Origin of the sequence: Rugamonas sp., from assembly GCF_025354735.1 — a bacterium.
GTDB lineage: Bacteria > Pseudomonadota > Gammaproteobacteria > Burkholderiales > Burkholderiaceae_D > Rugamonas.
Window position 1 is genome coordinate 1 of sequence record NZ_JANXMI010000233.1, and the last position, 57,671, is coordinate 57,671.

Annotated in this window: 41 protein-coding genes and 1 pseudogene (1 of these 42 running past the window's edge); 21 read left to right on the forward strand and 21 right to left on the reverse strand. The window is 66.6% G+C overall.

Features of this window, described 5'->3' with window-relative positions; all coding sequences use genetic code 11:
- Nucleotides 1-130: 130 nt before the first annotated feature.
- On the forward strand, nucleotides 131-814 hold the full coding sequence (locus Q0S71_RS18910) for a hypothetical protein (protein WP_295999336.1): 684 nt from the start codon (nucleotides 131-133) through the stop codon (nucleotides 812-814).
- Here the strand turns inward: Q0S71_RS18910 and Q0S71_RS27450 are convergent.
- The 3 genes from Q0S71_RS27450 to Q0S71_RS18920 all read right to left on the reverse strand — a co-directional run bounded on the left by Q0S71_RS27450 (nucleotide 784) and on the right by Q0S71_RS18920 (nucleotide 3,865).
- Nucleotides 784-1,032 (reverse strand): hypothetical protein, encoded by a 249-nt coding sequence (locus Q0S71_RS27450; RefSeq protein ID WP_367185318.1) that lies wholly within the window; start codon nucleotides 1,030-1,032, stop codon nucleotides 784-786. The two genes, Q0S71_RS18910 and Q0S71_RS27450, sit on opposite strands and share 31 nt — an antisense overlap.
- Entirely contained in the window at nucleotides 962-1,519 is a 558-nt protein-coding gene (locus Q0S71_RS18915) for a PRC-barrel domain-containing protein (RefSeq protein WP_295999338.1), read from the reverse strand. The genes Q0S71_RS27450 and Q0S71_RS18915 overlap by 71 nt, the downstream gene beginning before the upstream one ends.
- Nucleotides 1,520-1,663: 144 nt before the next feature.
- Nucleotides 1,664-3,865: a DUF6600 domain-containing protein gene (locus Q0S71_RS18920; RefSeq protein ID WP_295999341.1), complete on the reverse strand. Its 2,202-nt coding sequence runs from the start codon at nucleotides 3,863-3,865 to the stop codon at nucleotides 1,664-1,666.
- A gap of 192 nt (nucleotides 3,866-4,057) precedes the next feature.
- On the opposite strand from Q0S71_RS18920, the gene Q0S71_RS18925 reads away from it, so the two are divergent.
- From Q0S71_RS18925 to Q0S71_RS18935, 3 genes are all read left to right on the forward strand, one after another.
- Complete coding sequence (locus tag Q0S71_RS18925) at nucleotides 4,058-4,456, forward strand: OsmC family protein (RefSeq protein WP_295999343.1); 399 nt, start codon at nucleotides 4,058-4,060, stop codon at nucleotides 4,454-4,456.
- Nucleotides 4,457-4,462: 6 nt separating this feature from the next.
- Complete coding sequence (locus Q0S71_RS18930; RefSeq protein WP_295999345.1) at nucleotides 4,463-5,344, forward strand: pirin family protein; 882 nt, start codon at nucleotides 4,463-4,465, stop codon at nucleotides 5,342-5,344.
- A 366-nt stretch (nucleotides 5,345-5,710) separates the two neighbouring features.
- Complete coding sequence (locus Q0S71_RS18935; protein ID WP_295999347.1) at nucleotides 5,711-6,685, forward strand: DUF535 family protein; 975 nt, start codon at nucleotides 5,711-5,713, stop codon at nucleotides 6,683-6,685.
- Between the two features lie 164 nt (nucleotides 6,686-6,849).
- On the opposite strand, the gene Q0S71_RS18940 is transcribed toward Q0S71_RS18935, so the two are convergent.
- The 9 genes from Q0S71_RS18940 to Q0S71_RS18980 form a co-directional block, all read right to left on the reverse strand.
- Complete coding sequence (locus tag Q0S71_RS18940; protein WP_295999349.1) at nucleotides 6,850-8,973, reverse strand: AsmA family protein; 2,124 nt, start codon at nucleotides 8,971-8,973, stop codon at nucleotides 6,850-6,852.
- A 187-nt stretch (nucleotides 8,974-9,160) separates the two neighbouring features.
- A complete protein-coding gene (locus Q0S71_RS18945) occupies nucleotides 9,161-10,060 on the reverse strand; it encodes a flagellin (RefSeq protein ID WP_295999351.1) in 900 nt (299 codons plus the stop codon).
- 267 nt (nucleotides 10,061-10,327) lie between these two features.
- Nucleotides 10,328-11,878 (reverse strand): FHA domain-containing protein, encoded by a 1,551-nt coding sequence (locus Q0S71_RS18950; RefSeq protein WP_295999353.1) that lies wholly within the window; start codon nucleotides 11,876-11,878, stop codon nucleotides 10,328-10,330.
- A gap of 191 nt (nucleotides 11,879-12,069) precedes the next feature.
- Nucleotides 12,070-13,062, reverse strand: coding sequence for a PP2C family serine/threonine-protein phosphatase (locus Q0S71_RS18955; RefSeq protein WP_295999356.1), 993 nt, complete (start codon nucleotides 13,060-13,062; stop codon nucleotides 12,070-12,072).
- A gap of 98 nt (nucleotides 13,063-13,160) precedes the next feature.
- Nucleotides 13,161-13,661: an SH3 domain-containing protein gene (locus Q0S71_RS18960; RefSeq protein ID WP_295999358.1), complete on the reverse strand. Its 501-nt coding sequence runs from the start codon at nucleotides 13,659-13,661 to the stop codon at nucleotides 13,161-13,163.
- Between the two features lie 27 nt (nucleotides 13,662-13,688).
- The gene (locus Q0S71_RS18965) at nucleotides 13,689-15,404 is read right to left on the reverse strand and encodes a hypothetical protein (RefSeq protein WP_295999361.1); all 1,716 of its coding nucleotides are present in this window, start codon (nucleotides 15,402-15,404) and stop codon (nucleotides 13,689-13,691) included.
- Entirely contained in the window at nucleotides 15,374-17,842 is a 2,469-nt protein-coding gene (locus Q0S71_RS18970; protein WP_295999364.1) for an FtsW/RodA/SpoVE family cell cycle protein, read from the reverse strand. The genes Q0S71_RS18965 and Q0S71_RS18970 overlap by 31 nt, the downstream gene beginning before the upstream one ends.
- On the reverse strand, nucleotides 17,839-18,879 hold the full coding sequence (locus Q0S71_RS18975; RefSeq protein ID WP_295999367.1) for a serine/threonine-protein kinase: 1,041 nt from the start codon (nucleotides 18,877-18,879) through the stop codon (nucleotides 17,839-17,841). Before Q0S71_RS18975 ends, Q0S71_RS18970 begins: the two co-directional genes overlap by 4 nt.
- A gap of 164 nt (nucleotides 18,880-19,043) precedes the next feature.
- Nucleotides 19,044-19,796, reverse strand: a complete 753-nt coding sequence (locus tag Q0S71_RS18980) for a YceI family protein (protein ID WP_295999369.1) — start codon at nucleotides 19,794-19,796, stop codon at nucleotides 19,044-19,046.
- 607 nt (nucleotides 19,797-20,403) lie between these two features.
- On the opposite strand from Q0S71_RS18980, the gene Q0S71_RS18985 reads away from it, so the two are divergent.
- The 4 genes from Q0S71_RS18985 (at nucleotide 20,404) to Q0S71_RS19000 (ending at nucleotide 22,573) form a co-directional block, all read left to right on the forward strand.
- Complete coding sequence (locus tag Q0S71_RS18985) at nucleotides 20,404-20,598, forward strand: hypothetical protein (protein WP_295999372.1); 195 nt, start codon at nucleotides 20,404-20,406, stop codon at nucleotides 20,596-20,598.
- Nucleotides 20,595-21,224 carry a glutathione S-transferase family protein gene (locus Q0S71_RS18990; RefSeq protein WP_295999375.1) on the forward strand — a complete coding sequence of 210 codons (630 nt, stop codon included), beginning with the start codon at nucleotides 20,595-20,597 and terminating at the stop codon, nucleotides 21,222-21,224. The genes Q0S71_RS18985 and Q0S71_RS18990 overlap by 4 nt, the downstream gene beginning before the upstream one ends.
- Before the next feature lie 10 nt (nucleotides 21,225-21,234).
- On the forward strand, nucleotides 21,235-22,044 hold the full coding sequence (locus Q0S71_RS18995; protein WP_295999378.1) for an ABC transporter substrate-binding protein: 810 nt from the start codon (nucleotides 21,235-21,237) through the stop codon (nucleotides 22,042-22,044).
- A gap of 157 nt (nucleotides 22,045-22,201) precedes the next feature.
- Nucleotides 22,202-22,573 carry a GNAT family N-acetyltransferase gene (locus tag Q0S71_RS19000; RefSeq protein ID WP_295999380.1) on the forward strand — a complete coding sequence of 124 codons (372 nt, stop codon included), beginning with the start codon at nucleotides 22,202-22,204 and terminating at the stop codon, nucleotides 22,571-22,573.
- On the opposite strand, the gene Q0S71_RS19005 is transcribed toward Q0S71_RS19000, so the two are convergent.
- Nucleotides 22,570-23,964 (reverse strand): peptide MFS transporter, encoded by a 1,395-nt coding sequence (locus Q0S71_RS19005; protein ID WP_295999382.1) that lies wholly within the window; start codon nucleotides 23,962-23,964, stop codon nucleotides 22,570-22,572. The two genes, Q0S71_RS19000 and Q0S71_RS19005, sit on opposite strands and share 4 nt — an antisense overlap.
- Before the next feature lie 361 nt (nucleotides 23,965-24,325).
- On the opposite strand from Q0S71_RS19005, the pseudogene Q0S71_RS19010 reads away from it, so the two are divergent.
- Both Q0S71_RS19010 and Q0S71_RS19015 read left to right on the forward strand, forming a co-directional pair.
- Nucleotides 24,326-24,610, forward strand: a pseudogene (locus Q0S71_RS19010) (BPSL0067 family protein); the annotation flags it as partial.
- Nucleotides 24,610-25,074, forward strand: coding sequence for an STY0301 family protein (locus tag Q0S71_RS19015; protein ID WP_367185319.1), 465 nt, complete (start codon nucleotides 24,610-24,612; stop codon nucleotides 25,072-25,074). The pseudogene Q0S71_RS19010 and the gene Q0S71_RS19015, both read left to right, overlap by 1 nt.
- A 169-nt stretch (nucleotides 25,075-25,243) precedes the next feature.
- On the opposite strand, the gene Q0S71_RS19020 is transcribed toward Q0S71_RS19015, so the two are convergent.
- The 3 genes from Q0S71_RS19020 to Q0S71_RS19030 all read right to left on the reverse strand — a co-directional run bounded on the left by Q0S71_RS19020 (nucleotide 25,244) and on the right by Q0S71_RS19030 (nucleotide 32,258).
- Nucleotides 25,244-26,227: a hypothetical protein gene (locus tag Q0S71_RS19020; RefSeq protein ID WP_295999388.1), complete on the reverse strand. Its 984-nt coding sequence runs from the start codon at nucleotides 26,225-26,227 to the stop codon at nucleotides 25,244-25,246.
- A gap of 215 nt (nucleotides 26,228-26,442) precedes the next feature.
- Nucleotides 26,443-27,348 carry a CheR family methyltransferase gene (locus tag Q0S71_RS19025; protein WP_295999390.1) on the reverse strand — a complete coding sequence of 302 codons (906 nt, stop codon included), beginning with the start codon at nucleotides 27,346-27,348 and terminating at the stop codon, nucleotides 26,443-26,445.
- A gap of 11 nt (nucleotides 27,349-27,359) precedes the next feature.
- Nucleotides 27,360-32,258, reverse strand: coding sequence for a HAMP domain-containing protein (locus Q0S71_RS19030; RefSeq protein ID WP_295999393.1), 4,899 nt, complete (start codon nucleotides 32,256-32,258; stop codon nucleotides 27,360-27,362).
- A gap of 478 nt (nucleotides 32,259-32,736) precedes the next feature.
- On the opposite strand from Q0S71_RS19030, the gene Q0S71_RS19035 reads away from it, so the two are divergent.
- The 4 genes from Q0S71_RS19035 to recD all read left to right on the forward strand — a co-directional run bounded on the left by Q0S71_RS19035 (nucleotide 32,737) and on the right by recD (nucleotide 45,176).
- Complete coding sequence (locus tag Q0S71_RS19035; RefSeq protein ID WP_295999396.1) at nucleotides 32,737-35,940, forward strand: CHASE domain-containing protein; 3,204 nt, start codon at nucleotides 32,737-32,739, stop codon at nucleotides 35,938-35,940.
- Nucleotides 35,941-36,029: 89 nt separating this feature from the next.
- The gene (recC, locus tag Q0S71_RS19040) at nucleotides 36,030-39,473 is read left to right on the forward strand and encodes an exodeoxyribonuclease V subunit gamma (RefSeq protein ID WP_295999398.1); all 3,444 of its coding nucleotides are present in this window, start codon (nucleotides 36,030-36,032) and stop codon (nucleotides 39,471-39,473) included.
- Nucleotides 39,470-43,195, forward strand: a complete 3,726-nt coding sequence (gene recB / locus Q0S71_RS19045; RefSeq protein ID WP_295999401.1) for an exodeoxyribonuclease V subunit beta — start codon at nucleotides 39,470-39,472, stop codon at nucleotides 43,193-43,195. The genes recC and recB overlap by 4 nt, the downstream gene beginning before the upstream one ends.
- Nucleotides 43,185-45,176 (forward strand): exodeoxyribonuclease V subunit alpha, encoded by a 1,992-nt coding sequence (gene recD, locus Q0S71_RS19050; protein WP_295999403.1) that lies wholly within the window; start codon nucleotides 43,185-43,187, stop codon nucleotides 45,174-45,176. Before recB ends, recD begins: the two co-directional genes overlap by 11 nt.
- Nucleotides 45,177-45,569: 393 nt before the next feature.
- On the opposite strand, the gene Q0S71_RS19055 is transcribed toward recD, so the two are convergent.
- Nucleotides 45,570-46,433 carry a serine hydrolase gene (locus tag Q0S71_RS19055; RefSeq protein WP_295999405.1) on the reverse strand — a complete coding sequence of 288 codons (864 nt, stop codon included), beginning with the start codon at nucleotides 46,431-46,433 and terminating at the stop codon, nucleotides 45,570-45,572.
- 255 nt (nucleotides 46,434-46,688) lie between these two features.
- Entirely contained in the window at nucleotides 46,689-47,732 is a 1,044-nt protein-coding gene (locus Q0S71_RS19060) for a sulfate ABC transporter substrate-binding protein (protein ID WP_295999408.1), read from the reverse strand.
- 465 nt (nucleotides 47,733-48,197) lie between these two features.
- On the opposite strand from Q0S71_RS19060, the gene Q0S71_RS19065 reads away from it, so the two are divergent.
- Nucleotides 48,198-48,611, forward strand: a complete 414-nt coding sequence (locus Q0S71_RS19065; protein ID WP_367185320.1) for a GNAT family N-acetyltransferase — start codon at nucleotides 48,198-48,200, stop codon at nucleotides 48,609-48,611.
- On the opposite strand, the gene Q0S71_RS19070 is transcribed toward Q0S71_RS19065, so the two are convergent.
- Together Q0S71_RS19070 and Q0S71_RS19075 are read right to left on the reverse strand one after the other, a co-directional pair.
- A complete protein-coding gene (locus tag Q0S71_RS19070; protein ID WP_295999413.1) occupies nucleotides 48,608-50,203 on the reverse strand; it encodes an ATP-binding protein in 1,596 nt (531 codons plus the stop codon). The genes Q0S71_RS19065 and Q0S71_RS19070 overlap by 4 nt on opposite strands.
- Nucleotides 50,203-50,841, reverse strand: a complete 639-nt coding sequence (locus Q0S71_RS19075) for a response regulator transcription factor (protein ID WP_295999416.1) — start codon at nucleotides 50,839-50,841, stop codon at nucleotides 50,203-50,205. Before Q0S71_RS19075 ends, Q0S71_RS19070 begins: the two co-directional genes overlap by 1 nt.
- A 228-nt stretch (nucleotides 50,842-51,069) precedes the next feature.
- On the opposite strand from Q0S71_RS19075, the gene Q0S71_RS19080 reads away from it, so the two are divergent.
- The 6 genes from Q0S71_RS19080 (at nucleotide 51,070) to Q0S71_RS19105 (ending at nucleotide 57,336) form a co-directional block, all read left to right on the forward strand.
- Nucleotides 51,070-51,954: an EAL domain-containing protein gene (locus tag Q0S71_RS19080; protein WP_295999419.1), complete on the forward strand. Its 885-nt coding sequence runs from the start codon at nucleotides 51,070-51,072 to the stop codon at nucleotides 51,952-51,954.
- Between the two features lie 205 nt (nucleotides 51,955-52,159).
- Entirely contained in the window at nucleotides 52,160-52,819 is a 660-nt protein-coding gene (locus Q0S71_RS19085) for a DUF882 domain-containing protein (protein ID WP_295999421.1), read from the forward strand.
- 92 nt (nucleotides 52,820-52,911) lie between these two features.
- Nucleotides 52,912-53,331 carry a hypothetical protein gene (locus Q0S71_RS19090; protein ID WP_295999424.1) on the forward strand — a complete coding sequence of 140 codons (420 nt, stop codon included), beginning with the start codon at nucleotides 52,912-52,914 and terminating at the stop codon, nucleotides 53,329-53,331.
- 78 nt (nucleotides 53,332-53,409) lie between these two features.
- Nucleotides 53,410-54,225 (forward strand): transporter substrate-binding domain-containing protein, encoded by an 816-nt coding sequence (locus tag Q0S71_RS19095; protein WP_295999426.1) that lies wholly within the window; start codon nucleotides 53,410-53,412, stop codon nucleotides 54,223-54,225.
- A 3-nt stretch (nucleotides 54,226-54,228) separates the two neighbouring features.
- Nucleotides 54,229-54,879, forward strand: a complete 651-nt coding sequence (locus Q0S71_RS19100; RefSeq protein WP_295999428.1) for an amino acid ABC transporter permease — start codon at nucleotides 54,229-54,231, stop codon at nucleotides 54,877-54,879.
- Nucleotides 54,880-55,092: 213 nt separating this feature from the next.
- Nucleotides 55,093-57,336 (forward strand): EAL domain-containing protein, encoded by a 2,244-nt coding sequence (locus tag Q0S71_RS19105; protein ID WP_295999431.1) that lies wholly within the window; start codon nucleotides 55,093-55,095, stop codon nucleotides 57,334-57,336.
- Between the two features lie 111 nt (nucleotides 57,337-57,447).
- On the opposite strand, the gene Q0S71_RS19110 is transcribed toward Q0S71_RS19105, so the two are convergent.
- A protein-coding gene (locus tag Q0S71_RS19110; RefSeq protein ID WP_295999434.1) for a hypothetical protein crosses the window boundary here: on the reverse strand, nucleotides 57,448-57,671 show its 3' end. The gene runs 823 nt beyond the window's last position; 224 of the gene's 1,047 nt are visible here — the last part of the coding sequence; its start codon lies beyond the right edge, outside the window; it ends in the stop codon at nucleotides 57,448-57,450.

Genomic DNA, 57,671 nt, shown 5'->3' on the forward strand with positions numbered 1-57,671 from the left:
ATCTTCTATTTTGCCTTCTATTTCCTTCTGCTTTTTTCTGCTTTCTTTTATTTTGAACTTCGCCTGAATATGCAGGTCTAAATAGAGGAAAGCAGAACAAAATAGAAGGGGAAATAGAATGAAATCCACAGTGAGCCTGCAAGTCGACACCGACATCCTCCTCCAGCTGATCGAGCAATTGCGCCGTCTAGGCGGCGCGCAGGATGTCTCGGAAGCGATCACGGCCGCCATCGCATTCTGGCTGGACCAGGGGACCGAAGATCCGCCGGTCCGGCCTGTTGCCGAGCCCGCCTATCCGCGCGGTTACCAATGGAAATCGCTGTTTCTGCCGGAGGGCACGATTCTGCGCTCCTGGAGCTACGGCGAACACAACTACGCTTGCGTTGAAGGCGACCGCATCATCCACCAGGGCCGCGCCGTCTCGCCCAACCAGTTCGCGCAATCGTTCGCGCGCAGCACCCGCAACGCCTGGAGCGATTTATTTGTGCGCCGTCCCGGTGACAAACAATTCAAGCTGGCCCGCCATCTGCGCCGGGAATTGGCCGAACAAGAAACGAAGGCTGCGCAGGTAACCATCGCGGCGCCGCCATCGGATGGCGTCAGTGCGATGTTGGCGGCGCTCTTGACGCATGCCCGCGCTGTCGCCACGCCCACCACGCCCACCACGCCCGCCGTCGAGCCGTCCGCCGCCGAACCGCCGCCGGCCGTCGAGCCGCCACCCGCGCCATGCCGGGACAGCACACCCGCGCCCCGTTGGGATTTGCCCGAGCGCCGGCAATTCCGCTATCGGATTGAAGACGTCGCTTTTGATTGAGGCAGGCACCGAGTCGTCTGGCCCTCTGGATCAGTCTGACGTCTGATCCGGCCGTGCCCATGGTATGCCCGGGTTGTGGCTAATCCGAGAACAAAAAAAACCGCACCGGTCGGGGTGCGGCTCCGGCCATGCCGGGAAGGCGCTGAATTAATAGTTGCCGGGATCGATGCCGCGATCCGGCAAGTCGTCATCGAGATCGCGGTCGCGGCCGGCGACATTGCTCTGGCTCATGCTGCTGCCAGCGCCGCTTTGCAGGCTGCTGCTGCCCTGGCTCATCACGCTGCCGGTTGACGTCATCCTGCCCGGCATGTTTTGCTGGGTGCCGTAGAAGCCGTGGATCTGGGTGCCGAAATCGGCGCTGGCCATGTCGGGCCAGTTGTCCTTGTCGAATCCGGGGGCGGCTTTGAGCCGGTCTTTGGAGGTGTCGAGTATGAAGCGTTTGTTGCCGGTGTCGAGTTCCAGGCTTTGCCACGGCACGGCGAACAGCTTGTTGCCCATGCCGAGCACGCCACCGAAGGACAACACGGCATAAGCGATCTGGCCGCGCTGCATGTCGATCATGATTTCCTTGATGTCGCCCAGGCTTTCGTTTTGACGGTTGTAAACGTCTTCGCCGATCAGCGTGTCCGCGCCCATCAGGTGCGGCCCCGGCCCGTTGTTGGTGTCCCGGTAGATGCCTAAATTATCTCGATCCAAATAACTCATGATGGTCTCCGATCAGTGTTCAGGGGTGCCACTTCATGTCATGCGGCATGGATGCAGAATACTGTGTTTGACCGATTTGTGTACTTGCACGCGGGAATCGTGTGCGCCGCAGCGCCCGTGCCTGCCGGGCGCTGCGGCGCCGCGTCAGTGTTTTTCTTCCTCTTTGCGGTGCTCGTTGCCACCGCCTTCATGCGGGTGCGGCGGCTGCGGTTTCGCCTCTTGCTGCGGATGGTGTTCCGGCTGCGGTTTGGCTTGCGCCATCTGCTGCGGCGGCTCGCGGTGCTCAGCCTGTGCTTGCGGCTTCGGCGGCGGTGCGTGCTGCTCTTGCGCTTTGGCCTGTGCTGGATGCTGCTGTTCCTGCTGGTGTTGCTGCTCTTGCCGATGTTGCTGTTCCTGAGCGTGTTGTTGTTCGTGCAGTTGCTCGTGTGGTTGCGTCTGCACGTGTTGCTGCTCCTGCGCGCGTTGTTGCTCCTGAACGTGTTGCTGGGCTAGACGTTGCTGCTGTTGCTGCTGCTGCTGCTGTGGTTCCGGTTGCGGTGCTTGCTGTTGCGGCGTAATCCCCGGTGCGTGGTCCGCTTGCGGCGTGAAGGCGGCCACCGGATGCGGCGGCTGGTCGCGGTGCGCGCCGTTATCGTGATGGGCCGCTTGCGCCTGCTGCTGCATGCTTTGCTGGTCCAGCTGATGCGGCGGCGCCGCGACCGCCGGGCGCTGCTCGTGGGGCGGATGCTGCATGGCCGCAGTATTCGGCAGCGGCGCAACGGTGTTCGCCAGCGGCGCAGCGGCGGCGGGAGCGGGCGGATGCCCGGCCGGCGCATGGTCGGGCGCATGCGCCATGTGGAATGGCGGCGCCGCCTGCGCGGGAGCGCCATGCAGACGCGCCATCGCCTCGGCGTCGAGCGGCCGGCCGGCGCTGGCCGCCAGCGCCGGTTGACGACTGGCGAACGATGGCGGCGGCGCCGGCGGCGCGGTCTTGACGATGGCCGGCCGCGTCAGCAGCGCCTCGGCCGGGCGATGGCCCTGGCGCTGTTCGCCCAGGCTGTCGCGCTGCGGCGCGATGGCGGCGCCGGCCACGACCGGGGCGTGGGCCAGCATCTGCGACGACAGCGCCACGGCCGCGCGTCCTACCGGCTGGGCGTGGACGAAGGTGGCCGTCGGCACGGCCGTCACGGCGCCGCGCACGCCGCGGTTGACGTAGTTGATGTTGGTGACGTTGTTGTTATAGACGTTGGTGATCTCGGTCCGGTTGATGACGGTGTTGCTGGCATTGATATGGGTGAAGTAGTTCTGGCTGACGTGATAGGCGGGCCGGTACACTTCGCGCGGCGCCAGCGGGAACCAGGCCACGCCGTGGCTGCCCGGCCGTTCCGACAGCAGCAGCGCGGCGCCGCCGACAAATGCCACCAGCGCCGGCGCGTACACGGGCCGTTCGTGGATCGGCCCCGGCACCCAGCCCCAGCTGCCCTGGATATTGGTCCAGCGGCCGTAGTGGGTGACGGCGAAGCCCCACGGCTGGTCGTCGACCCAGGTCCAGCCCCACGGATCGACCCAAGCCCAGTGGCCGTCGTGATACGGCGCCCAGTTCGACGCCACGTGCGACGGCGTCCACACCGGGCCGTATTCGGGCACGGTGCGCCAGCTGCCGGCGTCGTCCAGGTCCTGGTAGCCGACGACGTCGGGCGAGACATAGCGCACCGCCTGCGAGTGGACCAGGCGGCGGTCGCGCGCGGTGGCCCAGCGGTCGAATTCGTCGGGCGCGCCGACCGTGGTGACGGTGTAATTGTGCAGGTCGGTGCCGCCGAAACGGTAGGACTGGCCGGCGTCGATCAGATAGGTGTTGCCTTCGCCGTAAGCCTGGCCCTGGCCTTCGCCGACGGTGACGGCCGTGGTGTTGCCGGCGGCGTCGACGTCGATGCGGTAGTGGCCGGGACGGCGTATCGTGAAGGCCAGGTTGGGCGTGTCGATTTCCATCACTTGGTCGGGATCGAGGTGGCCGACGCGCAGCACGACGCGGCCCTGCGACAGTTGCAGCTGGGTGGTGTTGTCGCTGACGTTGAGCAGCGTGAGCAGCGAGCCGCCATCCATGCGCACGGCGGCGCCGCCCACTTGCAGCTCGTCGCGCGCGCCGCTGTCGGCCCAGACCCGGTCGCCGGACGCGAGCGGCCGGTTGAGCGGCGCCTGCAGCCAGCTGTTGTCGCCGGCCGGCGAGAAGCTGACGGCGCCGTCGGCATAGGCCAGGCGCGCCACGCGGGTGGAGGGGTCGGCCAGCGCCGGGGCGCTCATCAGGCCGAGGGCGGCGGCCACGCAAAGGGCCGTCAGCGTGCGTTGGGGTAGGGCGGTAGGGGTCATGATGTCGCTCAGTGGTGCCGGCGGCGCCGGGCAGGAATCGGATGGGAGGAACCCTAACGCCTGGCGGCCGGCGCGACTGTGCGCCAGCGTACCGAGTGCGCGCCCCGGCCCCCATCTTGGGCATGTCAAACGGTGCCAAACGGTGTACATTGGCGGTTTCGTCACGCCGCGCACTCTATAAAAGGAACACCCATGACCGTCTCCGTCCTCCGCGACCGTTCGCTGCCGATGCGCCACATCGTCCACGTCCGCAACCACCTGATCTCGGCCGACAGTTCGGTGGAAGAGGGCGGCAGCGACGCCGGCCCCTCGCCGCACGACCTGTACGACGCGGCCATCAGCGCGTGCAAGGCGCTGACCGTGGTCTGGTACGCGCGCCACAAGGGCATCGCGCTGGAAAACGTCGACGTGACGCTGGAGCGCGACGCGGCCGACGAACGCAAGGGCGTCTACCGGCTGGCCGCCACGCTGCACCTGAGCGGCGACTTGAGCGAGGCGCAGCGCCAGGAACTGTTGTCGGTCGCCGTCAAATGCCCGATCCACAAACTGATGACGGCCGTGACGACCGAAATCACCACCGTACTGGGGTAAGCGACCATGACCATTTCCCATTTATTGAACGGCCACGAAAAGGATCTGGGCGGCGGCTTCATCGTGCGGCGCTACCTGCCGGCGGCGGTGCGGCAGGCGGTCGGGCCGTTCATCTTCTTCGACCATTTCGGCCCCATCGACGTGGCGCCCGACGCCAACCACGACGTGCGGCCGCACCCGCACATCGGCCTGGCGACGGTCACTTATCTGTTCGAGGGCGCGATGGACCACCGCGACAGCCTCGGCACGTTCCAGCGCATCGAGCCGGGCGCCATCAACTGGATGACGGCGGGGCGCGGCATCGTCCATTCCGAGCGCACGCCGAAGGACCTGGCCGGCCGGCCGCACCGCGCCCACGGCTTGCAGCTGTGGGCCGCGCTGCCGCGGGCGCACGAGGAAGACGCGCCGCATTTCGCCCACACGCCGGCCGCCGCCATTCCCGTGTACGCGGCCGACGGCGCGACGGTGCGGGTGCTGATCGGCTCGGCCTTCGGCCTGACGTCGCCGGTGGCCACCTACGACCAGACGCTGTACCTGGACGTGACGTTGACGGCGGGCGGGCGGATCGACCTGGCCGACCTGCCGGCCGAAGCGGCCATTTATGCCATCGGCGGCAAGCTGGCCATCGACGGCGCCGAAGTGCCGCCGCACACCATGGCGCTGCTGGACACGGCCGCGCCGGCGCGCGTGACGGCGCTGGAGGCGACGCAGTTCGTCGTCATCGGCGGCGCGGCGCTCGACGGCCACCGCTTCATCTCGTGGAATTTCGTTTCGTCGAGCAAGGAGCGCATCGTGCAGGCGTCGGAAGACTGGGAGGCGCAGCGCTTCGGCCAGGTTCCCGGCGAAACCGAGTGGATACCGCTGCCGGCCAAGCGTCCGCCGGCCTGAATCCGGGACGGCGCGGGCACCGCCCGCGCCGTCCACCCTGACAACGATTCCCTCCCGCAGCATCGCTGCGCCCACGGGCGCCGCCCTTCCCCTGTTCTTCCCCCTGATCGTCCGCTTCATCCTGCTCTAGTGCCGCCGCCATCGGCCGCGCGCGGCCTTGGCCATTGTCAAATTCCTTTGCTGATCGACAAGAAATACCGGTAGCTGAAACTTAATTCATGCAAGGAATTAAACCTTTCCAAACTGTAATGTTGCGTTTATTTTACGTCGCTACAATACGTTACAAAAGGTGATTCTTGTTAATTAGGTAATCTACCAATGGTATCAATATCGCATCTTTGTAATGATAAATCGATAAGGGTCTATATGATGGAAACGATAGCCGTAGGCGTGAAAGCGGGCGGAAGCGGGGGCGCGGCGCTGCGCCACTGGGTTGCGCGGGCCCGGCTGCTGGTGTGGAAACGCGCCGTGCCGCTGCTGCTGCATTTGCGCAGTCACCGGCGGCTGATGACAACGCTCAATCACCCCATCACCCGGCCGCTGCTGCACCGCTACCCCACCATCCGTTACAAGTATTTGCGCGAAAACTATCTGTTGCATTCGCTGTCGACGGCGCAGTCGCTGGAAGTGATGAACTATCACTATTCCGTGCTGGGCGCCTGCGTGTCGCCGAATTTCTTTCCGCAACTGCTGGGCCAGAGCCTGGTGCTGTGGCAAGAGGAGGTGAATGGCGCCACGTTCCGCGTGCGCCTGTCGTTTCCGCGCGACGCCAAGCTCCCGGATCGCCTGCACGATCATGAAGGCGATATCGCCATCATTTTCGAAAGCGACGCGGTGCCGCTGTCGGTGCTGTGCATGACCCTGGTGCCGGAAAAGATCGCGTTTCACTGCTGGGGCATCGCCGATGCGAGCCGGGCGCTGTTTGTCGGCCGCATCCAGGGCGTGCCGGGAAAATTCGATACGCTGCGGGCGGCCACCAAGGCGATGAAAGACATCATCCCCGCGCGGATACTGTTGTGCGCCGTCGAAGCCATCGGCCGCGCGCTGGGCGTCGACCGCATCGTCGGCGTGTCGACCACGCGGCAACTGTCGTACGGCAAGACGGCGGAGGTCGGCACCTTCTTCGACTACGACGACTTCTGGCGCCAGCTGGGCGGCGAGGAGCGCGCCGACGGCCTGTTTTTATTGCCGGCCTCGCTGGTCGAAAAAGCCATCGAGCAAGTGGCGCAAAAGCACCGTTCGCGCACGCTGGCCAAACGGCGCTACCGGAAATCGATAGAAGACGCCATCCACGCTAATTTCGCGCTCAAATTCATGGCCCAGCCGACTTCGGCCGTCTGACGTCACACCGTCGGTCCCGCGGCCACGGCTCCTTACCCAAAAAACGTAAGGCGGCCATTCCGCATCGTTGTTCCCACCTCGTCGTTCCCCTCATTGCTGCCCTCATTGCGCCCACCCCGCGCCGGATATGCACCGCCTGCGCGCCGCCGCCGGATTGCCCCGGCTTACCGGGCTTTCGTGCGGCCCTGGCCCAGCTGCGCGCGGGTGGTCGCGGTCGGGGCGGGCGCCTTGGGCGCGCTGCGGGTTTGTTCGGCCTGGGCGATGGCGGCGGCGCAATCGGTGTCGGGCACCCTGCCCAGATTGACCAGCGGCAGCGCGGCGGCCAGCGGCGTGACGGCCGCCGCCAGCGCGACGGCGGCGCCGGCCTTCAGCGCCAGCGGACCCTTGTAGGGGCCGACGTCGGGATGCTCGAACGTGCCCTTGGCGTACAGCGGCGTGCGCAGCGAGAAGATGCGCGCGCCCTTGGTTTGCGGCCGGATGTCGAGGTTGAGCTGTTCGCGCGCCAGGTCGACGTCGCCGTTGATGTCGACGACGGCGTTGTCGGTGTCGAGCACGAAGCGGCGCGTGTCGGCGCGGCCGTTGGTGACGGCGAAGTCGCTGACCATGCAGTTGAGCTTGATCTGCTGGTCGCCGAACAGCTTGACGAAGACGGCGTTGGCGACGTTGAGGCCGGCCGCTTCGAGGATGAAGTGGCTGACCGAACCGTTGCTGACGACGGCCCCCGCCTCGCCGTTCGCCGTCGCCAGCATGGCCGCGACCGAGTTGCCGTGGCCGCTCAGGGCGGCGTCGCCGTTGACCTCGCCGAAGCTGGCCTGCATCGATTGCAGCTTGGGGAACAGTTCGCGCACCTTGAGGTGGCGGGCCGCCACCTCAAGGTGCGCGGCGATGGCGGACTGGCGGCCGTCGAGCGCGATGTCGGACGCGATGGCGCCGCCGGCGAAGCCGAAGTTCAGCGGCGTCAGGCTGAGCACCTTGTTTTTCAGGTGGATGTCGGCCACCACGTTGTCGAGCGGGATGTCGTGGGTGCGCACCAAACGCTTGCCGGTGAACTTGACGTCGGCGTCGAGCGCGCCCCAGTGCGCCGTGTCGAAGGGCGCGACCGGCAGCGCCTTGCCGGCCGGCTGCGCGGGGCCGTGGTCGCGGGCGGGCTGGGCGTCGTCCGTGCCGGCGCCGATGGACGGGCCCAGGTCGGCCAGCCGCAGCTGTTGCGACGTGACGGCGCCGCGCAGCAGCGCGCGCGGCTGGCGCGGCAGGTATTCCAGCGTGCCGGCCAGGTCGCTGCCGCCGACGGTGCCGCTGAAGTCTTGATACGTCCAGTCCCAGCTTGCGCCGCCATGCTTGCCGATCAGGCGGCCGTGGATGGCGTAGGGCGGTGTTTCGGGCAGCAGCACGCCGGTCAGCGGATACAGCTCGGCCATGCTGGCGCCGGCCAGCGACAAACGCAGCGTCATGCCCTGGGGCGCGGTCGGCTCGGTCAGCGTGCCGGCGATGGCGATCCGGTTCTGGCCGATGCTGGCCTTGGCCTCGACCGGATAGACGGCGTCGGCATCGCGCAGCGCCAGCACGGCGCCGGCCTTGCCGCCGCCGCTGATGGGCGCCTTGCGGTAGCTGCCGCCCAGGGTGAACTGCATGCCGTAGGCGGGCGTCGCGGCGGTGGCCGGTGCGGCCGGAGTCGCAGGAGTTGGGGTTGTCGCGGTCGCGGTCGCGGTCGCGGCTGTGGCCGGCGCGGCCAGCGAGGTGGCCTTGGCCAGCAGGTCGAGGGCGATGCCGTCGTCGCGGTAGTGCACGCTGCCGTCGCTGAAGCTCAGGCGCTGCACATCGAACTGCCAGGTCGAGGGGCCGTTGTCCTTGAAGGTCCAGGTGTTGCTGCCGTCGGCGCGCCGTTGCAGCGCCAGCTGCGGCGCCGCCAGCGTCAAACCGGTCAGGACCACGTGGCGGTCGAACAGCGGCAGCGGCCGCACGGTGACGACGATGCGGCCCGCCTCGGCCAGGCGCGGGCCGACGGTGCTCCAGTCCGGATTGCCGATGCGGACCCGGTCTGCGCTGACCTGCAACTGCGGCACGAAGCGCCGCCAGCCGCTCGCGCCGCTGTGGTCGCGCACCAGGTGCAGGGCCAGGTCGCCGTCGATGGCGAATTCGCGGCCGGTGGCGGCGGAAACCTTGCGGTTGATATAGGGCCGCGCGTGGTTCCAGTCGAAAGTCAGCAGAAAGACCACGATCAGCAGCAGTAGCGCGAGCAGCGTCGCCAGCGTCCAGCTAACGAGCTTCAGTGGGGGCGGTGTGTTCATGGCTTCGCGGTGTGGTGACGGGATGAGCGCAGCTTAGCGCGCGCCGCCGCCGCCCGACCGTGCGTTACTGCACCGACGCCGGCAATGCGTCGACGCCCGGCGCGAGCCGGAGTAAACGTAAGAATAATAGTAAGGGGGAGGGCAAGCGCAGCGCGGCCGGCCGCGCCCGTCCGCGTCCGCCCGGGCGTCAGGTTTGCAGCAGCGAAATGACCAGCGAGGAGATGCTGTTGCTCTGCTTGAGCATCGTCGTGCCGGCCTGCAACAGCAACTGATTGGAGACCGAATTCGCGCTTTCGGCGGCGAAATCGGTGTCTTCCAGCCGGCCCGTGGCGATGATGGTGTTGGTGGCGATGTTGGACAGGTTGTTGTACGCGTGGTCGAGGCTGTTCGAGGCCGCGCCCAGCGCCGAGCGCACGGTGGAGACGGCGTCGATGGCGCTGGCGAGCGAGTCGATGAAAGTGCCGGCCGAGCCGCCCGTCATCTCGGTGCCGCCGGTGGAGGCGGCGCCGGTGCTGCCGTTGTATTCGGTGGCGGCGGCGCTGAAGGAGGAGTCGAGCGCCGTCAGTTGCGTGCCTAGCTTGACGGTGGTCGATTCGGCCGTGCTGGCGCCGATCTGGAAGGTGACGCCGCCGTTGGCGTCGGCCCCGGCCGTGCTGAACTTGCCGGTGCCGACGTTGAGCAATTTGGTGCCGCCGAAGGCGGTGTTGGCGACGATGTTGCTCAGCTCGCTGGTCAGGCTGTCGTATTCGGACTGGATGGCGGTGCGGTCGGTCGTCGTCGACGAGCCGTCGGCGGCCTGCGTGGCCAGGTCCTTCATGCGGCTGAGGATATTGGTCGTTTCCGACAGCGCGCCGTCGGCCGTCTGCATCAGCGAAATACTGTTCTGGGTGTTGCGCTGGGCCACGGCGATGCCGCTGGTCTGCGCCTTGAGGCGGGTGGCGATTTGCAAGCCGGCCGCGTCGTCCTGCGCCGAGTTGATGCGCAGGCCCGTGCTGAGCCGGGTTTGCGATACGGACAACGCCTTCTGCGTCGTCGAAATGGCGTTTTGGGCGGCCAGCGACGCGCTATTGGTATGGAGGCTAAGCATGGAAGAACTCCCCGCAGAGAAATTCGATGAGCAAGCAAAGGCGAACCATGCCCACTATACTACTGCGGCGGTGTACTTGGTAAAGCAGGGCGACCGGATCGCGCAAGAACTTAAATATTTCGCGAAATTTATTTCGACTGTGGCGGCGATGCCGCATCGCGGTCGACGAGCGCGCCGACGCGGCCCGGCGGTGGGTGTGCGGCCGGGTGTGGCGGGAACGGCGTGGACTTCGGTTTGGTCGGGCAACACCGGCTTAGGTTGGCCTCATCACGCCGTATGCAAATCCTGCGCCGCCACCGTGTTGTGCGCGTCCTGCGCGCCGGTGTGGATGATCCAGCTTTCCGGGTACGGCTCGCTGGCGAAGCGGTTGTGCCTGGCCACGCGGCTGAGTTTTTCCAGCGGCGTGGCCGGCGTCAGCGCCGTCTCCTTGCCGCTCAGCTGGTCGAGGTGCCAGAAGCCGCCGTCGTGGTGGATCAGCAGCGGCAGCGCCGCCGCGTTCGGCGCGGCCGCGAACGGCGGCATCGGATAGCCGGGATGGGTCTCCGGCGCCAGCAGGTAGTAGCACTCGGCCTGGGCGCCGCCGTCGATGCGGTGCAAAATCACGGCGTGCTTCATGATCGCCGTCACCGACAGCACGACGATGCCCTTGATGCTGGCGCTCAGCTCGATGCGCATGCCCAACCGCAGCGCCGTGGGCTTGTGCTTGCCGGGCCAGACGCCGTCGAGCAGGATGCCGTAGCGCGACACGTCTTCGATGTCGAAACCGTGGCCGTTGCGGCGGATCACGGCGTGGCGGCCGGACAGGCGGCGCGTCAGGCCGTCGCTGTCGGAGCCGTGCTCGCCGTAGTGCTTGAGCAGCACGTCCGCTTCCGGATCGACCAGCTCGAAGCGGCCGAACACGCATTCGTCGAGCGCGAACAAGCGGATCTGGCGCTGCGTGCCGGCGTCCGGCACGGCGTTGACGAGGCAGGCCGCCGTGCTGGGATGCGGGTGGACGGCGGCGGCGGCCGGCATGTCGATTTCGATCAAGTCCTCATCCCAGGCGATGGTCGGGAAGCCAAGGTCGATCTTGCCGGACGGCGTGCCCAGGTCGAGGTGGGCGATGCCGGCGTTGCGCGCCGTGACGGCGATGTCCATGCTCTCGCCGCCCTGCGCGGTGACGCGCGCGATCGAGGCGTCGTCGGCCATCACGCGCACATTCTTGTGGGTGCTCAGGAAGATGCGGTGGATGTCGCTCAGCGTCGCGTCCGGGCGCGGCACCAAAATCACGAAGGTGCAGACCCATTTGCGGGCGGCAGCGCCCGCGTGCTCGCTGAGCAGCTCGATGGCGATCTGGTACTGGCCGTGCTCCTGGCCGCGCGACGAGAATTCGACGAACGCGGGCCGCCAGTCGCCATTGGTGGAACGCACGAACTGCTGGCGCGACGCGCCGTTCGGTATCAGGTCGGACTGCAATTGCAGCGCCAGTTGCGGCGCGCAGGCGTCGGGCATGCCGCGCAATTCCATTTTCAGGGTCTGGCGGCCGCCGGCGGCGCGCGGGTCGAAGCCGCTGATGTGCAGCTGCGGCCGCGCCAGCGAACGGGGGATCGGACGCGCGTAGGCGGCGCTGGCGTGGATGTCGTGGGCGACGTTGGCGCCGGCGGCGGCCAGCGCGTCTGAGTCCGGCGCCGTGCCGTGGGCGTGGGCGCGCAGCGTGTGCAGCAGCTCGAAACTGGAGTTGGCGGGCGCCGCCGCGGCCGCCGCCGCAGTAGCGACCAGCGCCGACGCCGCCGCGTCAGGCTGGCCGTGGCCGCCTTCGCAGGCTTGCTGACCGGGCATGACCCAGTATGTGCAATGCGGGTGATCGGAGTTGCTGCATTTGTTCATGGCGTCGCGGACCTGTAATGTAAGCGAGAGTGTAGGCGCTTTTACTGGTCTTTGGCAATCGTACGTAGCCCTGTAGTCGATATATTCGGCGCCGCGCCACACTGTGGCGGCCTAAGTCATGAACAGCGCTGGAAACCCGCTCCTTACCGGTGATTTGGCAATGCCGTTTCGTCAATATTATCGTTTTGATCCGGCCGGCGGGATGGAAAACGGATCACGATGGCGGTCAGGTTATCGACATGCAAATCGGCCGGCGGATGGTCGCAAAACTCGCCGAACAGCGCCGCCAGCGTGGCCGCCGCGCGGCGCTCCGGCCGGCCCAGCAGCGCCGGCCAGCGCGCGATCCAGTTCTGCGGCCTCGGGCAGGCCCAGAAGCCGTCCGTCGCCAGCAGATAGACCGCGTCGTGCCGCACCGCCAGCGCGCGGCGGTCCGTCATCTGGCGCAGGAAGGGCGGCAGGTGGGCGGCGTCCAGCGTCAGCAGATCGTTGTCGAGCACTTGCGGATTGGCGAAGGCGTTGCCGAGGATGAAAGCCTGCGAAATCTGGGCCCGGTGCTCGCCATGCACCTGCTGCCACCATTCCTGGGCGCCGAGCAGGCCGTGCAGCGCGAACGACGTCGCCGGCACGTGGTCGATGGTCAGCGGCCGCACTTCAGCCGCCGTGATTTCGTAGAGCCGCGAATCGCCCACGTGGTACAGCAGCGGCGCCTGATCGGGCGCCAGCTCCAGCAGCGTCAGCGTGGTGCCGGGGCGGCGGAAATCGTCGTTGTCGCCGGGCTGGCGGAACTGCATTTGCAGGGTGCTGTGCAGCGCGTCGAGGCGGGCGCTGAGTTCTTCGATGGAGTCGCAGGCGGGGATGAGCAGCAGGCCGGCCGCCACCGCTTCGGCCGCCTCGCGTCCCTGGCCGTGGCCGCCCATGCCGTCGAGGACCGCCAGCCGGACGTGGCCGCGCGGCCAGCCGTCGAGCTGCACGCTGTGCTGGCGCTGGTCCCGCATGTAGACGGCGCGGCCGGCGGCGTCGATCAGCACGAAATTGTCCTGGTTTTCCGGCGCCTGCAAACGGCTGACGCTGGCGCGGCTGTCGGCCGCCACGTCCAGTCCCGCGCCGAACGCCAGCGTATCGCTCAATGATGTCATCGGTGTATTCGGCCCTGAAGCCCTGGTCGGGAATGGCCACAGCTTAGCCGAAATCGGGCCGCCGGCGTCGGCCGTTTGCGCCTGCGCACGCGGCGCGCTCATTCGCCGCTCCGGCGCAGCCACAGGCTGCTGACCCAGCCGACGCTGTCATGGCCGTCGACGCTGGCCTTGATCTGCCACCAGTCGCCGTCGCGCGCGCCGGTCGGGGTGACGGTGGCGCCGATCGGCACCACGGCGATGCGCGGCGCGTGCACGCCGGCCGAGGCGCGCAGGTTCAGATAGCAGTGGACCTGGAAGGGACGGCCGGCGATCAGCGCGTTCGCGCGCGGGCCGCCGGTGGCCGGCGGCTGCGGCGCTTCCGGCGGCGGCGGCAGGGAGACCGCGTAATCGGGCGCCGCGTCGGCCGCCTGCGCCGGCTTGATGTGCGCGAAGTACAAAATCGCGCTGCCGAAGCCCCACGCGCCGGCCACCAGTATCAGCAGCGCGCGCGCGTTGGGCCGCTTCCACCACGCGCGCGGTGTCAGGTAGGCCGCCAGGAACAGCGTCAGTATCAGGCCGGCCGCGAAGGCGCCGACGCCGTAGAATTTATCGAGCTGCATGCTGGCTCCCGGCCCGTTGATCCGCGTTCACGCGTCGAAGCGCAGCACGTAGTGGCCCGCCACCAGATGATGCCCGGCCGGCAGCAGATAGGGCGCGTCGGCGCCGGCTTCGCCGATGGCGGCGACGAATTCCATGCGCTCGTCGAGGTGGTACAGCGCCTGCGTCGCGGCCAGGCGGCCGATCTTGAAACCCTGCGGCGACGCCTCGAAACTAAAGGCTTTGCGCGACAGGCCGATGCGGTCGGCGCTGGCGGCGCCGGCATCGGCGGCGAGGTGGGCGCCGGGTTGCAGGAAGCGCGGCGAATCGAGCACGCGCAGCGCGGCCAGCATCGCCGAGCTGCGGCCGAAGGTGAAGCGCGCGCCGCTGGCGACGGCCACCGCCACCGGCTGCGCCAGGCACAGTGTGGCGCAGTAGCGTTCGGCCATCGCCGCCGGCACGGCCAGCAGCGCGATGGCGCGGGCGTCGACCGGCGCGAAGCTGGCCGGCGCCGTGATGCGCTGGCGGCCGGCGGCGGTGCTGGCGTACAGTTCATCGGCGGCGTTGACGGTGAAGCGGATGGCCTGGTCGGCGTCGCCGTCGGCGCACAGCGCCAGCGCGCTGTTGAACGGCAGTTCCAGCGCGGCGGCGCCGGTGTCGCGGTAGCGGCTCAGGCGCGGCAGCGCCAGCGCCACCAGGCTGACGCGCTGCTGCGAGATCGGCGCGTAGGTGGCGTCGCTTTCGCCGGCCTGATTGCTCGGCTGGTGGCTGATCGGGACCGCCGTCTGATCGATGGCGCCGTGCTGGCGCTGATGGCGCGTTTTGCCGCGCGGCTGATGCGGCCGATGGTCGGCGGCGGCCGCGCCGGAGCGGCTTTGCCACACGGCCGGCTTGGCGGCGGCCATCGCCGGAACCGTTGCGGCCAAGGTCGGCGCCATCGCCGGCATGGCGGGCATGGCCGCGCCGGCGACCGCCGGCTGCCGCGCCGACAGCGCGATCGGCGTGGCCGACCGCATCGCCTGCGGCGGCGGGCCGACGCGCGTCACCTTCAGCAGCAGGCGCGGGCTGCCGCCCAGTTCATCAATGCCGCCGCGGGTCGACTTGATGGTGTAGTAGCCGCCGCGCGCATCGTAGCGGCAGTCGAAGAATTCCTTGGGCCGCATCTGGACGATGGGCGGCGCGTCCGGGCCGTCGTTGATAATCAGGACCGCGCCTTCGGCGCCGAACGGCCAGGCCTGGGCCACGAAGCTGGCGTTGGCCGGGTCGCCGCCGACCAGCGCCAGGCGCTGGTTCGGATAGATGAGGCAGACCGGCTGCCAGATCGCGCTGTCGCGCGAAACGCTGACGTTGTAGAGGATTTTTTCGTCGGCCGCCGGCAGATAGACGGCGTGGCCGAACTTGACTTCGATCTGGCCCGGCGCCAGCGCCTCGGTGCCGACGACGTCGTAGCGCACCTGGTCGGCGCCGAGCAGGTCGCCGAAATCCTTTTGATGCAGCGCCGTCAGCGTCTGCGCCAGGTCGCGCGCCTTGGCGCCGCGCGTGAGGTGATAGTCGTCGTCGACCTCTTCCTGCGGCAGCATCAGCGTCACATGCGAGAAGCAGCGCGTGGCGGCGCGGCCCTTGTGCTCGCGCGGGCTGCGTTCGAGCAGGTCGCGCAGCAGCGGGCGGCGCGAAATCAGCGCCAGCCCCGGCGCCTGCCAGATCGCCTCGGCGTTGAAGACATCGGGAATCCGCCCTAGGACTTCGTGTTGGACGTAGATCGGCATGGTTCATTCTCCTCTAAAGATTGGGCGCTGATGGCACAAAAGGCTAGCAGGGGGCACAGGAAAAACAGCAGGTGGCTGCCGCCGGCCGACAAGAAACTCATCGGCTGGCCCATGATGGGGAAGATGGCGAGGTTGGTCCCCCACGACAGCAAGAAGTGGCCGAGCACGAAGGCGGCGCCGCCGCACAGCATGAAGTAGGCGAAGCGCCCGGAGCGGGCCTGGCGGAAGTCGCGCGCGGCCGCGCTGGCGCTGTAGGCGCGCGCCGCCAGCTGGGCGATGGCGGCCACGAACGCGGCCTGCACGGCCCACAGCAGCAGGGCGCCGACCAGGCCATGCCGGTTCAGGAAGAAGGCGGCGGCGAAATCGTCCTGCACCGCCGGGATGCGCATGGCGCCGCCGGCCGACAGCCCCAGGGTGCTGAAGCCGAGCAGGTGGTCGCTGCCCCACCAGCCGCCGTCGGTGATGGCGCGCGCGCCCAGCAGCAGCTGCTGGCCGGTGTGCGGATGTTCGGCCGGGTCCAGCCAGACCAGGAAACGGTCGGCATAGAAGCCCCATTTAATCAGGTCGTCGGTGCCGACGCAGCGCATGTAGACCACGCCGGCCACCGCCGCCAGCACCAGCGCGGCCAGGCTGGCGGCCAGCACCCGGTTGCGCGCCGCGATGGCGTAGGCGAAGGCCATCGCCGTGCTCCACACCAGCAGCAAAATGAGCGGCGAAAAATCGTCGACCTGCACCAGCGCGAGGCCCAGCAGCGCGAGGAACAGCAGCGCCGGCGCGATCAGCCGCAGCCAGCGCGCGCCCATGCCGGCCGCTCCGGTCTGCGGCGCGTGCCAGCTGAATCGCAGCGCCAGCGCGTGCGCCGTCAGCGCCGTCAGCGCCAGCTTGGCCAGTTCCACCGGCTGCAAATCGAAGACGCCGGTTTCATCGCCCCACAATACCTCGGCCGCCATCGCGCCCAGCGCCACCGCCGCGAACAGCGCCAGCAGCCATTCGATGCCGCGCTGGCCGAGGTGGGCGCGGTAGCGCCGCGCCCACAGCCGCCAGCAGCCGCCGGCGCCGACGCCGAGCGCCAGCAGCGCCGCGCTTTTCTGGAAGTAGTTGAGCCACGACGATTCGTTCACGCCCAGTCCCAGTTCCAGTTGCAGCAGCAGGCCGGTGGCCAGCAGCACGACGGCGGCGGCGGCGATCGGCGACCAGCGTCCCGGCAGCAGCAGCCACAGATACGCGGCGCCGGCGGCCAGCGCCATCGAGCAGGCGGCGCTGGGCGGATGGCCGGCCCGTTGCAGCATCAGCGCGGCGAGGCCGGCGCCCAGCATCAGCGTCGACGACGCCAGCGCGGCGCTCGCCTGCCAGCGCGGGCCGCTCGCCGTGGAGCTCAATATCAGCAGCATGGCCACGGCCAGCGCGGGCCAGATCGCGCCGCCGTGCGCGCCGCTCCACAGCGCGCGCTGCTGCCATTGCCAGCCGATTTGCGGCGGCAGCTTCTGTTGCGCCACGTTGAACAAGGCCAGGTGGCGGCTGGGCGCCAGCGTCAGATGGCCGCCCTGGTCGTCGAGCTGGAAGCGGGTGTGGCCGACGATGATCGCGCTCACGCCGGCCAGCGGCAGCTCTTGCTGGCGCAGGTCCACGGAGCTGGCGTTGGAACCTGCGCCGGTTTGCAGCGTCAGCGCGGCGCGGTCGCCATCGGGACTGCCGGCCGACAGCCGCAGCGCGCCGTCGTTGCGCGCCAGGTAGGCCGAACCGGGCGTGACGCCTTCGAGGCCGAGCCGGTTGTCGCAATACACGTTGCCGCCGAAGGACAGCGCGTGCGGCACCGTCAGCGCGCGCGGCACGGCGCGGTTCCACAGCGCCAGCGCGCGCGCCGACAGGTGGGCGTCGGCGCAGCCACCTTGGGCGTGGCCGTCGCGGTACAGGGTCGCGCCGTCGTAGCGCCAGTGCCGGCCCTGTTGCGTGAAGCTGATTTCATACGCGCTCGATGATTCGATATCGAACGATTTGTTCTCGACCAAAAAACGCTGCCCAGCCGCCAGCGTGACGCTGCCCATGCGCTGCTCGCCGGCCGCATATTGCAGCACCACCTGCTTGGCAGCGCTCAGGTTGCGCAACATCCAGGCGCCGTCCGCGTCGCGGCGCAGGGCCAGGTGGGCCTTGTCGGCCTGCGGCGCGGCCAGTTCGCGCTGGCCGAGCACCAGCGTCTCGCCGGCCTTCAGCTGTATCGTTATCAGCGACGGGAACCACGCGGCCGGCGCGCGCCACAAGGTCCATGCCTGCAAGGCGCACAGCAGCGCGAGCACGATGGCGGTGATGGTCGGCGCGGAATAGCGCCGCGCCGCACCGTACACCGACCGCAAAATATCGTACAGCGCGGAAGTGGGCGCGCTGTGCGGGGCGCGGAATGCGTAGCGGGGCGGCAGGCGGAAGGCGAGGTTCATCATCATCGTCCCCGGAGTTGATTCCAGCCGTTGCCGGCGGTCGGGCGGCCGATGCCGCGCACCAGTTCCGGCAGGCTGCCGTGGCGGCGGTCGAGCGCATCGCAGGCGCTGGCGAGCATGCGGCTGATCTGGATCGCGTGGCAGGGCCGGCGCGCCGGGTCGGTGTCGAGCAGGGCGCGCAGCAGCGCAAGCGCGGCGTCGCAGGCTTGCGGGTCGGTGGCGGCGATGCGCTCGACGAAGCGCGCCTCCTCATCGGCGTGCAGCGAGGCCGGGATGGCGCCGTTGTTGGCCTGCCTCAGGATGGCGGCGCCGCCGGTGTGGTGCTCGCGGTAGGCCGCGCCGCAGTCGTTGCAAAAGCGCAGCGGCTGGCCGCCGGTGACGAGGAAGTAAAAGATGGCGCCGAGCGAAAAATAATCGCTGCGCGCGCCGGTCTGGTAACCGTCGGCGGCGCCGAAGAATTGTTCCGGCGCCTGCCAGTTGGCGGTGCCGGCGTAGGAATGCGCGTGGACCTCGCCGAGCAGCCGGTTGGTGCCGAAATCGGCCAGCTTGACGGTGTTGAGCTGGGCGTCGAACAGCAGGTTGGCCGGTTTCAGGTCCAGATAGCGCCAGCCGTACTGGTGTACCTTGGCCAGCGCCTGATTGATTTGCCCTATCCAGTCGAGGATGTGGGGGAAGGGGAGCCGGTCGCCGCGCGCCCCGACGGCGGCGACGTGCTTGCCCAGGTCCGTCGCCATCAGCTCCAGCGCCAGCACCGGCAGGCCGTCGTGCCAGCCGCTGTCGAGCAGGCGCACGATGTGGCGCTCGTCCCACGGTTCCAGCGATTGCAGAAACGCGATTTCGTTGGCGGCGCTGGCGATCCAGCGTTCGCGCTGCGGCGGCAGGGCGCGCGCCATCTGCTCCTGGTTGATGAGCTTGAGCGCGACGTCGCGCGTGTTGCGCGGCCCGCTGGCGCGCCATACGACGCCGTAGGCCGAGCCGGCGATCTGCTCGCGCAGGCGGTAGTGGCCCAGTTCCAAAGTGATGATAGTGTCGGCTGCTGTCATGATTTCCCCGTCGGCGCATGTGTCATGCCGGTGTAGCGGGGGGAGCGGCGAAAAGCGCGCGTTTGTCATCATGGCGTCATGCGGCGCGGGCACACTGGCCGCATTCCTTCAGATCTCTCCCGATTTGAGAACGTTCGCCCGCGGCCGCAATGCCGCGGGTTTTTTTATTCCGCCGCGACGAGGCGGAAGCGCAGCTCCATCTGGTCTTGCACCGCCAGCGCGCCGCCCATCACGGCGAATGGCACCAGTGCGAAATCGGTCTGCTTCAGATTGACGCTGCCGCTGACCGTCAGCGCGCCGTCGCGCCGCTCCATCCGCACCGCCATCGTCTGCGTGCGCGTGACGCCGTGCAGCGTGATCGACACCGTCAGCGCGCCATCGCCGCCGCCTTCGGCATGGACCTTCACCAGCGGATAGTGCTCGGCGTCGAGCACGCGCGTGAGCATATTGGTGCGGGTGCCGTCGACGGCGTCGGCCGAGGGCTGGGTGTCGAAGCCGGCCTCGGTGCGCAGCGCCGCTTCGTCGACCGTCATCTGATCGAGCCGGAACTGGAAGTCGGCGCGCTGGCGCTGCGGCGCCACCCGGCCCTCGATGGCGCGCGCGGCCACCACGTGGTCGTGGCCGAAGCGCGCCAGCGTGCCGCCGCGCCGCACGTTGATGGCGATCAGCGAGCGTTGCGGATCGATGCGCAGCACCTGCTGGCCCTGGGCGCGCGCCTGCCGGTAATCGCTGTCGTCGAAGGCCGTCGCCGCCACCGCCGCTGCCGATGCCGCCGCCGATGTTGATGGCGAAGCGGTGCCGGCCGGCGGCGGCGAAGCGCAGCCGGCCAGCGCGATCAGCATCATGAGCAGCGCGGCACATGGCGCCAGCGGCGGGGCGGCGACGCGCACACGGGTGGCGCGGCGAGAAGGTGTCACGGTCGATGTCATCGATGATCCAGTCGGGCGGTTGCGGTTGCGGTGGCGCGCGGCCGCTGCGGAACGGTAACACGATTCCGTTGGCGGCGAACGTCATGGGGCCGTCATATTCAACGCTTATGATGCGTCTCGCTGGCACCAGCGCGCTTCAGCTGACACCGGGTCCAAGCTGGCACGGGATTCACGAAGCGCGACTCAGCAGGCTGGCCGATGGCCTTGACATCGGCACCAATTCCCCGGCCGCCGGCGCAGAAAGTCGTCCGACGCCCGCAAATGCCACTCCTTAATCAAGTCCTAAGCCTGGCGCCGGCGATTGCTGGCACAGTAGCACCTGTACCGCGCAATTCCAATTGCGCGCCAGGTTGCCGGACGATTAGACCGGCACAAATTCCCTCCAGGCGGCACCATCGCCGCCGGAAACAGTCATCCCTACGCTCACGAGCGTTTCTGACCAGCCGCCTCGCAAGAAGCGACTGGTTTTTTTTGCCTTTTTTCCGGTGCTTACAGCGCGTAGCCGGGCGGCGCGGCATTGTGGTGGAGCGGCGGTGGGATGCGGTGAGGCCCGGCGAATGTAAAACCAAAGCGATGGCTTGTCAATGAGGCAAGCATGGCGATACGCCACGCCATCGCCGGGGCGGGCGCGAACGGCGCTATGATGATGGTGGCGGCGTTGGCGCTGCGCTGCGACCGCGCCGGCGACGAAAAAACGCAGCAATTTGCGGCCGATGCGTGCAAAATACCAGAGACCGGAACATCCTCCTCGGGCCCGTCGCCCGACTTACCACCAGGAGTTGAAGCATGAAGCTGTACACCACCGCCCGCGCGCCGAACCCGCGCCGGGTTGAAATGTTCATCGCCGAAAAAGGCATAGCCGGCATCGAGTGCGTGCAAATCGACATCGGCGCCGACGAACATAAAAGCGCGGCCTACCGGGCCAAGAATCCGCTGGCGCGCGTGCCGGCGCTGGAACTGGCCGACGGCCGCGTGCTGTGCGAAACGCGCGCCATTTGCAGCTGGCTCGAAGGCGCGCATCCAGAGACTAACCTGATGGGCGAAGGCTACGACGAACGCGCCTTCATCGAAATGGCCGACCGCCGCGTCGAACTGCATCTGCTGCTCGGCATCGCCAACTGCGTGCGCCACACGCATCCCGGCCTGGCCAAGCTGGAACAGCCGCAGTTCGCCGAATTTGGCGCGGTGCAGGGCGAGCGGATGCGCGAAACGGCGCGCTGGCTCGATCAAACGCTGGCCACGCAAGCCTATGTCGCCGGCGCGCGCTTCACCATCGCCGACATCACGGCCTTCTGCGCGCTGGAATTCGGGCGCGGGCTGATGAAGTTCCGGCCCGGCGCCGAAGGCATGCCGCATTTGCAGGCCTGGCGCGACCGCATGGCCGACCGGCCCAGCGCGTCGGCCGGCCTGAAATGAGCTGACCGACATGCCCGGCGACGACTGGAGCGGATGGCGGCGGCGTCGCTTGATGACGGCGCTGGGCGCCGCCGCGCTGGCGTCGAACGGCGTGGCGGCGGCGCAAACCGGCGCGTCCGCCGGTCCGCAACTGGGCACGCGGGAACGCCCGCTGCGCATGGTCGCCCTGGGCATAGAGCCGTTCGGCCAGCTCGATAAAGCGGGCCTCGCCAGCGGCCTCGCGGTGGACCTGGCCGACAGCGTGTCGCGCGAAAGCGGCATCGTCATCACCAGCAGCGTGGCGCCGTATCAGCGCGCGCTGGCGATGATGTCGAGCGGCCTGGCCGACATCATGATTACGATATCCAATTCGCGGCTGGAGCAGGTGGCCACGCCGTTGGCGACGTTCTTCAAAGGCGACGTCGTCGTCGTCGGCCGCGCCGGCACGCGCTTTCACAGCCTGGCCGATTTGCGCGGCAAGATGGTGGGGCAGATACGCGGCGCCGAATATGTGGAGGCGGCCATCGCCGACGCCGGCATCATCAAGCATGAGACGAGCAGCCTGGAACAGACCATGCGCATGCTGCTGGAAGGACGCTACGAAGCGGCCATCGGCTTTCGCGGCGCGATGTTTTACGTGCTGCGCACCATGAACGTGCCGCGTGAAAAACTGGGGGCGACCCTGTTACTGAGCCAGCCCGATGTCTGGCTGTACCTGTCGCGCAAGGTGCAGGAGCCGGCCATCAACGCCGCGTTGATCAAGGCCGCCAACGCGCTGCGCGAGCGGGGCGCGGTCAAGGAACTGCTGGCCCATTATTTTGGCGGGCTGGCGAGCGAATGATAGGCCGGCCCGATTCGACATCATTAAAAATGGAAGCGATAACAATGCAATCAAGCGGTTTTCGGCGGGCGACGGTTGATGACATTCCCGCGATGTCCACGATTCGATTGAGCGTGAGCGAGAATGTGGTTCCGATCCGAGTCGCATTACCCAGAAAATGTATGAAGATTATCTGGACTTGCTGGGGCGCGGCTGGGTGGCGGAAGTGGACGGAACTATCGCGGGATTCTGTTATGCGAACCAGACAGATTCGTCGATCTGGGCGCTGTTCTTGGCGCAAAAATACGAAGGGCAAGGGCTGGCCAAGCAGTTGCTCGACCTGGCCACGGCCTGGCTTTTTGGGCAAGGCCGAGAGCTGGTGCGATTGAGCACCGGCATGGACACGAGGGCCGATCGATTCTATGCCGCGCAGGGTTGGACGCAGGAGCGGGTCGAAGGACGCGACGTTTTTTATCTGCGGGCGAAGCCTCGCGCCACATCGCACGCTGGCAAAATCGTGGCCCCGGCAACCGGCGCCACGCCCATCTAAGCGACCGGCGCCGGATTGCCCGCCGTCGCCAGCGCTCGCTCAAGCCGCCGTCCGAAAACCAGCGCGAGAACGCCCCCCGTCGCCGCAATCGCCGCATGCATGGCCCAGAATTCCAGCGGGCTGAAACGCTCGTACAGGCTGCCTAGCCAGCCGACCATGAAATTGGCAATGAACAGGCTCAGGAACACGGTGCCCATCAGGATGGAGCGCACGCGTGGCGGGGCGGCGCGCGATACCAGCGCGAGCAGGGTGGGCCAGTAATATAGAAAGGCCACGCCCAGCAACACATCGTAGGCGACCGGCACCAGCACCGGCACGCGCTCGGTCGTGGCGCAGCCGATCACCAGCAGCAGGTTGGCGGCGCAGGCGATCCATGCGCCGATGCCGATCTTGGCGACTTCTCCCGGCTCGCCGCTGCCCCGCGCCTGGCGGCGCCACAGGGCCAGCAAAAAGGGGACGGCGATGATGCTGATCAGCGAGTCGATGGAGTTGAACCAGACCACGGGCACATGAAAGCCGAGCAGGTCGAGGTCGACACCGCTCTCGGTCCAGATCAGTGCGATGTTTGAATTCTGATAATAGGCGATCGATTGGAAGATGGTCAGCGCCATCACGGCAAACAGGCTGATGATGATGCGCCATTGCGCGCGGTCGAGCGGCGCCTGCGGCACGTCGGCGGGGTGCGCCGCGACGATGCTATCGGTCAGCTCGCGGTAGCCCATCAGGTAGGTCGCCAGGCCGAGCAGCATCAAGACGCCGGCCATGCCGAAGCCGGCGTGCCATCCGAAAAGTTGTGCCAGCAGGCCGCACACCAGCGGACCGGCCACGGCGCCCACGTTGATGCCGATCGAGAAGATGGAAAATCCGCGCGTGCGTCCCGGCCCGTCGTCCGGCGCATAGAGCGTGCCGACCTGGGTGGAAATGTTACCCTTCAAGAGGCCGCAGCCGACGATCAACAGGGCCAGAGCCAGCAGGAAGGAGGCATCGAAAGCCATCGCGATATGGCCGGCGCTCATCGACAGGGCGCCTATCGTCACCGCCGAGCGGCGGCTGAGCCAGCGGTCCGCGATATAACCGCCCAGCACCGGCGTGAAATAGACCAACGCGGTGTAGATGCCATACATCTGGGAGGCGAGCGCCAGTGTGCTCATCGGCCCGAAGATCGACTCCAGGCCGGCGCGCCATGTGGCGAATCCGGCGATGTGTTCCACGTGGCCGGGCAGGAACAGCGATTCGCTCATGTACAGCACGAGCATGGCGGTCATGCCGTAATAGGAAAACCGCTCCCATGCCTCGGTGAACGCCAGGTAGCCGAGCGCGCGCGGTTCGCCGAAGAATGTGCCTGATCGCGTGACGGGCAGGGGCGGCGCGACGGTGCTGGTCATGTGCATGAAGTGTAGTCTTTATTTATACGGAGGGATGAAAGCGACGTCCAGGATGGGCGGCCGCCGCCATCATACACACTCCGTGGCCGTGTTGTCTTCTAATAATGGCAATGCACGCGAACCGGCGCGCAGCGTGCATTAGCACCCGTTTGATATTCCTCAACGAGTTGAGCGTCCAAAGAAGAAGGTTTGTCCTCGTACAAAAAGCTATTTTTTCGCCTCTGTAAATTAAGAAATTCCCAGTCCCATTCGATGGAGGCTTGAAATGTCTCACGTTTATCCAAAAGCGGCAGCGCTTAAGGGGCAAGCAGTGGTGGGCACCCGTCAATGCGTCGCGCTGGTCCAGGAATAGGCAGGGGCTCCAACGACCCCGCACTGGCGTCAGGGCGAGGCGGTAGTCGGCAATAAAACTTTAAGGGAAGGCACGGCTATCGCCACTTTTGAAAATGGGCGTTACGCCAGCCATAGTCACGGTAATCATGCCGCGCTGTATATCCGCCAGGGTCCTAACGGTATTTTTGTCGCCGACCAGTGGAAACAAGCAGGGAAAACAAAAATTTCTGTACGGTTGCTGATGTCTTTGGGAAAAGAAAAAAATGGGAAGTTCAAACGCCCTAGCAATAATGCAGATGCATTCTTCGTAATCGAATAATGTCCATACGACGCCAGGTCGCAGGCAATTTCCCTCGCCGATTAGCGCTTGGTGCGGCGGTGCTCATGCTCACCGCCCCGGCCATATCGCAAGCCATCCCTCCAGACCTTGAGTGCCCTTCATCTATTCCAGAGAAGTCGGTACATTTTACGGACATGCCGTCTGGCTGGAAAATCTTTGTCGGCGCGCCGCTGTACCTGCATGCGGCAGCGCCTATGAGCACGCCACCCGAAATGCTTGGTGAACTTATACAAGACTCGGAGCGCAGGACCAAGACATCAATAGTGGATACTTACAAAATTGACGGCAACTTCCCTAATGGTAAATGGCTCGCGTGTAAGTATGGTGAGTCGGACCAAATGACTTTGGCGCGTCAATTGCCTGATGCTACCGATGTCTGCATTATCACAACCCGGCAAGGCAAATACGTCGGGCAGAACGACATCAAAATCGACTGCAAATAACGCCGATAAAAACGTTGGGCGGCGGAACTGAAGGAGAGGCAATTCAAGATTGCCGTCCTACCGCGTCAACCAGCTCGATCCTGGGCCGCCCATCGTGGCGCGCGCCTTCCTGCGGCGACTACGGCGGCTAGCCGCGAAGTACCCATATCGTCCACACCGCTTTTCTAAGCTAGTAAAACCTTAATTGCTGTTCTGGATCGATATGTCGCACAACGATATTACCCAGCGGATTATTACCGTATTGTTGTTCTTGCCCGTCAACTGATGGTAACGCCAACATGTAACCCGGCGACATCGACAAAATATTGCACAGCCCAACCATATCGAATATGCCGCAATTCGCATCGCCCGAATCAAAATTCATCTCGATGAATCTTGGTATTCCCGGCTTGCCATTTACAGGCGCTTCTCTATCTATGCTGCCATCCGCAAGGCGGGCTACTGCTCCATGGGGATTTCTGCAAGCTGTAGCCCGTCCCTCGCCTAATGAAATACCCCAATGGCAGGTCTGTTCATCGCCATTTTTATGCACAGAAAAAATGTGACCGCGCGGAATGGTATTCCAATAAGGTCTCGTCATGAGCGCACCCGACCCCAGATGCGACCAAACGGTTGTACTGGTCAGCTTAGACCCCTCCCGCGCCAGCCTGCGTCTCGATACAAACCCCGCAGCGAAAAGCCAGGAAGCGACGGCGTTGTAGCAAGTGGGGGATACCCCGAGTGTGGCATCCGTGCGCTTTCGCTTGGGAGCAGGAACTTGTGCGACGGGATTTTGCATGGCCTGTGCCACTGTTGCGAGGTCGCCCTTTATCGCATTGGGCCGTTTGATAAAGAGACGAATTTCGTTATCGATGAGGGCTAGCGGGCTCCCGAGCAGATCGGCGCAAATGCTTGCCAGCTCCTCCTCGGATACCATATCCATGGCAGCTTGCGGCGCTCGAAAGTAGCACAACGTGCAAAGTAACAGAGCGCGAAGAGCAACGTGCTCAGCTTCGGTCCCCCTGCTGAACGCTCCCTTTCCACTGAGCGACAGGCGCTGTTTTTCGGCCTCGGTCCAATTTCGGGTCAAGAGGGCCACATTGTTCCTCAATCCCTGGTCGATAGTGCCGATATGGGCCAAGGCATTTGGAAATCGCGTTTCATTGTTGGCCATCAATTACTCCGGTTGGTGGGAATAGGCCAATCGCGCGAGCATGCGCCGGCTGGCGCTCAGTTTGCATCATCCTCCACGGGAAATACAGCTGGAATTTGCTTTTTAAGCAAAATTTTAACAAGCAGATGTCCCAGGGGACTGGTGGGCCGCCAACTGAGGCAATCGCCGCATGCATGGCCGATAATTTCAGCTGGCTGAAAAGCGCGCCGTGCCCGTTAGCCGGTGCGCTTGTACCAGGGCTGGCCGGGCAGCAGCGGCTGATAGTGCGCGGCCAGGCCGTCGTTGGCGTCGAGCGGACGGTCTAGTCCCAGCACGCCGAACGGGGCCAGGCTGGCTTGGAACAGCTGGCGCACACGCTGGCGCAGCAGCGGTCCGAAATCTTGCAGGGCGCGGCGGCACACGATCAGCTGGAATTCGTTGAACGAGGCGTCCGTCACGAGATTGTATTGCGCCCATGTGATGCGGTCGCGCAGCTGCGGCAGCGGCATCGGGCCGGTGCGCTGGCCGTCCGCCGCGTCGTCCGCCGGGCCGGCCTGAAAATAATCGGCCAGCGTGCCGCTGCCGCCGCCGCGCGCATAGGCCAGTTGCGCCGCCGCCAGGCGTTCCGGCGGCAGCGACGCCTGCTGCGCCTCGGCCAGCAGTTCGTCGCTGGCCACGGTCGCATAAATTTCGGTGCGCGCTAGCAGGCCCTGTTCGTGCAGCAGGATCGCCAGCGTCCACGCCTGTTCCGCGCCGGCGCAATCGGCCAGCCACACGCGCGGCAGCGCCGACGCGTGCAGGGCGGGGCCGAGCAGGGCGCGCAGCTGCATCGATTCCTGGGCGTCGTCGAACAGGGTCGCCGCCGGCACGTGCAGCGCCCGCAGCAGGGCGCCGGCGGCGCCGTCGTCATGCAGCACGCTGTCCTGCAAGGACGAGAGGGTGCGCAGGCCGCGCCGCGCCATCGCGCCGCGCAGCTTGCGTTTCAGCGCGCTGCGCTCATGGCCGCGAAAGTCGAAGCCGAAGCGCTGCAGCAGCGCTTCGAGCAGCAGTTCGAGTTCCAGTTCCTCGACTTCCGGCCGGGCCGTCGCGCTGTCCGCCGCCGCCATCGGCCGCGTTGAAAAACCGGCGGCCTGGGTTTCCATCCGGGCCGCCATCAGTGCAGCCAGACCCGCATCAGCGACAGCAGCTGCGCCACGTCGACCGGCTTGGTGATGTAGTCGGAGGCGCCGGCGGCGATGCATTTATCGCGGTCGCCCTTCATCGCCTTGGCCGTCAGCGTGATGATGGGCAGCGACTTGAACTTGGGGATGCGCCGGATCGCGCGCATGGTGTCGTAGCCGTCCATCTCCGGCATCATGATGTCCATCAGGACGATCTCAATGGTCGGATCGCGCTCGAGCACCTCGATGCCGTCGCGGCCGTTTTCGGCGAACGAGACCTGCATCTGCTGGCGTTCGAGCAGCGACGACAGCGCGAAGATGTTGCGCAGGTCGTCGTCGACGATCAGCACCTTGCGGCCGGCCAGTCCGCCGTCGGCGGCGTGGATTTCTTCGAGCATGCGCCGTTGCAGCTCCGGCAGGCTGGCCTGCGAGCGGTGCAGGAACAGCGCCGTCTCGTCGAGCAGCCGCTCCGGCGAGCGCGCATCCTTGATGACGATGGTCTTGGCGTAGCGCTTCAGTTTCGTCACTTCCTTGCGATTGAGTTCCTTGGCGGTGTTGATGACGATGGGCAGATAGCGCAGCGAGCTGTCCTTGCCGATGATGTCGAGCAGGTCGAAGCCGCTGATGTCGGGCAGCGTCAGGTCCAGCACCATGCAGTCGAAATGGGTTTCGCGCAGCGCCGACAGGGCCGCCTCGCCGGTGGCGACGGCGACGATGCGCAGGTCGGCGTCGCCGATCAGGGCCACGATGGCGTCGCGCTGGGTCGCTTCGTCGTCCACCACCAGCAGGCTGCGTTTGCCGCCGAGGAGGAATTTCTGGATGCGGCTGAATTCCTCCTGCAGCACGTCGCGGCTCACCGGCTTGCTGATGTAGGAGATAGCGCCCTGGCGCAGCGCGCGTTCGCGCTCGCGCAAACTGGACATCACGTGGACCGGAATGTGGCGCGTGCTCGGATCGCGTTTCAGGCGGTCCAGCACCGTGAAGCCGTCGATGTCGGGCAGGTCGAGGTCGAGCAGGATGGCCGACGGCAGGTAGTCGCGCGCCAGGCTCAGGGCGGAGTCGCCACGTTGCGTGAGGATGCCCTTGAAATCGCGTTCGCGCGCGAAGTCGAGCACGATCTTGCCGAAGCGTTCGTCGTCCTCGATGATGAGCACCGACGGATCGCCCTGCGCCACCAGGCCGCGGTCGTCCAGCGTGCCGTATTCGGCCTGCTCGGTCTCGGCCTGCGGCGCCGCCTGCGTCACGCCGGCGCTTTCATAGACGGCATGGTGCGGCGCCGAGTAGACCACCTGGGTCGGCTGCGACGGCAGGCGCGCCTGCGGCTGGCGTCCCAGGTCGTAGTTGACGAAGCCGGCGCGGTTGTATGGCAGGAACAGGATGAAGGTGGAGCCGCTGCCGACCACACTTTCGACGCGGATCTCGCCGCCCAGCAAACGCGCCAGCTCGCGCGAGATCGACAGACCGAGGCCGGTGCCGCCGTACTTGCGGGCGGTCGAACCGTCGGCCTGCTGGAAGGCCTCGAAGATCAGTTGCAGCTTGTCGGACGCGATGCCGACGCCGGTGTCGCTGACGGCGAAGGACAGCACCGCGTCGGCGTGCGGCAGGTTGGGGTGGTCGGCGTTGAAGCCACTGGACACGAGGCTGATGGCCAGCGAGACCTGGCCGTGGTTGGTGAACTTGAAGGCGTTCGACAGCAGGTTTTTCAGCACCTGCTGCAAGCGCGTGGTGTCGGTCATCATCGCCGTCGGCAGCGTGTCGGACAGGTCGACCGAGAAGCCGAGGTGCTTGGCCTCGGCCATGTGGCGGAAGGTGCGGTCGACGTAGTTGCGCAGATTCTGGAAGCGGTATTCGGAGACGTCCAGCGTGACGGTGCCCGATTCGATCTTCGACAGGTCGAGAATATCGTTAATCAGCGTCAGCAGGTCGGAGCCGGAGCCGTGGATGGTCTTGGCGAATTCCACCTGCTTGCCCGACAGGTTGCCCTCCGGGTTGTCGCTCAGTTGCTGCGCCAGGATCAGCAGCGAATTCAGGGGCGTGCGCAGCTCGTGCGACATATTGGCCAGGAATTCGGATTTGTATTTGGACGACAGCGCCAGCTGGGTGGCTTTTTCCTCCAGCGCCAGCTTGGCCTGTTCCACTTCGCGGTTCTTGCGTTCGACCTCGATGTTTTGCTCGGACAGCAGGCGCGCTTTTTCGGCCAGCTCCAGGTTGGTCTGTTGCAGTTCCTGCGCCAGCGACTGCGATTGCGTCAGCAGCGACTCGGTGCGGCTGTTCGCCTCGATGGTGTTGAGGACCACGCCGATCGATTCCATCAACTGGTCGAGGAAGGAGAGGTGGGTTTCGGTGAAGCGGTCCAGCGACGCGATCTCGATCACCGCCTTGACCTGCTGCTCGAACAAAATCGGCAGCACCACGATGTTGGTCGGCGGCGCCGCGCCCAGGCCGGACGAGACGACGATGTAATCGCGCGGCACGTCGGTCAGCCAGATGCGGACCTTCTCCAGCGCGCACTGGCCGACCAGGCCTTCGCCCGGCAGGAAGGAGGTCGGCAGCTTGCGGCTGGAGCGGTAGCCGTAGCTGGCGATCATGCGCAGGCGCGCGTCGGACTCCTGCGAGTCCATCATATAGAACACGCCGTGGTGGGCCGACACCAGCGGCGCCAGCTCGGACAGGATCAGCTTCGTCACCGCCTGCAAATCGCGCTGGCCCTGCAACAGCCGGGTGAAGCGCGCCAAGTTCGTTTTCAGCCAATCCTGCTGCGCGTTTTTCAGCGTCGTGTCCTTCAGGTTGCGGATCATTTCGTTGATGTTGTCCTTCAGGTAGGACACCTCGCCGCGCGCCTCGACCTGGATCGAGCGCGACAAGTCGCCGCGCGTCACCGCCGTCGCCACCTCCGCGATCGCCCGCACCTGGTTGGTCAGATTCGCCGCCAGCTGGTTGACGTTCTCGGTCAAATCCTTCCACGTGCCGGCCACGCCGGACACATTGGCCTGGCCACCCAGCTTACCCTCAGTGCCGACCTCGCGCGCCACCCGCGTCACTTCCGACGCGAACGAGGACAGCTGGTCGACCATCACGTTGATGGTGTCCTTCAGTTCCAGAATCTCGCCCTTCACGTCGACCGTGATTTTTTTGGACAGGTCGCCGCGCGCCACGGCGGTGGTCACGGCCGCGATGTTACGCACCTGGCCCGTCAGGTTCGAGGCCATGAAGTTGACGTTGTCGGTCAAGTCCTTCCAGGTGCCGCCCACGCCCGGCACATAAGCCTGTCCGCCCAATTTGCCTTCGGTGCCGACCTCGCGCGCCACCCGCGTCACCTCGGACGCGAAGGAGGACAACTGGTCCACCATCACGTTGATGGTGTTTTTCAGTTCGAGAATCTCGCCCTTCACGTCGACCGTGATTTTTTTCGACAGGTCGCCGTTGGCCACGGCGGTGGTCACGTCGGCGATGTTGCGCACCTGGCCAGTCAAGTTGCCCGCCATCGAGTTCACGCCGTCGGTCAAGTCCTTCCAGGTGCCGGCCACGCCGGGCACGTTGGCCTGTCCGCCCAGCTTACCCTCGGTGCCGACCTCGCGCGCCACCCGCGTCACCTCGGAGGCGAAGGAGTTCAGCTGGTCGACCATCACGTTGATGGTGTTTTTGAGCTCTAAAATTTCGCCCTTCACGTCGACCGTGATCTTCTTCGACAAGTCGCCGTTCGCCACGGCGGTGGTCACGTCGGCGATGTTGCGCACCTGGCCCGTCAAGTTGCCGGCCATCGAGTTGACCGAGTCGGTCAAGTCCTTCCACGTGCCGGCCACACCCTTCACCTGCGCCTGGCCACCGAGCTTGCCCTCGGTGCCGACCTCGCGCGCCACCCGCGTCACTTCCGACGCAAACGAGGATAATTGATCGACCATCACGTTGATGGTGTTTTTCAGTTCCAGGATTTCGCCTTTCACGTCGACCGTGATCTTCTTCGACAAGTCGCCGTTGGCCACCGCCGTCGTCACCGCCGCGATATTACGCACCTGGCCCGTCAGGTTGGACGCCATGAAGTTCACGTTGTCGGTCAAGTCCTTCCAGGTGCCGCCCACGCCCGGCACATAGGCCTGTCCGCCCAATTTACCTTCGGTGCCGACCTCGCGCGCCACCCGCGTCACCTCGGAGGCGAAGGAGCGCAGCTGGTCCACCATGACGTTGATGGTGTCCTTCAGCTGCAGAATCTCGCCGCGCACGTCGACCGTGATCTTCTTCGACAAGTCGCCGTTGGCCACGGCGGTGGTCACCTCGGCGATGTTACGCACCTGCGACGTCAGGTTGCCCGCCATCGAGTTGACCGAGTCGGTCAAGTCCTTCCACGTGCCGGCCACGCCCTTCACCTGGGCCTGTCCGCCCAGCTTGCCCTCGGTGCCGACCTCGCGCGCCACCCGCGTGACCTCGGACGAGAACGACGACAGCTGTTCGACCATGGTGTTGGCGGTGGTGGCGGCGCGCAGGTACTGGCCCTTGAGCGGGTGGCCGTCGACTTCCAGCGCCATGGTCTGCGACAGATCGCCTTTGGCGACGGCACCGATGACGCGCGCCATTTCCGTCGTCGGCCGCACCAGGTCGTCGATCAGCGTGTTGACGGAGCTGATGATGGTGGCCCAGCCGCCCACCATATTGGGCACCGAGGCGCGCTGCGTCAAACGGCCTTCGCGGCCTACCACGCGGCTTACTTCCGTCACCACCTTGACCATTTTTTCCTTGGTCTCGATGATGTCGTTGAGGGTGTCGGCGATCTTGCCGGACATGCCGGTCCAGTCGGACGGCATGCGGGCCGAAAAATCGCCTTTTTTCAGCGCCATCAGGGTCGCCAGCAGCAGTTTGATGTCCAGTTGTTCTGCCATGTCGGTCATGTTGTTCATCGACGAAGTCCTTGTTGGTCTATATGGAATGCGGGTAGATGGTGTTGGGACGACGCGCGGGCACACGCGCTGCCGGCGATCGTCAGCGTCGCCATGACGTTTTCAAACAATACGCCGCCCTATCCGCTAGTCAAGCGGAGAAATATCTCATCATATTTCGACGCCTGTCACCACCGCCGATATTTTAATCGGATGCGGCGGTCAGGCAAGCGCGGAGCGCGGGCTTGGCGTGAAAAAGTTTATCGTAGGATTTATTTCTGGAGCGCACGATTGATGGGGCGGCCGGCGGCCCACATTCTCTCCAATACTCTCACTGAAGCGCGGCGTTTTTTGCGCGGCGCGGTACGCCACATTTGTTAGCTAAAATTACTCGCGGATGGGAATTAATAGTATGCTTCTGTGATGCAAATTTTCTTCGATCCCTGTTGCGCCGGCGCCAGCGAACGGCCGCCCGCCACGACCTGAAAAGTATCGGACGATGCGCAATCTACGCCAGTGGAAACCCAATCTAAAAACCTCGCGGGCGCTGATCTGGAGCGTCGGCCTGGCGCTGGCGCTGGCGATCGGCGTGGCCGCCTTCGCGGCCGCCGGCAAGACCGTCGAGGATGACGCCCAGCAGCGCTTCGACAATCTGACCCGCGGCACCCAGTACGCCATCTCGGCCCGCGTCAAATCGTATTCGGAACTGGTGCGCGGCCTGGTGGCGCTGTTCCGCGCCAACGATCATGTGAGCCGGGTGCAGTTCCACGATTACGTCGACACCCTCAACGTGGTCCAGCATTTTCCCGCCATCGACGCGGTGACCTACGCGCAGTCGGTGAGCGACGCCGAGCGCGACGCCTTCGTCGCCGCCATGCGGCGCGACCGCAGCATGAAGCCGGACGGCTATCCGGCCTTCGACATCGAGCCGCCCGGCCGCCGCGTCGACTATGCCGTGCTGACCTATCTGGAGCCGATGGAGCAGCACCTCGAACGGTTCGGCATCGACCTGACGGCCAGCCCCGAGGTCGACCGCGCCATGGACCTGTCGCGCGATACCGGCCAGGTCAGCGCCTCCGGCCAACCGATCATGATACAGATGCCGACGCCGCACATCGGCCTGGGCATGCGCCTGCCCGTGTACCGGCGCGACGCCGTGCCGACCGACGTCGCCAGCCGCCGCGCTGCCTATCTCGGCTCGGTCGGCATCGCCTTCAGCGTATCCAAGCTGGTGCAGGGCGCGCTCGACGAGATGGCCGAGCGTCGCGTCCACCTGCTGCTGTACGCCGACAACAGCAACGACGTCGAACAGCGCCGCCTGACCATCGTCAAAAGCGACAGCCTGCTGTTCAACGACGACGGTTCGATGGTGGCCACGCCGATTCCGGCGGGCGAGCAGGGCGAGTATTTCGAGGCGGTGCTGCCCATCGATTTCAACGGCAGCTTGTGGAAGGCCGATTTCCGCGTCCGCAAAACCGAGCTGCTGACCGCCTTCGACCGCTACTTCCCGTGGCTGGCGCTGTTGACCGGCTGCGCCGGCACGCTGCTGATCTACGGTTATATCTTTGTGCTGGTGGCCTCGCGCCGCCACGCCGACGAACAGCGGCTGCTGCTCGACACGGTGCTCAATAATATCGACGCGCGGGTTTACATGAAGGGCCAGAACCGGCGCTTCCTGTATGCGAACGCGCAGATGGCCGAGTCGATCGGGCTGCCGCGCGCGCAGGTGGTGGGCAAGTTCGACCGCGAGCTGATGTCGGCCCGCGCCGCCGACGCCGCGTGGGCCGAGGACAAGCTGCTGTTCGCCGACGGCATCAAGCGCGCCAGCGAAAGCCAGTACGTCGACGGCGACGGCGTGGCGCGCCACCTGTGGACCGTCAAGGTGCCGGTGGTGATCGACGGCGCCGTCACGGCGGTGATCGCGCTGGCCACCGACGTCTCCGAACTGCAGCGCCTCAAGCAGCAGGCCGACGCCGCCAACCAGGCCAAGACCGACTTCCTGTCGAACATGAGCCACGAAATCCGCACCCCGATGAACAGCATCATCGGCATGGCGCACCTGGCGCTGAAGACGGTGACGAGCCCCAAGCAGCGCGACTATCTGCAAAAGATATACCACTCGGGCCAGCACCTGCTGGGCATCATCAACGACATCCTCGACTTTTCCAAGATCGAGGCCGGCAAGATGGACCTCGAGGTGCTCGACTTCACGCTCGACACGCTGCTGGCCAACATCGCCAGCCAGCTGGGCGAGGACGCCGCCCTCAAAAGCCTGGAGCTGGTGTTCGAGATCTGGCCCGGCCTGCCGCTCCAGTTGCGCGGCGACCCGCTGCGGCTGGAGCAGGTGCTGCTCAACTTCACCGGCAACGCCATCAAGTTTTCCGAGAACGGCAAGGTCCACGTCCGCGTGCGGCCGCTGGAGGACCGCGACGCCAGCGTGCTGGTACGCTTCGAGGTGCAGGACCGCGGCATCGGCATGAGCGCGGTCGAAGTGGCCAACCTGTTCCAGTCCTTCCAGCAGGCCGACACCTCGACCACGCGCAAGTATGGCGGCACCGGCCTCGGTCTGGTCATCAGCAAGCAGCTGGCCGAGTTGATGGGCGGCGGCGTCGGCGTCGACAGCCGGCTCGGCGAAGGCAGCACCTTCTGGTTCACGGCGCGCCTGAACAAGGGCGCGCAGCCGGCGCAGGACGACGACGCCTTGCAGCCGAATGTACTGAACAGCATACGCGGCGCCGCCATCCTGCTGGTCGAGGACAATATCTTCAGCCAGCAGGTCGGCCAGGAATTGCTGGAGGACGCCGGCGCCACCGTCTGCGTCGCCAACAACGGCAAGGAGGCCATGGACCTGCTGCTGCGCAGCCGTTTCGACTGCGTGCTGATGGACGTGCAGATGCCGGTGATGGACGGTTTCGAGACCACGCGCCTGATCCGCGCCGATCCGGCGCTGGCCGCCATGCTGGTGATCGCGATGACGGCCAACGCCGGCCGCGACGACCAGCAGCGCTGCATCGACGCCGGCATGGACGAATTCGTGACCAAGCCGATCGCGCCCAAGCAGCTGTTCACCGTGCTGGCGAAATGGCTGAACCAGCGCGCCGGCGCCGGCGCCGCCTGGGCCAACCGCGTGCTGGCGGCCGGGCAGGCGGCGTCCGCGTCGCCAACGCCGACCTCGCCGACCTCGCCACCATCGCCGCCAATGCCACCAATGCCACCAATGCCATCAATGCCACCATCGCCATCATCGCCGACAACGCCGACAACGCCGGCGCCGGCCGTCGCGGCGCCGCCCGAGGCGGAACAGGACGCGGCATCGGCTGCGGCGCCGGCGCTGGACGCCATCGACCACGACGCCGAAATGTTCGACATCGCGGCCCTCGGCCGCACCTTCAGCAACCGCCAGGACAAGATGCGCAAGTACGCGCGGATGTTCCTCGACTCGGCGCGCGATGGCTTGCTCGAAATCGACGGCGCGCTGGCCCAGGCCGACGCCGTGCGCCTGTCCGAACTGGGGCACCGCATCAAATCGTCGGCGCGGGCGGTCGGCGCGATGCGCTTCGGGGAACTGTGCCTAGAGCTGGAACGGGGCCGCGCCGATATCGACATGAGCCACTCGCGCGAAGTGGTGGAGCGGATGCACGCCATGCTGGAGCAACTGGCCGACTTGATGGCGCAGGAATCGTACGCCGACGTCCCCGGCTGACGCCATCGCGGCGATAATAGCGCTTTCTGTTTTCGACGCGCCGGCCCGCCATGGGTCCACGGCGGCGTCGGCCCACCCAACGGACCTCCATGTCATCAACTGTCACGCCCGGCCTGCTCATTTTGCACGGCAACCAGATGGAGCAGCTGCGCGCGGCCGTGTTCCAATGGCTGCGCAACCATCCACTGGGGCCGCTGGAGCCGGACATCTTCCTGGTGCAGTCGAACGGCGTGGCCGAATGGCTGAAAATCGCGCTGGCCGAGGAAATGCGCGTCTGCGCCGCCACCCGCGTCGCGCTGCCAGCGCGCTTTTTGTGGGAGACCTATCGTGGCATGCTGGGACGCGAGCGGGTGCCGGTGGTGTCGGCCTTCGACAAGGCGCCGCTGACGTGGCGCTTGATGCGCTTGTTGCCCACGCTGCTGGCCGATCCCGTGTTCGCGCCGCTGCGCCACTTCCTGGCCGACGGCGAGGCCGAGCGCCGGCTGCAACTGGCCGAGCGCCTGGCCGACCTGTTCGACCAGTACCAGGTCTACCGCGCCGACTGGCTGGCCGATTGGGCCGCCGGCCGCGACCAGCTGCGCGGCGCGCGCGGCGAGGCCGTGCCGCTGCCGCAAGACCAGCGCTGGCAGGGACAGTTGTGGCGCGCCGTGATCGCCGACGTGCCGGAGCAGTACCGCGAGCTGGGACGCGCCACCGTCCACACCGAATTCGTCGCCGCCATCGAAGCGGGCGCGCCGCCGGCCGGCCGGCTGCCGCGCCGCATCGTGCTGTTCGGCGTGTCGGCGCTGCCGTATCAAAGCCTGCAGGCGCTGGCCGCGCTGGCGCGCCACACGCAGGTGCTGCTGGCGGTGCCCAATCCCTGCCAGTTTTATTGGGGCGACATCATCGAAGGGCGCGACCTGCTGCGCTCCGCGCATAAACGCCAGCAGCTGCGCAAGGGCCAGGACCTGGGCCAGATTCCGCTGGAAGAACTGCACGCGCACAGCCACCCGCTGCTGGCGAGCTGGGGACGGCAGGGCCGCGATTTCATCCGCATGCTCGACGAATTCGACGAGGCGGCCGCCGCCAACCGCAGCGAGGACGCGGCCGCCACGCTGCGCATCGACTTGTTCAGCGAAGGCGAGGGCGACACTTTATTGAGCCAGGTGCAGGCCGCGGTGCGCGACTTGCTGCCGTTGAGCGAACACGCCGGCATCGCGCCGCCGCGCGCGGACCAGTCGCTGGAGTTCCACGTCACCCACAGCGTGCAGCGCGAAGTCGAAGTGCTGCACGACCGCCTGCTGACGATGTTCGCGGCCGGTGATGGCGGCGACGGCGGCGACGAAAGCGGCGCGCCGCTGCGCCCGCGCGACGTGGTGGTGATGGTGCCCGACATCGACACTTTTTCGGCCGCCATCCACGCCGTCTTCGCGCAGCACAAGCGCAGCGACCCGCGTTATATCCCGTTCGAGATCGCCGACGTCAAGGACCGCAGCGTCAACCCGTTGCTGGTGGCGCTGGAATGGCTGTTACGTCTGCCGCAGCAGCGCTGCCGCCAGAGCGAGGTGCGCGACCTGCTCGACGTGCCGGCGCTGGCGGCGCGCTTCGGCCTCGACGAGGAGGACTTGCCGACGCTGGGCCTGTGGATAGAAGGCGCCGGCGTGCGCTGGGGCCTGGACCAGTCGCACCGAGGCGGCCTGGGGCTGGCGTCGGCCGGCGAACAGAACGCCTGGATCTTCGGCGTGCGGCGCATGCTGCTCGGTTACGCCAGCGGCGCCGGCGCCAGCTACGCCGGCATCGAGCCGTATGCGGAAGTGGGCGGCCTCGATGCGGCGCTGGCCGGCTCGCTGGCGCAGCTGGTCGAAGCGCTGCTGCACTGGCGCGCCGTGCTGGCGGCGCCGCACACGCCGGCCGCGTGGGGCGCGCTGGCGCGCGCGCTGCTGGCGCAATTCTTCAAGGCCGGCGAGGAGGGCGACCGCCTCACGCTGGCGCAGCTGGAGGAGGCGCTGACCAAATGGCTGGCCACCTGCGACGGCGCCGACTTCGACGAGGCGGTGCCGCTGGCCGTGCTGCGCGAAGCGTGGCTGGGCGCCCTCGACGAGCCGACCCTGAACCACCAGTTCGTGTCCGGCGGCGTGACCTTCTGCACGCTGATGCCGATGCGCGCCGTGCCGTTCCGCGTGGTCTGCCTGCTCGGCATGAACGACGGCGACTTCCCGCGCCGCGCGCCGAAAGCCGATTTCGATCTGTTGGCGCAGCCGGGCATGGCCCGTCCCGGCGACCGCTCGCGGCGCGACGACGACCGCTACCTGATGCTCGAAGCGCTGCTGGCCGCGCGCGACAAGCTGTATATCAGCTGGGTCGGCCGCAATGTGCGCGACAACTCGGAGCAGCCGCCGTCGGTGCTGGTGTCGCAGCTGCGCGATTATCTGAAGACCGGCTGGCACATGACGGACGACGATCTGCGCGCGCGCACCACCGAACACGCCTTGCAGCCGTTCAGCCGGCGCTATTTCGAGGCCGGCGGCCTGCTGACCTATGCGCGCGAATGGCGCGCCGCCCACGCCGTCGACGCCGACGAGACGACGCTGGCCGAGACGCTGGCGCCGTTCGACATCGACGACAAATTCCGCCTCAAGCTGGTGGCGCTGACGCAGTTCCTGCGCCAGCCGGTGCGCCATTTCTTCCGCCAGCGCCTCGGCGTCCACTTCGGCGAGAACGCGCTGGTCGGCGAGGACGAGGAACCGTTCTCGCTCAACGCGCTGGAACGCTATCTGCTGGAAGACGTGATGCTCGACGACGGCGGCGCGCCGGAGGCGATGCACGAAGTGCGCGCCAACCTGGGCGCGCGCGCCGAACGCCTGGGCCGCGAAGGCCTGCTGCCGATAGGCTTGATCGGCCAGCAGTGGCAGCAGCAGCTGGTCGAGGCGCTGGTGCCGGTGCGCAGCGCGTGGCTCAATCTGTGTTCGCACTATCCGCTGCCGGCGCCCAAGCTGGCGGTCGATCTGCAATTCGGCGGCGTGCCGCTGGAAGACTGGATCGACCAGCTGCGCAGCAACGGCGACGAGACGGTGTGGCTGGCGCAGATGTCGTCCAAGGTCACCGATAAACAGCAGCAGCCGCGCGGCGACAAACTGATCGCGATGTGGTTGCGCCAGCTGGCCATCGGCGCCATGGGCGTGAACGCCACCGGCATCCTGGTGGCGCGCGACGCCATCGTCGCCATGCAGCCGCTGGCGCAGGCCGACGCGCTGGCGGCGCTGGAAACGCTGGTGACGATCTGGCGCGACGGCATGGGCCGGCCGCTGCCGGTGGCCTGCAAGACCGCGCTGGCGCTGGCGCAGGCGGGCGACCCGCGCGCGGTCTACGACGGCGGCTTCGACCTCGCCGGCGAAAGCGCCGACCTTTGCCTGGCGCGCCTGTGGCCCGACTTCGCCGCGCTGTCGGCCGAGGAGGAATGGGCCGACTGCTCGCTGGCGCTGTACGAGCCGCTGGCGATCTGGCTCAGGGACTACATCACGATCACGCCGATCAGCGGCGAGGACGCATCATGAAACTGGAAGCACTGACATTCCCCCTGCACGGCTCGCGCCTGATCGAGGCCAGCGCCGGCACCGGCAAAACCTGGACCATCGCCGCGCTCTACGTGCGGCTGGTGCTGGGCCACGGCGGCGCCGACGGCTTTGTGCGGCCGCTGCTGCCGGCCGATATCCTGGTGATGACGTTCACGCGCGCGGCCACGCGCGAGCTGTCGAACCGCGTGCGCGAACGGCTGGTCGAAGCGGCCGCCTATTTTCGCGGCCAGCTTGAAAAGCCGGACCCGTATCTCGACGCGCTGCTCGACTCCTATCCCTCGCACGCCGAGCGGCAGCGGGCCGCGCACCGCTTGATCCTCGCGGCCGAGACGATGGACGAAGCGGCCATCTTCACCATCGACGCCTGGTGCCAGCGCATGCTGCGCGAGCACGCGTTCGACAGCGGCAGCCTGTTCGACGAGGAACTGGTCAGCGACGAACACGCGCTGTTCGAGGACGCGGCCCACGACTACTGGCGCCAGCAAGTCTATCCGCTCAAGGAGCAGGCCTTGACGCCGCTGCTGGAATGCTGGGCCGATGTCGGCGCGCTGAAACAATCGGTGCGCGAACTGGCCAGGCGCAGCGACGCCGCCGGCGAAATCCGTGGCGCCGGCGCCGCGATGGTGGAAGGCGAGTCGCTCGCCGCGCTGATCGCGCGCGTGCAGCTGGCGCAGCGCGCGCAGTTGGACGGCTTGAAGGCCGGCTGGATCGAGCGCGCCAACCGCATGGAACAGTGGATCGCCCGGCACCGCGAGGCGGCGCCGAAGTGCTTCAACGGGAACAAGCTGCGCGCCGCGTCGCTGGTCAGCTGGTTCGACGGCCTGCGCGCGTGGGCCGCCGACGATTTCCTGGTGCTGCCGAAAATCTCCGACACGGCCTGGCACCGTTTGACGCCGGACGGCATGACGGACGCTTTTTCCAAGGGCTTCAGCGCCGTGGTGCCGGACGATTTCGAGATGACGACGACGCTGGCCGACGGCTTGAAGGACATCGCATCGCTCAATCACGCGCTGTATCTGCACGCGGCGGCGTCGGTCGCGCAGCGCATGGCGGAGCTCAAGCGCCGCAGCCGCCAGTTCGGTTTCGCCGACATGCTCGAACGCTTGAACGGCGCGCTGCAAGGCGAGAACGCCGAGGCGCTGCGCAAGCGCATCACCGACCAGTATCCGATTGCGATGGTCGATGAATTCCAGGACACGGCGCCGAACCAGTACCAGATTTTCGACCTGCTGTACCGCGTCGCCGACAACGATGGCCAACGGGGCCTGTTCCTGATTGGCGATCCGAAGCAGTCGATCTACGGTTTTCGCGGCGCCGACATCCACAGCTATCTGGCGGCGCGCGCGGCCACCGAGGGCCGGCACTACCAGCTCGGCACCAATTACCGCTCGACGGCGGCGCTGGTGGACGCGGTCAACCGCCTGTTCCTGCGCGCCGAGGGCGATGGCACGCACAGCGGCTTCGCCTCCGGCGCGTTCCGCTTTCGCGGGCGCGATGGCAGCAATCCGCTGCCGTTCGACGCGGTCGACGCCATGGGCCGCAAGGAAAAGCTGGTCGGCGTGGACGGCGACCTGCGGGCGCTGACGGTGGCGCTCAGCGCGCAGGACGACATGAAGGCCGACGGCTATCGCGACTTCTTCGCCCACCACTGCGCCGAGCATATCGTCACGCTGCTCAACGATCCCGAGGCCGGTTTCCGGCACGGCGACAAATTCGTGCGCTTGCAGCCGGCCGATATCGCGGTGCTGGTGCGCGACCGCAAGGAGGCGGCGGCAATCCGGCGCGCGCTGCAACGGCGCAAGGTCGCCAGCGTCTATTTGTCGGACAAGGATTCGGTGGTCGACAGCGAGGAGGCGGCCGACGTGCTGCGCTGGCTGTCGGCGCTGGCCAATCCGCTCGACGGCGCCCTGGCGCGGGCGGCGTTCGCGACGCGCACGGCCGGCCTGACGCTGGCCGATCTGGCGCGGCTGTCGTCGGACGAACTGGCGTGGGAGGGCCGCGTCGAGCAGCTCAAGGCGCTGCATATCGTGTGGCAGCGCCAGGGCGTGCTGGCGATGCTGCGGCGCTTCATCCACGAGCTGCAACTGCCGGCGGCGCTGTTGCGGCAGGCCGGCGGCGAGCGGCGCCTGACCAATCTGCTGCACCTGGCCGAGCTGCTGCAATCGGCCAGCCGCCAGCTCGATGGCGAGCAGGCGCTGATACGCTGGCTGGCGGAGCAGATCGAGAGCCGCAGCGACGGCGGCGACGAGCGCGTGCTGCGCCTGGAAAGCGACGCGGAGCTGGTCAAGGTGGTGACGGTGCATAAATCGAAGGGGCTGGAATATCCGCTGGTGTACCTGCCGTTCGCGGTCACGGCGCGCAAGGTGGAGCGGCGCAACCGCAGCTTCTTTGAATACACCGACGGCGATGGCGTGCGCCACATCGACCTGGCCCTGTCCGACGCGGCGCTGGCGGCCGTCGAACGGGCCCGCATCGAGGAGGATTTGCGCTTGCTGTACGTGGCGCTGACGCGCGCGCGCCACTTCCTGTGGCTGGGCGTGGCCGCGCTGGCGGCGCGCAAGGCCGGCGAGAATACGCTGCACGATTCGGCGCTCGGCTATCTGCTGACCGGCGGCGCGGCGCTGGCGTCGGAGCTGCTGGCCGAGCGCTGGCAGCGGGTGCGCGGCGATTGCGCGGCCATGGACGTGCGCGCGCTGGAAGCGGCGCAGCCGCTCGCGCCAGGCGCCCCGCAAAAAATCACGCTGCTGAATCGCGTCGAACAGCGTCCGCCGCTGGTCGACGCCGGCGTGTACGGCGGGCGTTTCGAGCGCGATTGGGCGGTCGGCAGCTTTACCTCGCTGGCGCGGCGGGTCGGGCCGGCGGCGGCCAGCCATGTGCCGCGCGACGCCTTGCAGGAAAAGCTGATGGAGAACGAAGACGCGCCGCCGCCGGCGACCGGCGGCGCGCGCACCGACGACGCGCCGTGGCACCGCTTCCCGCGCGGTTCCGTGCCCGGCAATTTCCTGCACGAGCAGCTGGAGTGGATGGGGCAGGAGGGTTTCGCCAGCGTGGACGAGGCCCATTTCGACGAGCGGCTGGTCAAGCGCATCGCCCGCGCCGGCTGGACCAACCGTCAGGACGACGCCATCGCCTGGCTGCGCGCCATCGCCGTCACGCCTTTGCCGGCGCTGGGCGTGGCGCTGCGCGACATCGCGTCGGCGCTGCCGGAGATGGAGTTCTGGTTCCCCAGCGAGCGCCTGAGCAGCGGCGCGCTCGACCGCCTGTGCTGCGTCCATCTGCTCGACGGCATCGCCCGGCCGGCGCTGCCGGAGCGCCAGTTGCATGGCATGTTGAAGGGCTTCGCCGATCTGGTGTTCGAGCACGAGGGCCGGTTCTGGGTGCTGGATTACAAATCGAACGCGCTCGGCGCCGGCGACGCGGCCTATCACCGGCAGGCGCTGGCCGGCGGCATGGCCGAGCATCGCTACGATATCCAGGGCGCGATTTACATGCTGGCCCTGCACCGGCTGCTGCAAAGCCGGCTCGGCGACGCCTATGATCCGGCGGCGCAGCTGGGCGGGGCGATATTCTTCTTCTTGCGCGGCATCGGCAATGCGCACACGCGCGGTTGCTACGTGCTGGAGCCGGACCTGGCCCTGCTCGATGGCCTGGACACTTTACTCGACGAGGCGACGCAGCTTGAGCACCACCATGATGAATGATCCATCCTCCCCCAACGCGGCGTTGCTGGCGCAGCTCGACCTGCTGACGGACGCCGGCAAGCTGCGGCGCCTGAGCGGCGCGTTCGCGCGCTTTATCGGCACGGTCGGCCAGGCCACGCCGCCGTTGCTGCTGGCCTGCGCGTTGCTGTCGGAGCTGGAGGGACGCGGCCACAGCTGCTTGATGCTCGACGAGCTGGCGATGGACCCCTGCGGCCTGATGGGCTGGAGCGAGGAGGAGTGGGCGGCCGTGCGGCAGGCGGCGGGCGGCGTGCCGGAGCGGGCCTCGGCATGGCGCGAGGCGCTGGCGGCGGCGCCGCAAGTGTGGCCGGTGGCCGAGCCCGACCAGCGCGAGCCGCTGGTGCTGGCCGGCGAGCGCCTGTATCTGCGGCGCTACTGGCGCGACGAGACGGCGGTGGCCGACACGGTGCGGGCCCGAGCGCTGGAACTGCGGTCGCCGGATCTGGCGGCGGTGCGGCACTGGCTCGATCTATTGTTCGACGAGATGCCGGCCGCGACCGCCGCCGCTGCTGCGGCCGACGTCGACGGCGCCGGGCCGGACTGGCAAAAGATCGCCTGCGCGGTGGCCGTGCACGGCAACCTGGCCATCATCACGGGCGGACCCGGCACCGGCAAGACTTACACGGTGGCGCGTCTGCTGGCGCTGTTGTTCGCGCTGGCGGGGCGCCAGCGCGACCAGCTGCGCGTGGCGCTGGCGGCGCCGACGGGCAAGGCGGCGGCGCGGCTGAAACAGTCGATCGACCACGCGCTCGACGGCCTGGCCGGCAAGGTCGGCGCGGCGCTGCCGCTGCGCGAGCTGGCCAAGCGCATGGGCTCGGCGCGCACCCTGCACAGCCTGCTCGGCGCGCGGCCCGACACGCGCGCCTTCCAGCACCATCGCGGCAATCCGCTCGACGTCGACGTGCTGATCGTGGACGAGGCCTCGATGGTGCACCTGGAAATGATGGCCTCGCTGATGGAGGCCCTGCCGCCGCACGCGATGTTGATCTTGCTCGGCGACAAAGACCAGCTGGCGTCGGTCGAGGCCGGCGCCGTGCTGGGCGACCTGTGCCACGAGGCCCAGGCCGGCGGCTACACGGCGGCCACGCTGGACTATGTGCGGGAAGCGGCCGGGCAGGATATTCCGCCGCAGTACCGGGGCGACGCCGGCGCGCTGGCGCAGCAGACGGTGATGTTGCGCCACAGCCGGCGTTTCAGCGGGCCGATAGGCGCGCTGGCGCTGGCCGTCAACGCCGGCGACGGCGAGGCGGTGCGGCAAGTGCTGCGCGGCGACAGCGGCGGCAAAGTCGCGTGGATCGAGCCGGCGCAGCAGGCCGACGTGTTGCAGCTGGCGTTGGCGGGCCGGGCAGGCGCCGGCGGCTACCGGCCGTATCTGACGCTGGTCAAGGATGGCGCGGCAACCATGGCGCACGAGGACTGGGTGCGGGCGGTGCTGGCCAGCTTCGAGTCGTTCCGCATCTTGTGCGCGGTGCGCGACGGCGAGTGGGGCGTGTCGGGATTGAATGCATCCATTGAACAATCGCTGGAAAAGGCGGGATTGCTGCCGCGCCGCGGCGAGTGGTACGTAGGACGGCCCGTAATGGTGACGCGCAACGATTATGGCACCCAGGTATTTAATGGCGACATCGGCCTGACCTTGCCGGACCCGGCGCGGCCCGGATATTTGCGCGTCTATTTTTCGGATGGTGAAAAAGTGCGTAGCGTGCTTGCGACCCGCTTGCGGCATGTGGAGACGGCGTTCGCGATGACGGTGCATAAATCGCAGGGCTCGGAATTCGGGCATACGGTGCTGGTGCTGCCCAGGGATGGCGCGGCCGTGATCGCCCGCGAGTTGATTTATACGGGTATCACGCGGGCCAGGGACATGTTTACGCTGGTGTCGCCGACGCCGCAGCTGCTGCTGGAAGCGGTGGCGTTGAGGACGCACAGGGCCTCGGGCTTGCGGGGTTTGATCGGGGCTTGAGCTGGGGTGAGCGGTGTTGATGGCGGGCGGGCTGGATGGATGCGGCCCGTTTTTTTGGCCTCATTTAAGCTAGTTATTGGTATGTATATACCAAAAATTGGTGTGAAATGTTGGCGGGATCGCGCGGAAAGCGAGTGTCCATGCGGGTTTGCGGCCGAGGAGGAGTTTGACGCGGCTTTTTGTTGACCCGGTGACGCCAAGGCGGCCGCGAACCTCATTTGGGGTCAGATCCTGCTTGAGGGCGGTGGCCGAGGTCCGCGCCAGCGCAGCACGGTCTGACCCTGGTGGTGCGGCCGCTTGAGTTTCCGGCTTTGTTTGCGCAGTCTATTCACGCCGCGCGGGCGTAAAAAAGCCGGGCGTGCGGCCCGGCTGTTTATCTGAATATTGAAGCGACTACATCGCGGCGCGGCGGTGGCGGCTGTGGTGGTGGTGATGCACGACGCTGCTGGCCGGCAATACTTCTGGCTCGTCGGAACCGGCGATGAAGCGACGGATGTTGAGCGCGTCCATGATGCGCGCCGAGCTGGCCTTGGCGTTGAGCAACACCAGCGTCGCGTTGTGGCCGGCCGATTTGATGCGCATGATGAGGCAGCGGCCCGCTTCTTCCGTGTAACCGGTCTTGGACATGCCGATGTCCCAACCCTTGGCGCCGACCAGGCGGTTGGTGTTGTGGTACTCGACTTTGCGTCCATTGATGCTAATGATGTCTTTGGTGTCGGTCGTGATGCGGCGGATATCGGCGTATTGGGACGCGGCCGTGGCCATCTTGACCAGGTCGGCGGCAGTCGACATATTGTGCGGCGACAGGCCGGTCGGCTCTTCGATGACGGTCTGGCTCATGCCCAACACCTTGATTTTGGCGTCGACGGCGCTGCGGAAGGCCGGCATGCCGCCCGGATAGGTACGCGCCAGCGAGGCGGCGGCGCGGTTGTCGGACGACATCAGCGCCAGTTGCAGCACGTCGCGGCGGGCGATGGTGGCGCCGACCGGCACGCGCGAGGTGCTGTGCTTGAGCATGTCGACGTCTTGCTTGTCGATGGCGATGGCTTCGTCCATGTTCGGCTTGGAGTCGAGCACGACCATTGCCGTCATCAACTTGGTCAGCGAGGCGATCGGGACTTGCACGTTGGAATTTTTTTCGAGCAGCACTTTGCCGGTGCCGTCTTCGACGACCAGCACGGACTGCGAACCAAGCGGCACGGCGAAAGCGGCCACGGTGAACGAGCTGAGCAATACGGCGACAATTTTCTTGAGCATGGAATGTTCTTGGGGTCGGGCGTCTATCGGGCGCCGGGAGGAGGCGCTGCGCATAACTACTCTAGCTATACAGCAATATTATCCTAAGGATAGACAATAACATTAAAGTAGTTTCGAGTCTACAGTGTGGCTATCATGCGGCCTGTCCGGTGGAAAAAAAGCCCTGAAGGGGGAGCTTCAGGGCTTTTCAAGCGGTGCGGCCTGCGGCGAGCGGCCGGCGGGCTGGCGCTGCTCTTGCTTAGGTGTATTTGGGTCTTATTTGCTCTGGTAAATCTTGTCGAACTCGCCGCCGTCGTCGAAGTGCTTCTTTTGCGCCTGTTTCCAGCCGCCGAAGACCTCGTCGACCGTGAACAGCGCGATCGGCTTGAAGTTGGCCGCGTATTTCTTGAACACGGCGTCCGAGCGCGGCCGCAGGTAGTGCTTGGCGATGATTTCCTGGCCGGCGTCCGAGTACAGGAAGTTCAGGTAGGCGGTCGCTTCCTTGCGGAGGTTGCGGCGGTCGACCACCTTGTCGACGACGGCCACCGGCGATTCGGCCAGGATGGAGGTGGCCGGGTAGACGACTTCGAAGTTGTCGCCGAATTCGGCGCGCACCAGTTCGACTTCGTTTTCAAACGTCACCAGCACGTCGCCGATCTGGCGCTGGGTGAAGGTGGTGGTGGCGGCGCGGCCGCCGGTGTCGAGCACGGGCACGTTCTTGAAGATCTTGCCGACCAGCTCGCGCGCCTGCGCCTCGCTGCCGCCTTTCTTGATGACCGAACCCCAGGCCGCCAGATAGGTGTAGCGGCCGTTGCCGGACGTTTTGGGATTCGGCACCACGACTTTGATGCCGGGCTTGGCCAGGTCGTCCCAGGTCTTGATTTGCTTGGGATTGCCCTTGCGCACCAGATACACCATGGTCGAGTAGAAAGGCGCGGCGTTGTTGGGGAATTTTTTGGCCCAGTCGGTGGCGATCAGGCCGCGGTCGGCGATGACGTCGATGTCGTTGGCCTGGTTCATCGTCACCACCGACGCTTCGAGGCCGTCGGCCACCGAGTGCGCCTGCTTGGACGAGCCGCCGTGCGACTGTTTGATGACCAGGGTTTCGCCGCTGCTTTTCTTCCACGCTTCGATGAAGGCGGGGTTGATATCTTTGAACAGCTCGCGCGTGACGTCGTAGGAGACGTTGAGCAGCGCGACCTCCGGCGCGGCCCAGGCGTTGCCGGTGGGCGCCAGCGCGAGGGCCGCCGTGGCAGCGACGGCGGCCACGGCGCCGCTCAGCAAGCGGCGGCGGCTAAATGCGGAATTTTCATGGTTCATGGTGTACTTTCGTAAAAAACAGATATCAATGGTGTAAAATTTCCCGCGAAAAAGATACGTTTTTTTCGTTATATGCTTAGAACCAAGCGTAAAAAGAACAATACAGCAGCGCACAGCGCCTGTATGCAAAAACGCTATATTGATGCTCGAAAACATGATTTGTCTATCGCCGCCGGTGGGACTACTGTGGCGCTAGTCGGCGGCGCTGGCCGCTGGCCCGGGAGCGCGCCGTTGCGGGCGCCGCCGGACCGGTTTCGGCGGCTTGGTGTATAGTCGGATTACGCATCGAGTAGCCGGGCCGACGCTGGCGCGGCAGGCTACACCTGCTATGGGAATATTTTGTGAGCGTACATGAGTCTTGAAATTCGTATTGCCGCTTCGACAGATGCGTTTGCCGCGTGCAATGTGTTGCGTCGTTCGATTTCGGAATGTTGTGTTCTGGACCACCGTAACGACGCGGCCATATTGAACGCCTGGCTGGGCAACAAAACGCCGCACATGGTGGCCAGCTGGTTCGGTTCGCCGACCAATTTTTCACTGGTGGCCGTCATCGAAGGCGAAGTCGTCGGCGTCGCGCTGCTGACGGGCGCGGGCAAGCTGGCGCTGTGCTATCTGTTGCCGGAGGCGCGGGGCAAGGGCGTCGGCCGCGCCCTGCTGGCCAAAATGGAAGAGCAGGCTTGCGCCTGGGGCGTCAAGGCCTTGCAGCTGCACAGCACGGCCAGCGGCGCGTCTTTCTTCGCGGCCCGCGGCTATGTCGATTCCGGCAAGGTGCGCTCGCCCTACGGCGTGGACACCAGTTTCTTTTGGAAGCAGCTGGCGGCCGGTTCCGGCGAGCCGGTGGCGGGACGCAAACGTTTTTGCAACTGCAACAACCTCTAGAGCTTTTCCAGCGGCAGGTCGAAATCGAGCGCCGTGCCGGACTGGAGCCGGTAGATGTGGAGCGCGGCGCCGATTTTCGCGGCCCGCGAGCGCATATTCGCCAAGCCGTGGCCGGTCGGCTTGTCCGCCGGCGCGAAGCCGATGCCGTTGTCGCGGATGCGCACGCTCAGCTGCTGCGGCGAAAAGTGCAGGTCCACCGTCACCAGGCTGGCCTGCGCGTGGCGCAACACATTCGCCAGCGCTTCCTGCAACACGCGCAGCACTTGCAGGCCGTCATGCGGCGCGATGGCCAGCGAGTCCGGCAGCGCGTGGTTGGTCCAGCGCAGCTGCAAGCCCACACCCTTGAAGCGCGCTTCCATGCGATAACGGAAGTTGCCCAGCACGGGCAATAGATCGGGCTCGTCCGGCGACAGGGAATCGATGGCCAGGCGCATGTCGTCCATGCATTCTTGCAGCAGACCCACGGTTTCGGCCTGGGTGGCGCCGCCGCTCTGCACCATCATCAGCGTCGACAGCAGCTGCGAGCCTACGCCGTCGTGCAAGTCTTGGACGATGCGCAGCCTTTCGTCGTTGACGGCGCGTTCGCGCTCGAGCGCGCGCACCTGTTCGAGGCTGGCGCTGCGTTCGCGCCAGAAGCGCAGCAACGTCAGCGCCGCGCCGCCGCTGACGGTAAGGCTGAGCAACATCAGCGCCAGCGCCACATATAATTCCTCATACCATTTCTGCAGGTAGTCGGCGCTGGCCAGGCCGACGCTGAAATAGAGGTTGCGCGGCGCCAGCAGCACCGGCTGGTCGAAGATGCGGCGCAGCGAGATCAGCCGTTCTACGCCGTCCAGTTTCGACTGGAACATATACGCGGCCGGTTGCACACCGCTGGCCACATAGTCGCGCAGCTTGACCGACTTGATGCTTTTGCCGGTCAGGCTGGGATCGACTTGCAGGCTGGAGTAGCGGGCATAGACTTGTTCGTCGGAGCTGCTCAGCGTCATGGCGCCGTGCGGGCCCACTTCGACCAGCGCGAAGGCGCTGGTCAGGCGCTGCAAGTCGACGCGGGCGGCGAGCACGCCGCCGAAGCCGCCGTCGGCCGTGCGTAGGCCGCGCGCGAAGACCACGCTCCAGCGCCCGCTGCGGTCGTCATACATCGGCGGGCTGAGGGCCAGGCCGGGCGCCGAATTGTCGCGCAGGGCCTGGAAGTAATCGAGGCCGGTGGCGGCGGTTTCTCCGCTGGCCAGCGGCGTGCCGTGGCTGAGCCGGCCGCCGGCGTCGTACAGGCGCAGCGCGAGTAGTTCCGGCTGGCGCTGGCGCATCTGCGCCAGCAGCGCATCGATGGCGCCGCCATGCCCCGGCGCCGGCGCCAGCAGCGGCTCGATGTCTTCGCTGGCGGTGCGCAGGGCGACGTCGATCTCGCGCACCGTGGCCGAGATATTTTCCTTGAGTACGATGGACAGGTTTTGCGCCGTAACCACGGCGTGGCGTTGATATTGGCCGTGGCTTTGTTGCAGCACCAGGGCCAGCAGCGCCGCGATCAGCAGATTGAGCAGCACGACGCCGCCGATCACCGTGCGCAGCAAGGCCGAGCGGCCCGGCGCCATCAGAGCAGGCCCAGGGCGGTCGCTTCGTAGACGGCTTCGCCGCGCGAGTGGACGGCCAGTTTCTTGTAGATGTTTTTGACGTGGCGCGCCACCGTGTGCGGCGAGATCGCATACAGCTCGCCGATCTCGTTGAAGCTCAGGCCCTTGGCCAGCGTGCGCAGCACTTCGATTTCGCGCTCGGTCAGCAGCGACGGCGGCACCGGCTGGACCGTCTTGCTGATGTGGAAGCGTTGCAGGATTTTGCGTGCGATCACGGGGCTGACGGGCGCGCCGCCGTCGCGCAGCGTGCGGATGCAGGCCACCAGTTCGGCCAGCGAGGTGTCTTTCAATAAATAGCCGGTGGCGCCGGCTTCGATGCTGGCCATGATGTGGGCGTCGTCGGCGAAGACGGTGACGACGACGACGTCGCAGTCGGGATGGCTGCGCACGGCATGACGGATCACTTCCACGCCATTCAAATCGGGCAGGCCTAGGTCGATCAGGTAGACGTCGGCGCGGCAGCGGTCGACCAGGGCCAGGCCGTCGCGGCCGGTGGTCGCGCTGCCCAGCAGTTCGACGTCGGGCGAGGCGCTGATGATGTCGCTGTAGCGACGCAGAAATTCCAGATTGTCTTCAATGATTGCGATCGTGATCGGCATGGAGGTCGGCAATGTTGAAGCTGTGAAGGTTGTGGCAGGTCAAGAGATGCATGGTAGCCGATTCGGCCGCCTGCGCGCAATATGTTTGTTTCTATATAAGGTTTCCCGGGCTGAACCGGGCCTTATGCGGAGTCCATCTACGCATGCGCGAAACGATTCCTTCCCGCGCGTGGCGGGCCGGCTTACGCTGGGGTCTTTGCGCCGCCGCGCGTCCGATGGAGGAGTTGTATGTCATTTCCGGTCTTGCAAAATTATCTGGCGCGGCTGTCCGACGCCGGCCGCGCCGCCACCAGCATCTGGCTGGACGCCGACGGCAAGGCGCAGGGACGCTTTTTCAACAGCACGATGAGCAGCGCCTTCCAGCCGGTGCGCCGCCTCGACGACGGCCGCGTGCTGGCCTATGAAGGGCTGGCGCGCGGCGTGGCGGCGGCCGATCAGGGCCTGTCGCTGTGGCGGCTGCTCGACCACGCGGCCAGCGACGACGAATCGATAGAGCTGGACCGCCTGTGCCGTATGCTGCACGCGATTAATTTCTTCCGCCAGCACGCGGCCGACGATGGGGCCGATCTGTACCTGAGCGTGCATGCGCGGCTGCTGAGCGCGGTCGGCGGCAACCACGGCCACGCCTTCCAGCGCATCCTCGACGCGCTGGCGCTGCCGACAGCGCGCATCGTGCTGCAACTGCCGCAGGTGACGGCGCAGCAGGGCTGGCTGCTCAACTATGTCGCCGACAATTACCGCCGCAACGGATTTCGCTACGCCATCAATGCCGCCGGACCGGGCGAGGCGCTGGCGCTGCTGGACCGGGTGCGGCCGGCGGTCGTCAAGCTCGACGCGCGCCATTTTCCGTCCGTCACCGCCGATGCGGCCGATGCCGCCGCGCACGCCGCGCACGCCGCGCACGCCGTGACGCTGCTGCGGCGCTGCGCCGGCGAAGGCGTGCGCGTGGTGTTCAAACGCTTGGACAGCGCGGCGACGCTGACGGCCTTGCGCGCCATCGCCGGAGAGGCGGGCGTGGCGTTGCTGGCTCAGGGCCATCTGCTCGACCAGCCCCACGCGGTCTTGCTGGCGCCGGACCGTCCCGAGCTGGCGCCGCCGGCGCTGTATGGCTGATGCGCCGGCAACGCGGCCGCGGTATCGGCTGATGCGCGGCCGGCGCGCGGGAAAATATTTCACGATTTCGTTTCTGCGGTTTTTCATTTCCCTCCGCTATCGACTATAGTAACCATATTGTTTCAATGGATTAGCTATGGCGTCGCGCAGAGAGTTTTTACAACAGGGTTTGGGTTGGTCGGCAGTGGGTTTGCTGGGGGCGCCGATGATAGGTTGCGCATCGCGCGGCGCCGATGTGGCGGCGGCGAAACCGGCCCACGCGGCCATCCTCCACCCCAACGCGCCGCCACCGTCCGTGGCGCGCGCGCCGGCCCCGGCGGCGGCCTCGGCCACCGAACTGGAACCGCCGCCCGACATCTTCGATGCCCAGGCGCTGGATCTGGAATTCTGGCTCAAGCCGCGCACGCTGGACGTGATCCGGCCGGCCAGCGGCGAGCGCGCCAAAATCCTGTACTGGAAGGATGGCGAGGTGATCGACTCGGCCTATCAGGAGTTGTGCCACCTGATGCGCGACGTCAACGGCAAGGCCACCATTCCCATCGATCCCAAACTGTTCGAGACGCTGTGGGGCACGCAAGCCTTCGTGGCCCGCTACGGCATCGACCATCCGCTGGAAATCCTGTCCGGCTACCGCACGCCGTCGTCGAACCAGAAGCTGCGCGAGGCCGGCGTGCCGGCGGCGCGGCAGTCGCTGCACATCGAGGGGCGCGCCGCCGACATCCGCATCGCCAACCTCAATTCCGAGGTGCTGGGCGGGCTGGTGCGCAGCTTCCGCCAGGGCGGCGTCGGCTTTTATTATCGCGAAGGCCCGCGCGGCGGCTGGATCCACACGGACACCGGCCTCAAACGCACCTGGAAGGGCTGAGCGCCGGCCAGCGGCGGCGCTTTTTCTCCGCGCCCAGGAGCCAGTCGTCAAACATCGAGTAAACTGGCGCCGGATTCGTGGAGAAAGTGATTATGCAGGATAGTGAAGAGAAGGCGGCGCCGCGCTTCAAGCCGGTGCCGTGGAGCGGCCTGGAGACGGCGGCCGACGTCGAGCTGTGGATAGAGGAACATAATCGCAGCATGCAGGATAATATCGGCCGCAACGAGAGCGGCTACGGCGTCTGTTTTACGCTGGCCGAGGGCGGCGATGTGTTCTTGCAGACGACGCAGGATGGCTATCTGGTGCTCGATGTGACGCCGGACGCGGACTGGATCGCGCCGCTGATCATGGCCGTGGCCGGCATCGAGCGGCCGAAGGCGTCGGTGTGGATCATGCCGGATGACAAGCTGATCGAGCTGATGATGGGCTTGAGCAGTTTGATCGCCAGTTCCATCCTGGTGGTCGGCCACCATTTCGGCGCGCGCCACCGCAAGCAGCCGCTGCCGCGCTGATGGTGGGACGCATGGTTGAACGCGCTGTATCGCCAGCGCGATTTTTTTGCGCGATTTTTTTGAATGAACAGGAAACCCATGCCGACAGCGCGCATCGCAGATCGTTTTAATTGGGGCCGCCAGTTGGCGGCCGCGTCCTTGCTGGCGCTGCTGGCCGGCACCGCGTCGATCGCCGGCGCGGCCGACTTGCTCGACACCGTCAAGGCGCGCGGCACGCTGAAGATCGCCACCGAGGGCACGTATCCGCCGTTCAACTTCAAGGACAAGAGCGGCCAGCTGACCGGCTACGACGTCGACGTCGCGCGTCTGCTGGCGGCCCGCATGGGCTTGAAGGCGGAATTCATCGCCAGCGAATGGTCGGGCATCCTGGCCGGGCTGTCGGGCAATAAATACGATGTCATCGTGGCCCAGGTCGGCGTCAATCCCAAGCGCGAACAAGCCTTCGACTTTTCCCAGCCGTATATCTATTCGGTGCCGCAGCTGCTGGTGCGCAAGGATTCCACCGCCAGCTACGCGGCGCTGGCCGACTTGAAAGGCAAGCGCCTCGGCGTCGGCCAGGGCAGCTTGTACGAGCAGCAGGCCAAGGCCGTGGCCGGCATCGACGTCAAATCCTATGCGGCCGCGCCCGACACCCTGTCCGACCTGGCCATCGGCCGCATCGACGCGGCGCTCAACGACAGCCTGATGGCGGCCTATCTGCTGAAAAATTCCACGCTGCCCATCAAGGCCGGCGCCCACGTCGGCCAGGTCGAACACATGGCCATCCCTTTCCAGAAGGGCAATCCGCAATTCAAGGCCGCGCTCAACCAGGCCATCGACGCCATCCGCGCCGACGGCAGCCTGAAAGCGGTGTCGCTGAAGTGGTTCGGCACCGACGCCAGCGTGGCGCCGTAAGCGATGGACTTGTTTGAGCTGTTGCGGGAAGCGGCGCCGGTCATGTTGCGCGGCGCCGGCTATACGCTGATGTTCGCGCTGGCGGCGATGGCCGGCGGATTGTTGCTGGGCTTTCCGACCGCGATACTGCGCATCGTGCCGTGGCGCGCGCTGCGCTGGCCGGCCACGCTGTACGTCAGCCTGATGCGCGGCACGCCGCTGCTGGTGCAGATGTTCGTCATCTATTACGGCTTGCCGACCATCGGCGTCGAATTCGCGCCCGTCACGGCCGGGATACTGGCGCTGAGCCTGAACGCCGGCGCCTATCTGTCGGAAAGCCTGCGCGGCGCGATCGGCGCCGTCAGCCGTGGCCAGTGGGCCGCCAGCTACAGCCTGGGACTCGGTTACTGGCGCACGCTGTACCACGTGGTGCTGCCGCAGGCGCTGCGGATCGCCGTGCCATCGATGAGCAACACGCTCATCAGCCTCATCAAGGATACCTCGCTGGTGTCGGTCATCACGCTGACCGAGCTGATGCTGTCGACCAAGGAAGTGATCGCCACCACCTTCCGGCCGCTGCCGCTGTACCTGGCCGCCGCCGCCATCTACTGGATGATGAGCCTGGCCTTCGAGGCCGTGCAGCGGCGCGCCGAGCGGCGTTTGAACCGGGGCTGAATCGCGGCTGCAACCTCGGCTGCAACCTCGGCTGAAATCGCGGCTGAGTGCGCGGCTGAGTGCGCCCGCCGCAACGCCGCCGCCGCTCTCTTTCCCCCGGACGCAGCCGGCGCTCGACAGCGCCCGGCATCAATGCTAGTCTTAAGCGGCCACTAGTTGTTGCCTATATGGCACAGCTTGGCCAGCGCGCTGAACGGCGCGAAAGGGGGGGGTATGGAAAACGAACCGCAAGCGCCAGCCGTCGAGGCGGCCCACCGCAGCCGCGTGCCGCTGGTGCCCGGCGTGAGCCATCTGACGGGCTTGACGCCGGGGCAGGCGATGCTGGCCGCGATGGGCGGCATCCCCGGTGGCGCGGCCTCGCAGCTCAGCGCGGAAGACGTGGCGCTGTCCCCCGAGCGCCTGCTGCGCGCGCGCGAACAGGCGTATTTCAACGATATCTATCTACTGGCGCCGGTCGGCTATTTCGTGCTCGGCTTCGACACCACGGTGTTGCAGATGAACGTGGTCGGCGCCGACCTGCTGGGCCTGAAGCGCGACAATCCCGGCCGGGCCCAGTTCCGCAACTATGTCAGCGCGCGCTTCGTCGACGACTTCGACCGCTTCGTGCGCGACGCGCTCAACAACGACGCGCCGCAGCGCTGCGACTTGCAGATGGTGCGCTCGCCACACGACCCCGGTTATCCGGCGACCTTGCGCGCCAGCGCCGACGGCAGCGGCCAGGCCTTCCGCGTGGTGCTCGAACTGGCCGAGGGCAAGCTGGCCGCGCTCGAACGCAGCGAGGAACGTTTCCGCCGCATCGTCCACAACGCCGAGGAGGGCATCTGGGAAATCGACGCCGGCGCGCGCACCAGCTTCGTCAATCCCAAGATGGCGCAGATGCTGGGCTACACCATCGAAGAAATGCTGGAGCAGCCGCTGCCGGCCTTCATGGACGACGAGGGCCGCGCCATCCTCGAGCGCAATATCGCGCGGCGCCAGCAGGGCATCGCCGAGCGCCATGAATTCAAATTCCTGCGCAAGGACGGCAGCGCGCTGTGGGCCACGCTGGCCACCAATCCCATCTTCGACGCCGAAGGCTGTTACATGGGCGCGCTGGCGCTGGTGAGCGACATCACGGCGCGCAAGGAGTCGGCCGAGCAGATCTGGCACCAGGCCAATTTCGACGCCCTGACGGCGCTGCCGAACCGCCACATGTTCCAGGACCGGCTGCGCCAGGAAATGAAGAAGGCCCAGCGCGAGGGCTTGTTCCTGGCGCTGCTGTTCATCGACCTCGACGGCTTCAAACAAGTCAACGACACGCTCGGCCACGCCCAGGGCGACGCGCTGCTGGTCGAGACGGCGCACCGCATCGGCGCCTGCGTGCGGGCCTCGGACACGCTGGCGCGGCTGGGCGGCGACGAATTCACCATCATCCTGTCGGGCCTGGACCACGTTTCCAGCGTCGAGCGCATCGCGCAAAACGTGATCGCCGGGCTGAACCGGCCATTCTTGCTGGAAAACGACAGCGCCTGCGTGTCGGCCAGCGTCGGCATCGCGCTGTATCCGTCGGACGCGGTCGAGGCTGAGCAGCTGCTGCGCTGCGCCGACCAGGCCATGTACGCGGCCAAGCATGGCGGGCGCAACCGCTACAGCTATTTCACGGCCGATCTGCAACTGGCGGCGCAGGCGCGCTTGCAGGCGGCGCTGGACTTGCGGCAGGCGCTGGCGCAGCAGCAGTTCGAGCTGTACTACCAGCCCATCGTCAACCTGCGCAGCGGCGCCATCGAGCGGGCCGAGGCGCTGCTGCGCTGGCGGCACCCGGAGCGCGGCCTGCTGGCGCCGGTCGACTTCATGCCCTTCGCCGAGTCCAGCGGCCTGATGATAGAAATCGGCGACTGGGTGTTCCGCCAGGCGGCGCGGCAAGTGAAACAGTGGCAGGCCGAGCTGCATCCGGCGTTCCAGATCAGCGTCAACCAGTCGCCGGTGCAATTTCGCGGCGACGCGGCGCAGTGCCAGGGCTGGGTCGACCATGTGGCGGCGCTCGATTTGCCGGAAAGCAGTCTGGTGATCGAAATCACCGAAGGCGTGCTGCTCGACACGGCCAGCCACGTCAGCCAGCGGCTGCGCGATCTGCGGGCCATGGGCTTGCAGGTGGCGCTGGACGATTTCGGCACCGGTTATTCCTCGCTGGCCCATTTGAAGCATTTCGACATCGATTTCCTGAAGCTGGACCGCAGCTTCGTCCACGAGCTCAGTAGCGACTCCGGCGACCTGGCGCTGTGCGAAGCCATCATCGTGATGGCGCACAAGCTGGGGCTGAAAGTGGTGGCGGAGGGCGTCGAGACGGCGGCGCAGGCGGCCCTGCTGGCGCACGCCGGCTGCGACTACGCGCAGGGTTTTGTGTTTGCGCGGGCCATGCCGGCGAAGCAGCTGGCCGTGCTGGCCCGCAAGGGACCGCTGGGCTGGGCGCAGACATAGGGTAGGGCGATGCGCGGCTGAATCTGGCTGAATCTGGCTGAAGGTGGGCGTATCCGGCGGCGGTGTGACGGCGGCCACCGGCCCCAATTGAGGCCGGCGCCGCCACCCACTTCAGGCCAGCGACAGCAGCGACACCACGCGTTCACGGCTGATGCCCACCAGCGCCGAACTGACCGACAGCAGCGACTGGTAGCCCGGCTGTCCCGTGCTGGACACGAAACTCTGCGCCACCTGCGTCATGCTGACGGGCGTGGCGGCCACCGACTGGCTGCTGTCGACGCGGCTGCTGGCGGCGCTGAGCGCGTCGCTGACCTGCGATTGCGCCTGCTCGACTT

Excerpts from the sequence above, each read along its gene's own strand:
- Q0S71_RS27450 (WP_367185318.1), bottom strand. The coding sequence starts at position 1,032 with ATGTCGCCGGCCGCGACCGCGATCTCGATGACGACTTGCCGGATCGCG.
- Q0S71_RS18915 (WP_295999338.1), bottom strand. The coding sequence starts at position 1,519 with ATGAGTTATTTGGATCGAGATAATTTAGGCATCTACCGGGACACCAAC.
- Q0S71_RS18920 (WP_295999341.1), bottom strand. The coding sequence starts at position 3,865 with ATGACCCCTACCGCCCTACCCCAACGCACGCTGACGGCCCTTTGCGTG.
- Q0S71_RS18925 (WP_295999343.1), top strand. The coding sequence starts at position 4,058 with ATGACCGTCTCCGTCCTCCGCGACCGTTCGCTGCCGATGCGCCACATC.
- Q0S71_RS18930 (WP_295999345.1), top strand. The coding sequence starts at position 4,463 with ATGACCATTTCCCATTTATTGAACGGCCACGAAAAGGATCTGGGCGGC.
- Q0S71_RS18935 (WP_295999347.1), top strand. The coding sequence starts at position 5,711 with ATGATGGAAACGATAGCCGTAGGCGTGAAAGCGGGCGGAAGCGGGGGC.
- Q0S71_RS18940 (WP_295999349.1), bottom strand. The coding sequence starts at position 8,973 with ATGAACACACCGCCCCCACTGAAGCTCGTTAGCTGGACGCTGGCGACG.
- Q0S71_RS18945 (WP_295999351.1), bottom strand. The coding sequence starts at position 10,060 with ATGCTTAGCCTCCATACCAATAGCGCGTCGCTGGCCGCCCAAAACGCC.
- Q0S71_RS18950 (WP_295999353.1), bottom strand. The coding sequence starts at position 11,878 with ATGCCCGGTCAGCAAGCCTGCGAAGGCGGCCACGGCCAGCCTGACGCG.
- Q0S71_RS18955 (WP_295999356.1), bottom strand. The coding sequence starts at position 13,062 with ATGACATCATTGAGCGATACGCTGGCGTTCGGCGCGGGACTGGACGTG.
- Q0S71_RS18960 (WP_295999358.1), bottom strand. The coding sequence starts at position 13,661 with ATGCAGCTCGATAAATTCTACGGCGTCGGCGCCTTCGCGGCCGGCCTG.
- Q0S71_RS18965 (WP_295999361.1), bottom strand. The coding sequence starts at position 15,404 with ATGCCGATCTACGTCCAACACGAAGTCCTAGGGCGGATTCCCGATGTC.
- Q0S71_RS18970 (WP_295999364.1), bottom strand. The coding sequence starts at position 17,842 with ATGATGATGAACCTCGCCTTCCGCCTGCCGCCCCGCTACGCATTCCGC.
- Q0S71_RS18975 (WP_295999367.1), bottom strand. The coding sequence starts at position 18,879 with ATGACAGCAGCCGACACTATCATCACTTTGGAACTGGGCCACTACCGC.
- Q0S71_RS18985 (WP_295999372.1), top strand. The coding sequence starts at position 20,404 with ATGGCGATACGCCACGCCATCGCCGGGGCGGGCGCGAACGGCGCTATG.
- Q0S71_RS18990 (WP_295999375.1), top strand. The coding sequence starts at position 20,595 with ATGAAGCTGTACACCACCGCCCGCGCGCCGAACCCGCGCCGGGTTGAA.
- Q0S71_RS18995 (WP_295999378.1), top strand. The coding sequence starts at position 21,235 with ATGCCCGGCGACGACTGGAGCGGATGGCGGCGGCGTCGCTTGATGACG.
- Q0S71_RS19000 (WP_295999380.1), top strand. The coding sequence starts at position 22,202 with ATGTATGAAGATTATCTGGACTTGCTGGGGCGCGGCTGGGTGGCGGAA.
- Q0S71_RS19005 (WP_295999382.1), bottom strand. The coding sequence starts at position 23,964 with ATGCACATGACCAGCACCGTCGCGCCGCCCCTGCCCGTCACGCGATCA.
- Q0S71_RS19015 (WP_367185319.1), top strand. The coding sequence starts at position 24,610 with ATGTCCATACGACGCCAGGTCGCAGGCAATTTCCCTCGCCGATTAGCG.
- Q0S71_RS19020 (WP_295999388.1), bottom strand. The coding sequence starts at position 26,227 with ATGGCCAACAATGAAACGCGATTTCCAAATGCCTTGGCCCATATCGGC.
- Q0S71_RS19025 (WP_295999390.1), bottom strand. The coding sequence starts at position 27,348 with ATGGAAACCCAGGCCGCCGGTTTTTCAACGCGGCCGATGGCGGCGGCG.
- Q0S71_RS19030 (WP_295999393.1), bottom strand. The coding sequence starts at position 32,258 with ATGAACAACATGACCGACATGGCAGAACAACTGGACATCAAACTGCTG.
- Q0S71_RS19035 (WP_295999396.1), top strand. The coding sequence starts at position 32,737 with ATGCGCAATCTACGCCAGTGGAAACCCAATCTAAAAACCTCGCGGGCG.
- recC (WP_295999398.1), top strand. The coding sequence starts at position 36,030 with ATGTCATCAACTGTCACGCCCGGCCTGCTCATTTTGCACGGCAACCAG.
- recB (WP_295999401.1), top strand. The coding sequence starts at position 39,470 with ATGAAACTGGAAGCACTGACATTCCCCCTGCACGGCTCGCGCCTGATC.
- recD (WP_295999403.1), top strand. The coding sequence starts at position 43,185 with ATGATGAATGATCCATCCTCCCCCAACGCGGCGTTGCTGGCGCAGCTC.
- Q0S71_RS19055 (WP_295999405.1), bottom strand. The coding sequence starts at position 46,433 with ATGCTCAAGAAAATTGTCGCCGTATTGCTCAGCTCGTTCACCGTGGCC.
- Q0S71_RS19060 (WP_295999408.1), bottom strand. The coding sequence starts at position 47,732 with ATGAACCATGAAAATTCCGCATTTAGCCGCCGCCGCTTGCTGAGCGGC.
- Q0S71_RS19070 (WP_295999413.1), bottom strand. The coding sequence starts at position 50,203 with ATGGCGCCGGGCCGCTCGGCCTTGCTGCGCACGGTGATCGGCGGCGTC.
- Q0S71_RS19075 (WP_295999416.1), bottom strand. The coding sequence starts at position 50,841 with ATGCCGATCACGATCGCAATCATTGAAGACAATCTGGAATTTCTGCGT.
- Q0S71_RS19080 (WP_295999419.1), top strand. The coding sequence starts at position 51,070 with ATGTCATTTCCGGTCTTGCAAAATTATCTGGCGCGGCTGTCCGACGCC.
- Q0S71_RS19085 (WP_295999421.1), top strand. The coding sequence starts at position 52,160 with ATGATAGGTTGCGCATCGCGCGGCGCCGATGTGGCGGCGGCGAAACCG.
- Q0S71_RS19090 (WP_295999424.1), top strand. The coding sequence starts at position 52,912 with ATGCAGGATAGTGAAGAGAAGGCGGCGCCGCGCTTCAAGCCGGTGCCG.
- Q0S71_RS19095 (WP_295999426.1), top strand. The coding sequence starts at position 53,410 with ATGCCGACAGCGCGCATCGCAGATCGTTTTAATTGGGGCCGCCAGTTG.
- Q0S71_RS19100 (WP_295999428.1), top strand. The coding sequence starts at position 54,229 with ATGGACTTGTTTGAGCTGTTGCGGGAAGCGGCGCCGGTCATGTTGCGC.
- Q0S71_RS19105 (WP_295999431.1), top strand. The coding sequence starts at position 55,093 with ATGGAAAACGAACCGCAAGCGCCAGCCGTCGAGGCGGCCCACCGCAGC.